Here is a 57,671-nt window from a genome sequence, read left to right as displayed (position 1 = left end):
AAAACCGCTCAAGCCAAACACTTGATAGCGGTCAGGGTGACGCGCAATAACATCCAAGGTACTCAGGCCAATCGAACCTGTGGCCCCCAATACCGTAATCTGTTGAGGTCGACTCATGATCCGGCAATCCAAAGCAGTACCGCAAACAACGGAACCGCCGCCGTCAGGCTGTCAATGCGATCCAGAACCCCGCCATGACCTGGCAGCAAATTACTGCTGTCCTTGATACCGGCCTGACGCTTGAACATGCTCTCGGTAAGGTCACCCACCACGGACACCAGCACAATCATCGCCGCGCACAGCAGCGCAGCGACAATCTCGCCAACGCTCCATCCACGTACCAGACCCACAGCAGCTGTGATCAACAGGCTCACAATCAAACCGCCATACACGCCTTCCCAGCTCTTGCCCGGGCTGACTTTTGGGGCCAGCTTGCGTTTGCCAAACTTACGCCCGGAGAAGTAGGCACCGATGTCAGCGCCCCACACCAGCACCATCACCGCCAGGATCAACCAGTTGCCCAGCGGCATGGCCTTGATCAACACCAAACCTTGCCAGGCCGGCAGTAGAATTAACAGGCCGATAACCAGTTTTGCCCGCGTGCCTGACCAGCGCTCTGCCGATTGCGGAAAGGTCAGCACGAGGTAGGTCGCGATTGCCCACCACACAATCGCCGCAGCGAGTACCAAAGGTGCCAAGCCTGAGAAGGCGTACATCCCAAACAGCAGCACCGCCACCAGCGCAGCAAAGGCAACGCGTGCCGCCTGAGCTTGGAAACCTGCCAGGCGCGCCCATTCCCACGCACCCAGGGTCACCACCGCACCGATAAACAGCGCAAAGCCGACCCCTTCCAAAAGGAAAAAGCCACACAAGGCAATGGGCAGCAGAATAAGTGCAGTAATAATTCGTTGCTTAAGCATTAAACCCGGGCTCCAGCCTCGACCTGCTCGCTCGTTTTACCGAAGCGGCGCTGGCGAGAAGCATAATCAGCCAGTGCGTTACGCATGGCCTCGTGTTTGAAGTCCGGCCAGAACAGGTCGGAGAAATACAGCTCAGAATAGGCGAGCTGCCACAACAGGAAGTTGCTGATGCGGTGCTCGCCACCTGTACGAATACAAAGATCAGGCAATGGCAGATCACCCGTGACCAGACATGTCTGGAGCAACCCGGGCGTGATGTCTTCAGGCTGCAAATGGCCAGCCTGCACCTCACGCGCCAGCCGCTGAGCGGCCTGGGCGATGTCCCACTGACCACCGTAATTGGCCGCAATCTGCAGCACAAAACGGTCAGGCCCTGCCGTCATCATCTCAGCTTCACGCATTGCCGTTTGAAGGTCAGGATGAAAACGCGAACGATCGCCGATAATCCGCAGGCTGATGTTGTTTTCGTTAAGGCGCTTGGCCTCACGACGAAGCGCCCTGAAGAACAAATCCATCAGAGCACTGACTTCAGCCGCTGGGCGTTGCCAGTTCTCACTGGAAAACGCGAACAGTGTAAGCACCTCAACCTTGGCATGGGCACACACTTCAATCACTGCGCGAACAGCATCCACTCCCGCTTTATGACCGGCAACACCCGGCATAAAGCGTTTTTTCGCCCAGCGATTATTACCATCCATGATGATCGCGACGTGTCGCGGCACCGATGAAGGCTCAGTCTGCTTGGTCTTTTCCATAAAACGCCCAGACCCTTATACGGCCATCAGGTCCGCTTCTTTCTGCTTGGTAGCCGCATCGATATCGGCTTCGGCCTTGTCCGTCAGCTTCTGAATATCAGCCGCTGCGCGACGCTCTTCATCTTCACTGATGGCCTTGTCTTTAACCAGCTTCTTCAGCTCGCTCAGGGCATCACGACGGATGTTACGCACGGCCACACGAGCGTCCTCAGCAGCACTACGCGCCTGCTTGGTGAAGCCCTTACGGGTTTCTTCAGTCAGGGCCGGCATGGAGATCAGCAGCAATTCGCCCAGGTTGGTCGGATTGAGATTCAGGCCTGCGCTCTGAATGGCCTTGTCGACTGCCGCCAGCATGTTGCGCTCAAACGCCACGACTTGCAGGGTGCGGGAATCTTTCACGGTCACGTTAGCGACACTGCTCAACGGCGTGTCTGCGCCGTAGTAAGGCACCATCACGCTACCCAGAATGCTCGGGTGCGCCTTGCCAGTGCGGATCTGGCCAAAAGCGTGGTTCAAGGATTCCAGCGATTTCTGCATGCGCGCTTGCGCGTCTTTTTTGATTTCGTTGATCATTGTTGACCTTCCTCGATCAGAGTGCCTTCAGCGCCGCCGTGAACAATATTAAGCAGGGCACCGGGCTTATTCATATTAAATACACGCAGTGGCATTTTATGGTCGCGGCACAAACAGATGGCCGTCAGATCCATTACACCCAGCTTGCGATCCAGTACTTCATCATAAGTCAGATGATCGAACTTCTCGGCATGCGGATCTTTGAATGGGTCTGCAGTGTAAACACCATCAACCTTGGTTGCCTTGAGCACCACGTCAGCGTCAATTTCAATGGCACGCAAGCAGGCTGCCGAATCCGTCGTGAAGAAGGGGTTACCGGTACCTGCGGCAAAAATCACCACATCCTTGGCATTCAAATGGCGCATGGCTTTGCGACGATCATAATGATCCGTCACACCCACCATGGAAATGGCCGACATGACGATGGCAGAGATATTCGCACGTTCCAGCGCATCGCGCATGGCCAGTGCGTTCATCACGGTTGCCAGCATGCCCATGTGGTCGCCAGTGACACGATCCATTCCAGCTTCGCTCAGTGCAGCACCACGAAACAGGTTACCGCCACCTATCACCAGACCCACCTGAACGCCAATGCCGACCAACTGGCCGACTTCCAGCGCCATGCGGTCAAGTACCTTAGGGTCGATCCCGAAGTCTTCAGAGCCCATCAGGGCTTCGCCGCTTAGCTTGAGTAGAATGCGTTTATAGCGAGCTTGATAACCACTGCCCTGCTGAGCCATTGCGAATCTCTCCTGCCGCGTTTTATAAAAAATCTGTACGAGACCATTTCAGCCTGCGCTTACTCTAGCTTGGCGCTGCACAGCAGCACCATCGGAACACGACTTATGCAATCGGTTCCGCAAGAAAAGGGAAAACCCTCTCCCATTTGAAAAGAGGCTGCGCGCGTGAGCGGGCAGCCTCTTCGGGGCGACAGTGTAAAACTGTCTTATTGCTTGGCGGCAGCCAGCTGAGCAGCAACTTCTTCAGCGAAGTTGTCGACTGGCTTCTCGATGCCTTCGCCTACCTTGAAGTAAGTGAAGGAAACGATTTCAGCGCCCGCTTTCTTGGCCAGTTCGCCAACTTTGATCTCTGGGTTCTTAACGAAAGCTTGCTCAACCAGGCTAGCTTCGGCCAGGAACTTGCTGATACGGCCTTTGATCATGTTTTCAACGATGTTTTCTGGCTTGCCGGCAATCTTGTCAGCATTGAGGCTCAGGAACACCGCTTTTTCACGCTCAACCGCTTCCTCAGAAACTTCCGAAGGCAGCAGGAACTCTGGGTTGCTTGCAGCAACGTGCATCGCGATGTCTTTGGCCAGCTCAACAGTGCCGCCTTTCAGAACAACCGCTACACCGATTTTGTTGCCGTGCAGGTAACCACCCACAACATCACCTTCAACGCGAGCCAGGCGACGGATGTTTACGTTTTCACCTACTTTACCAACCAGTACCAGGCGAGCAGCTTCTTGAGCTTCGATCAGAGGCTCAACGGTCGTCAGCTTGTCAGCGAATGCTTTTTCAACGCTGGCAGCAACGAATGCCTTGAAGTCGTCCTGCAGGGCCAAGAAGTCAGTCTGCGAGTTCACTTCCAGCAGAACTGCGGATTTACCGTCTTCCTTCAGGGCGATTGCGCCTTCAGCAGCAACGTTGCCTGCTTTCTTGGCAGCCTTGATGGCACCGGAAGCACGCATGTCGTCGATGGCTTTTTCGATGTCGCCGCCAGCCTTGGTCAAGGCTTTCTTGCAATCCATCATGCCTTCGCCGGTACGCTCACGCAGCTCTTTAACCAACGCTGCAGTAATCTCTGCCATTTCAAAATTCCTCTTGGATAGGTTTTCAACCATTCCACCCGATCGAACGGGCGTTCAATTCGTGTGAAGCTCACCCCTGACCACGCTGCTGAACGCAACTTGATACAGCAATAACAAATGCAGTGCCAGCAAATGGATTCCGAGGTGGCAAAAAGGGGGCCAAGCCCCCTTTTTGCGTACTGAGTAAACGCTAGGCGTTAATGACTCAGCCTTCAACTACCGCTGCAGCTGGAGCTTCTTCGACGAAAACGTCGGTGCCGCCAGCAACGTGGTTACGGCCACGGATAACAGCATCAGCCATCGCACCCATGTACAGCTGGATAGCGCGGATTGCGTCATCGTTGCCTGGGATGATGTAGTCAACACCTTCAGGGCTGCTGTTGGTATCGACAACGCCGATAACCGGGATGCCCAGCTTGTTGGCTTCGGTGATCGCGATGCGCTCGTGATCAACGTCGATAACAAACAGTGCGTCTGGCAGACCGCCCATGTCCTTGATACCACCCAGGCTACGATCCAGCTTTTCCAGATCGCGAGTGCGCATCAGCGCCTCTTTCTTGGTCAGCTTGGCGAACGTACCGTCTTCTGCTTGAATTTCAAGGTCACGCAGACGCTTGATGGAAGCACGGATGGTTTTGAAGTTGGTGAGCATGCCGCCCAACCAGCGGTGATCCACGTACGGCGAACCGCAACGTGCTGCTTCTTCAGCAACGATCTTGCCAGCGGAACGCTTGGTGCCGACGAACAGGATCTTGTTTTTGCCCTGGGCCAGACGCTCTACGAAAGTCAGAGCTTCGTTGAACATTGGCAGGGTTTTTTCAAGGTTGATGATGTGAATCTTGTTACGCGCGCCAAAGATGTATTTACCCATCTTCGGGTTCCAGTAACGGGTTTGGTGACCGAAGTGCACACCGGCCTTCAGCATATCGCGCATGTTGACTTGGGACATGATAGTTCCTTAATAAGTCGGGTTAGGCCTCCACGCATCCCAATGACCAACCAGCAGCTTCAGCTGAAGGCACCCAGGTCATCGTGTCGACGCGTGTGTGGGTTTGAGCACTGCGGGCTATACCCGCAAAGCGGCGCATTTTATACCACAACATGCCAAAAAAACGAAGCCCGGATTCTGACTTTTATTCCTCGTTCTTTTGCGCACGCGCTTCAATAAGCCCAGAATGCCCCATTCCATTACGACAAGCGATGGCGAGAGGCTCATGATTAACGCCGACCGTCTGTTAGAATCGCGTTTTTATGCTGGTGTGCGGACGCAAAATCTTGTCACACACCCAACCCGTTGATGAGCGCCAACGCGCGAAGAGAGCCTGTATGACCGTCACCCTCAAAACCCCCGAGGACATCGCAAAAATGCGTGTCGCCGGCAAACTGGCCGCCGAAGTGCTGGAAATGATTGCCGAGCACGTCAAACCGGGCGTGACCACTGAAGAGCTGGACCGCATCTGCCACGATTACATCGTCAATGTACAAAAGGCCATCCCGGCCCCGCTCAACTACAAAGGCTTCCCCAAATCGATCTGCACCTCGATCAACCACGTGGTGTGCCACGGCATTCCGGGCGACAAGGCCCTGAAGGACGGCGACACCCTGAACATTGACGTCACGGTCATTAAAGACGGCTATCACGGCGACACCAGCCGCATGTTCCACGTCGGCAAGGTGCCGGTCTGGGCCGAGCGCCTGTCGCAAGTGACTCAAGAGTGCATGTACAAGGCCATCGAACTGGTCAAACCGGGCTGCCGCTTGGGCGATATCGGTGAAGTGATCCAGAAGCACGCTGAAAAGAACGGTTTCTCGGTGGTTCGAGAGTTCTGCGGCCATGGCATCGGCAAGGTGTTCCATGAAGAACCGCAAATCCTGCACTACGGCCGCGCAGGCACCGGCATGGAACTGAAAGCCGGCATGACCTTCACCATCGAGCCGATGATCAACCAGGGCAAGGCTGACACCAAAGTGCTGGGCGATGGCTGGACAGCCATCACCAAGGATCGCAAGCTTTCGGCGCAGTGGGAACACACCTTGCTGGTGACTGACACCGGGTACGAGATCTTCACGCTGCGCAGCGATGACACCATCCCGCGCGTTTCGGCCTGATGTTTGCAGTCGTTTCTATATAGATAGCCACAACTCAGCAATAGGAAAGCCAATCGATGCCGCAGGTGGATCCCGAACTTTTTGACCGCGGCCAGTTCCAGGCCGAGCTGGCATTAAAGGCAAGCCCCATTGCCGCTTTCAAAAAGGCGATCCGCCAGGCACGTGACGTGCTTGACGAACGCTTTCGAAATGGTCGCGATATTCGTCGCCTGATCGAAGATCGAGCCTGGTTCGTCGATAACATCCTGCAGCAAGCCTGGGATCAGTTCACCTGGAGCGACCAGGCCGACATCGCCCTGGTGGCCGTCGGCGGGTATGGCCGGGGTGAACTGCACCCCTACTCCGATATCGATTTGCTGATTCTGCTCGACAATGCCGACCACGAAGTATTTCGCGACTCTATCGAGCGCTTTCTGACACTGCTTTGGGACATTGGCCTGGAGGTCGGTCAAAGCGTGCGCTCGGTGGACGAATGCGCCGAACAGGCCCGCGCCGACCTGACCATCATCACCAACATGATTGAAAGCCGCACGGTGGCGGGCCCTGAGCACTTGCGCCAGCGCATGCTGGACGTCACCAGCACCGCACACATGTGGCCCAGCAAGGACTTCTTCCTGGCCAAGCGTGCCGAGCAAAAAGCGCGTCATCACAAGTACAACGACACCGAATACAACCTGGAACCCAACGTCAAGGGGTCGCCCGGCGGCTTGCGCGACATCCAGACCATTCTATGGGTAGCTCGTCGTCAGTACGGCACCCTGAACCTGCGCGCCCTGGCGGGCGAAGGGTTTCTGGTCGAAAGCGAACACGCCTTGCTGGCGTCCTCGCAAGAATTTCTGTGGAAAGTTCGCTACGCCTTGCACATGCTCGCCGGGCGCGCCGAAGACCGCCTGCTGTTTGACCATCAACGCAACATTGCCGAACTGCTCGGTTATACCGGCGATGACACCAAACAGACCATCGAAAACTTCATGCAGCAGTACTACCGGGTCGTCATGAGCATTGCTCAACTCAGTGACCTGATTATTCAGCATTTCGAAGAAGTGATCCTGGCCCCCGAAGACGAAGCGCCGCCAACGCCTATGAACGCGCGCTTTCAGCTGCACGACGGCTATATCGAGGCCTGCAACGATCACGTTTTCAAACGCACGCCCTTTGCCATGCTCGAAATTTTCCTGCTGATGGCCCAACACCCTGAAATCAAAGGCGTACGTGCTGATACCATTCGCCTGCTGCGCGAACATCGCAACTTGATCGATGACAACTTCCGCAACGATTTGCGCAATACCAGCCTGTTTATCGAGCTGTTCAAGTGCAAAATCGGCATCCACCGCAATCTACGCCGAATGAATCGCTACGGTATTCTCGGCCGCTACCTGCCTGAGTTCGGTTTCATCGTCGGGCAAATGCAGCACGACCTGTTCCACATTTATACGGTCGACGCGCACACCCTGAACCTGATCAAGCATTTGCGTAAGCTTCAGTACACTCAGGCATCAGAGAAATTCCCTTTAGCCAGCAAGCTAATGGCCAAATTACCCAAGCCTGAATTGATCTACCTGGCGGGTCTTTACCATGACATCGGCAAGGGCCGCCACGGCGACCATTCCGAAATTGGCGCAGTCGATGCCGAGGCTTTCTGCATGCGGCATCACCTGCCCTTGTGGGACACACGCCTTATTGTGTGGCTGGTGCAGAACCACTTGGTGATGTCGACCACCGCCCAGCGCAAAGACCTGTCAGATCCTCAGGTGATCCATGACTTTGCCCAGTTCGTGTTCGACGAAACCCACCTCGATTACCTCTACGTGCTGACTGTCGCCGACATCAACGCCACCAACCCCACGTTGTGGAACTCCTGGCGCGCCAGCCTGCTACGTCAGTTGTATACCGAAACCAAACGCGCCCTGCGCCGAGGCCTGGAAAACCCGGTCGACCGGGAAGAGCAGATCCGTCAGACCCAAAGCGCGGCCCTGGACATTTTGGTGCGCGGCGGCAATGACCCGGATGACGTTGAGCAATTGTGGTCACAACTGGGCGACGACTACTTTTTGCGCCACACCGCAGGCGACGTGGCGTGGCACTCCGACGCCATCCTGCAGCAGCCGGTCGACGGCGGCCCATTGGTTTTGATCAAGGAAACCACCCAGCGCGAATTTGAAGGCGGCACACAGATCTTTATTTATGCCCCCGACCAGCACGATTTCTTCGCCGTTACCGTGGCCGCAATGGACCAGCTCAACCTGAACATCCATGACGCGCGCATCATCACGTCCAGCAGCCAGTTCACCCTCGATACCTACATCGTGCTGGATAACGACGGCGACTCGATTGGTCATAACCCGCAACGCATCGAGAAAATCCGCAAAGGCCTGACCGAAGCCCTGCGCAATCCCGATGACTACCCGACCATCATCCAGCGCCGCGTACCGCGCCAGCTCAAGCATTTCGCCTTCGCGCCGCAGGTGACGATTCACAACGATGCCCAGCGCCCGGTCACCGTGCTTGAGCTTAGCGCACCCGATCGCCCAGGCCTGCTGGCACGCATCGGCATGATCTTTCTGGAGTTCGATCTGTCACTGCAAAACGCCAAGATCGCGACCTTGGGCGAACGGGTCGAAGACATATTTTTCATTACCGATGAAAACAACCAGCCGTTGTCCGATCCGCAACTGTGCATTCGCCTGCAGGAAGCCATCGTCGAACAATTAACGGTCAATAAAGACTCAACCCCCGAAACGTGGCGCCTGAGCATTTAAGCGTCGCCGAGTGAGACCCGCCCCCAATGAACAACGCTCTAAACCAGCTTCAGCCTTACCCGTTCGAAAAACTGCGTGCACTGCTGGGTGCCGTGCAGCCCGATGCCGATAAACGCCCGATTGCGCTATCGATTGGCGAACCGAAACACCGCTCCCCGGCGTTCGTGGCCAAAGCCTTGGCCGACAGCCTCGATCAAATGGCGGTGTACCCGACCACGCTCGGCATCCCAGCCCTGCGCGAGGCCATTGGCCGCTGGGCTGAACAGCGCTTCAACGTGCCCGCCGGCTGGCTCGACCCGGCCCGTAACATTCTGCCGGTCAATGGCACTCGCGAAGCCCTGTTCGCTTTCACCCAGACGGTGGTCAACCGCGCAGACGACGCCCTGGTCATCAGCCCGAACCCGTTCTATCAGATTTACGAAGGGGCTGCGTTCCTGGCCGGGGCCACACCGCACTACCTGCCGTGCCTGGCGGAGCATGGTTTCAACCCGGATTTCGATGCTGTCTCGGCCGACACCTGGAAGCGCTGCCAAATCCTGTTCCTGTGCTCGCCAGGCAACCCGACCGGTGCATTGATTCCACTCGACACGCTGAAGAAGCTGATCGCCCTGGCTGACGAACACGACTTTGTGATTGCCGCAGACGAGTGCTACAGCGAGTTGTACTTCGACGAAAGCACGCCCCCGGTTGGCCTGTTGAGTGCTTGCGTTGCCCTGGGCCGCGAAGACTTCAAACGTTGCGTGGTGTTCCACAGCCTCTCCAAGCGCTCCAACCTGCCAGGCCTGCGTTCCGGCTTCGTGGCGGGCGACGCCGAGATCCTCAAAGCCTTTTTGCTGTACCGCACCTACCACGGCTGTGCGATGCCGGTGCAAACCCAACTCGCCAGCATTGCGGCCTGGAACGATGAAGACCACGTGCGCGCCAACCGCGACCTGTACCGCGAAAAATTCGACGCCGTACTCGCTATCTTGACGCCCGTACTGGACGTACAGCGCCCGGACGGCGGTTTCTACCTGTGGCCCAAGGTAAAAGGTGACGACGCTGAATTTTGCCGTGACCTGTTCGCCGAAGAACACGTGACCGTGGTGCCGGGCTCGTACCTGTCCCGCGAAGTCGAAGGCTTCAACCCGGGTGCAGGCCGTGTTCGCATGGCCCTGGTGGCTCCGTTGGCGGAATGCGTAGAAGCCGCCGAGCGGATACGCGACTTTATCCTGCGCCGCTAACCTCAATCATCGGCAGGAGGGGCCGCCGCATTGATAGACACCTAAAATGGGTGAAAAAAATCATTTTTAGAATCAATGAGTTAGCGTCTTCTCTATAAGAGGCCAGCGTGGCTTAAGGGGACCCTTAGATCAAAACACGCGCGTAGGAGCGAGCTTGCTCGCGATCTTTTGATCTTCTCCGTGGGCCGCCGCGATCGGCCAGCGTGGTTTAAGGGGCCCTTTAGATCAAAAACCAGGTCAAAAGATCACGAGCAAGCTCGTTCCTACAGGCCTTGCTGCGTTCGGCCAGCGTGGTTTAAGGGGCCCTTGGATCAAAAGCCAGGTCAAAAGATCACGAGCAAGCTCGTTCCTACAAACTCTGCCATCCGCAGGAACAGCCGGTCGACGCTCGATTGCTCGCTACCGCACTCACAGCCTTACTTCACCGCCCCCAGGTTAGCTTCGCTCAAGTCCAGGTCCCGCAGGATTTCACTGAGCACGTCATCACCAATCACGTGATGGCGGCGCAAGCTGTACAGTTCCAGACGCTGCGCCCTGAGCGCCTTGAGCCGCAAACGACTTTCCAGCTGGTCCATTTGTGACGCCAGCGCCTGGGCTTCGACAGAGTCGTTGAACACTTCAAGCTGATGCCGGTACTCGGACATGATCCGAGCCTTCAGTTCCGCCGCCAACGCCGCCTGGGCCGCGTCCTGCTGGCTGTCCGGCTCTACCACTTCCTCAGCCTCCAGCGCGTGAATGGCCGCTTCTGCCGTGCGCCGCCACGCTTCGCGCACCTCGTTGCGCATGGCATCATCCGGGCTTTTAGGAATGCCACGCAACAACAATGGCAAGGCGATACAGGCCGACACCAACGACAGCAAAATCACCCCGGCGGCAATGAATATCAGCAAGTCCCGTTCAGGGAAATCAACACCCTGGCTGATCAGCAGCGGTACCGACATTACACCGGCCAACGTCACCGCCCCGCGCACGCCCCCCACGGTCAGCAACCAGCAGGAGCGCGCATTCGGCACCATCGTCAACTCGCCCTTGCCTCTCCAGCGACGCAACAGCGCGAACAAGCGCCAGATGCTTTGCACCCAGATAAACCGCAGCGCCAGCAACACCAGGAAAATCACAACCACGTCCAGGCAGCGGTAGAGCAAGGTCGGCCACAGCGTGGTTTCGTGGCTGACCACCGCCTTGATAATGTCCGGCAACTGCAAGCCCAACAGCAGGAAAATCAGACCGTTAAACGTAAATTCCAGCAGCCCCCACACACTGCGATTAAGCAGTCGGGTGCTGGTCTGGCGTGGCAGCAAATCCAGCCAGCTTTGCATCATCCCCGCCGCTACCGCCGACAAAATGCCCGATGCGCCCAGTCGCTCAGCCAACACATAAGCGGCAAACGGCAGTAGCAACATAAACACCACGTGGGTCGCCGGGTCATCCCAGCCGCGGGCAATCATCCACGAGCGCATGCGCCCCACCAACCAGCTCAAGGCCACACCAATCGCCAACCCGCCGCACGCCACCAGCACAAACGTGACACTGGCAGTGGTCAGGGAGAACACCCCGGTAATCGCCGCCACCAGGGCGAACTTGAAGGTCACCAGGCCCGAGGCATCATTCATCAAGGCCTCGCCCTGGAGCATATGCATCAGCGGGCCAGGCAAACGGTTCTGAGAAATCGCCGACACCGCAACGGCGTCGGTCGGGGACAACACGGCGGCCAGGGCAAAGGCCACCGGCAACGGAATGGTCGGCAAGAGCCAGTGAATGAAATAACCGGCACCGACCACCGTAAACAGAACCAGGCCCACTGCCAGGGTCAGGATCGGCCCACGCAAACGCCAGAATTCGCGCTTGGGCATGCGCCAACCGTCCGAGAACAATAGGGGCGGCAAAAATAGAAACAAAAACAGCTCAGGGTCCAACGCAACATGTAGCCCCAGCGTCGGCCAGGCCAGCGCGGCACCCGCCGCGATTTGCACCAGGGGTAAAGGCAGCGGAATCAAACGCCCCAATAGACGCGAGACACCCACCAGCATCAGCAGAATGAGGACGGTATAGGCGGTTTGCATATCAACAGGGTTCCCAAACAATCATCTTTTGGCTAAAAGTCTTGGACTAGACACCGCTAGTAACAGTTTCTCACAGCAGGCCATAGTAGCGCCTAAAGGCAAAACCGGGCCCTGAACAAAAGTAGCAGTTCGACGACGTGTCATATGTGCATGCCAAGCTTGCAGCCATACACGCCCAAGCGCGCTGCCCGTGGCATAATCCGCCACCGATCATTTCAGGCATCTCCAAGGGAGGGGCAATTTCCGTGACCGATTCGAACAAGACCTTGCACCTTTTCGGCATCAAAGCCTGCGACACCATGAAAAAGGCGCGCACCTGGCTGGATGAGCATGGCGTGCGGTATGACTTCCATGATTACAAAAGCAGCGGTATCGACCGTGAGCACCTGACTCAATGGTGCGACGAACACGGTTGGCAAGTCGTGCTCAACCGCGCTGGCACCACGTTTCGCAAACTCGACGACGAACAGAAAGCCGATCTCGACCAAGCGAAAGCCATTGAGCTGATGCTGGCCCAACCCTCGATGATCAAGCGCCCGGTGCTCGATCTCGGTGACAAAACCCTGATTGGCTTCAAGCCAGATCTTTATGCGGCGGCCCTTCTTTAACCCTTGAGCCAACACCGCCCATTTTTTTTGTAAGAGGTAATTGCATGTCTACTACCCTGTTCAGCGCAGCCTTCGGCGTCGGCACCCAAAACCGTCAAGGCGCATGGCTGGAAGTGTTCTACGCACAACCCCTGATCAACCCGTCGGCCGAGCTGATTGCAGCCATCGCACCGATTCTGGGCTATACCGGCGGCAATCAGGCAATCACCTTTACGACAGCCCAGGCCGCACAAATGGCTGATGCGCTCAAAACGGTGGATGTTGCCCAAGCCGCGCTGCTGACCCGCCTGGCCGAGAGCCACAACCCGCTGGTCGCCACCCTGCTGGCCGAAGATGCCGCACTGACCTCAACCCCTGAGGCCTACCTCAAGTTGCACCTGCTATCCCATCGCCTGGTCAAGCCGCACGGCTTGAGCCTGGCGGGCGTGTTCCCGCTGCTGCCCAACGTGGCATGGACCAGCCAGGGTGCCATCGACCTCAGCGAGCTGGCTGAACGTCAACTGGAAGCCCGTCTGCGTGGCAACTTCCTGGAAGTGTTCTCGGTCGACAAGTTCCCGAAAATGACCGACTACGTGGTACCGGCTGGCGTGCGTATCGCAGACAGCGCACGTATCCGTCTGGGTGCTTACATTGGCGAAGGCACCACCGTGATGCACGAAGGTTTCGTCAACTTCAACGCGGGCACCGAAGGCCCAGGCATGATCGAAGGCCGTGTCTCGGCGGGCGTATTCGTGGGCAAGGGTTCTGACCTGGGCGGCGGCTGCTCCACCATGGGCACCCTGTCGGGCGGCGGTAACATTGTGATCAAGGTAGGCGAAGGCTGCCTGATCGGCGCGAACGCCGGTATCGGCATCCCGTTGGGCGACCGCAACACCGTTGAGTCGGGCCTGTACGTTACCGCGGGCACCAAAGTGGCCCTTCTGGACGAAAACAACCAGCTGGTCAAAGTGGTGAAAGCCCGTGACCTGGCTGGCCAACCGGACCTGCTGTTCCGTCGCAACTCGGAAACCGGCGCAGTGGAATGCAAAACCCACAAGTCGGCCATTGAGCTGAACGAAGCCCTGCACGCTCACAACTAAGCGTTTATCTGCCACTGACGGGGGCACTTTTGGCCCCGTCATCACAGGCCGTCCACCATGCTTTTGCCTTCTCCCTGGCGCGCTGACTTTCCCGCCATCGCAGCCTTGCAGCGTCAGGACCAGACGTATCTGGACAACGCTGCCACCACGCAAAAACCCCAGGCGCTGCTCGACGCACTGACGCACTATTACGCCAGCGGCGCGGCCAATGTTCACCGTGCGCAGCACTTGCCGGGCGCTCATGCGACCCAGGCATTTGAGAACAGCCGCTGTAAAGTGGCGCAATGGCTCAATACTGGCGATTGCGGGCACATCGTCTTCACTCACGGTGCCACGTCTGCGCTTAACCTTCTGGCCTATGGGCTGGAGCCTCTATTCGAGCCGGGCGATGAAATTGTCGTCAGTGCTCTGGAACACCACGCCAACCTGTTGCCGTGGCAACAATTGGCCCGACGCAAGCACTTGAAGCTGGTGATCTTGCCGCTGGACCCCTGCGGCCTCATCGACCTTGAAGCGGCCGCCCACTTGATAACCCCGCGCACCCGTCTGATGGCCGTCAGCCAACTGTCAAACGTGCTCGGCGCATGGCAGCCTCTACCCGCCCTGTTGGCGCTGGCCAAGGCCCAACACGCGCTGACCGTCGTCGATGGTGCTCAAGGCGTTGTGCATGGTCGCCATGACGTGCAGGCCCTGGGTTGCGACTTCTACGTCTTTTCCAGCCACAAACTCTACGGCCCGGACGGGCTGGGCGTGCTGTTCGGCCGTCATGAAGCATTCGCGCAACTGCAGCATTGGCAGTTCGGCGGCGAGATGGTGCAAGACGCCGACTATCAGCACGCTTCATTCCGCTCCGCCCCGCTGGGCTTTGAGGCCGGTACCCCACCGATTGCCAGCGTGATCGGCCTGGGAGCTACCCTCGGTTATCTGGCGAGCCTGGATCAACGCGCCGTCGAAGCTCACGAGGCCGCTCTGCACCAGCAGTTGGTCGAAGGCCTGAAACAGCGACCGGGCATTCGCCTCCTGGGTACACCCCAACTGGCACTGGTCAGTTTTGTCGTCGAGGGCGTGCATAACGCCGACCTTGCACACTTGTTGACCGAACAAGGCATCGCCGTACGCGCCGGGCATCACTGCGCAATGCCGTTGCTGAAAAGCTTCGGTCTGGCCGGTGCGATACGGGTTTCGCTGGCCCTGTACAACGACTCTGAAGACCTTGAGCGATTCTTCAACGCACTCGATCAAGCACTGGAGTTGCTGCAATGACCTTGCCCCAGGACGCCCAAACCGCACTCGACGCCTTTGCGCATTGCGCCAGTTGGGAGCAGCGCGCTCGCCTGCTGATTCAATGGGGTCAGAAACTGCCTGAGCTGGCAGATGCCGACAAAAACGAGGCTAACCGGGTGCATGGCTGTGAAAGTCAGGTGTGGTTGGTGGGCGAATTAAACAACGGCCACTGGCAGTTTTCTGCCAGCAGCGATGCGCGCTTGATACGCGGTTTGGTGGCGTTGCTATTGGCGCGGGTTAACGGGCTGCCCAGCGAAGCGCTGCAACAGGTGGACCTGCCCGGCTGGTTCAACCAACTGGGCCTGAGCCGCCAGTTGTCGCCTTCGCGCAGCAATGGGCTGAATGCCGTGTTGCAGCGCATGCGTGAGTTGTCCGCTTAAACCTTCACCCTGGCCATCGTGCCCGTCGTCGCTGACGAGAGACGACGGTTGCGACAACAAGGTCAGGGCGTTGCCTTGACCTTTTCCGAAGGCCGTCGAACGCCCGCCACTATTTTGTCCACCGCCTTGGTGGCCGCCACCATGCCAAACGTGGCCGTCACCATCATCACCGCGCCAAAACCACCCGAGCAGTCGAGTTTCACACCCTCCCCCACAAAGCTCTTCTGCAGGCAAATGCTGCCGTCCGGCTTTGGATAGCGCAGTTGTTCCGTCGAAAACACGCAGGGCACGCTGTAATGACGGGTCACAGTGCGCGAAAAACCGTAATCGCGACGCAATGTCGAACGCACTTTGGAGGCCAGCGGGTCATTGAAGGTGCGGTTCAAGTCACACACCTGAATCAACGTCGGGTCTATTTGCCCCCCCGCGCCGCCCGTGGTGATGATCTGGATTTTGCGGCGCTTGCACCAGGCAATCAGCGCCGCCTTGGCGTTAACACTGTCAATGCAGTCGATCACGCAATCCATGTCCGGGGTGATGTACTGGGCCATGGTCTCGCGCGTCACAAAATCAGCGACGGCATGAACGGTACAGTCCGGGTTGATCTGTCGCAGGCGCTCGGCCATCACCTCGACCTTGTCGCGACCGATCGTCGAGCCCAAGGCGTGCAACTGCCGGTTGGTATTGCTGACGCAGACATCATCCAGGTCGAACAGCGAAATTTCGCCCACGCCGCAGCGGGCAATGGCCTCGGCCGCCCACGACCCAACGCCGCCTACCCCGACAATCGCCACATGCGCCGAGCGCAACCGTTCCATGCCCTCAAGGCCGTACAAACGGGCTACGCCACCAAACCGTGGATCTTCTGTACTCATGACCATCACCCCAAAAACCGGCGCGCATTATAGAGCCCTGTTCACGCCCTGAGTACATTTCCTGCTGGCCATCCGATCAAGCTGCTTTAATACCCTACAAAGCTACAAGACAAGAGCCACAACAATTAAAGAAAGAACTTAAGTCAACATTGACTGCCAAACGCCGGATCTAGGGCTATGCGCTGTACGCTGAGTTAAAGCCCAGTGTAGGATGCGCGCCGTTTGGCACCTGTCGACCGATCTTCGTTCCACTCCTTTTGGAACCCGAAATAGCTATGTCATCGCGTAAATTTGGAATCAACCTGGTGGTGGTGCTGGCGATTGCCGCCCTCTTCACCGGTTTTTGGGCATTAATCAATCGCCCGGTCTCAGCGCCTAACTGGCCAGAGCAGATCTCGGGCTTTTCGTATTCGCCGTTTCAGCAAGGCCAATACCCGCAGAAAGACCAGTACCCGACCGACGATGAAATGCGGCGCGACCTGGAAATTCTCAGCAAGCTCACTGACAACATTCGCACGTACTCGGTCGACGGCACGCTGGGGAACATTCCCAAGTTGGCCGAAGAATTCGGTTTACGCGTGACCCTCGGGATCTGGATCAGCCCCGACCAGGAACGCAACGAACGCGAAATACAGAAAGCCATCGAGTTGGCCAACACCTCGCGCAGCGTAGTGCGCGTGGTGGTCGGTAACGAGGCATTGTTTCGTGAAGAGATCACCCCGGAAGACTTGATCGTATTGCTCGACCGCGTGCGCGCGGCCGTCAAAGTGCCCGTCACCACGTCCGAGCAATGGCACATCTGGGAGAAATACCCGCAACTGGCCAAACATGTCGACTTGATTGCCGCGCACATTTTGCCGTACTGGGAATTTATCCCCATGGACAAAGCCGGCGATTTCGTATTGGAACGCGCCCGCGACCTGAAAAAAATGTTCCCGAAAAAACCGCTGCTGCTGTCGGAAGTGGGCTGGCCCAGCAATGGCCGCATGCGCGGCGGTGCGGACGCCACACCGGCTGACCAGGCCATTTACCTGCGCACGCTGGTGAATACCCTGAACCGTCGCGGCTACAACTACTTTGTGATCGAAGCGTTTGACCAACCCTGGAAGGCCAGCGACGAAGGTTCGGTGGGCGCTTACTGGGGGGTGTACAACGCCGCACGTCAGCAAAAGTTCAACTTTGAAGGCCCGGTAGTGGCCATTCCGCAATGGCGTGTACTGGCCATCGGCTCAGTGGTCATGGGCCTGCTGTCATTGGCCTTGCTGCTGATTGACGGCTCAGCCTTGCGCCAGCGCGGTCGCACCTTCCTGACCTTTACCGCCTTCCTGTGCGGCTCGGCGCTGGTATGGATCGGCTACGACTACAGTCAGCAATACAGCACCTGGTTCAGCCTGACCGTGGGCTTTTTGCTGGGGTTGGGCGCGCTCGGGGTATTTATCGTCCTACTCACCGAAGCCCATGAACTCGCCGAAGCCGTGTGGATTCGCAAACGTCGCCGGGAATTTTTACCCATAGACAGCGAAAACGCCTACCGGCCTAAAGTGTCGATCCATGTGCCGTGCTACAACGAACCGCCGGAGATGGTCAAACAGACCCTCGACGCGCTGGCCAACCTGGATTACCCGGACTTCGAGGTGTTGCTGATCGACAACAACACCAAAGACCCGGCGGTCTGGGAGCCCATTCGCGATTACTGCGCCACCCTTGGCCCGCGCTTCAAGTTCTTCCACGTCAGCCCGTTGGCCGGTTTCAAGGGCGGGGCATTGAACTACCTGATCCCGCACACCGCGCCCGATGCCGAAGTGATTGCCGTAATCGACTCTGATTACTGTGTCGACCCCAACTGGCTCAAGCACATGGTGCCGCACTTTGCCGACCCCAAAATCGCCATCGTGCAGTCGCCTCAGGATTACCGCGACGCGAACGAAAGCACCTTCAAAAAGCTCTGCTACTCGGAATACAAAGGCTTTTTCCACATTGGCATGGTCACCCGCAATGACCGCGATGCAATTATTCAGCACGGCACCATGACCATGACGCGCCGTTCCGTGCTCGAAGAACTTGGCTGGGCAGACTGGTGCATCTGTGAAGATGCCGAACTGGGCTTGCGGGTCTTTGAAAAAGGCTACTCCGCCGCTTATTCCCACAATAGCTATGGCAAAGGGCTGATGCCCGATACCTTTATCGACTTCAAGAAACAGCGATTCCGCTGGGCCTATGGCGCGATTCAGATCATCAAGCGCCATACCTCCAGCTTGATCCGCGGTAAAGACACCCAGTTGACCCGTGGCCAGCGCTACCACTTCCTCGCGGGCTGGCTGCCGTGGGTGGCCGATGGCATGAACATTTTCTTCACCATGGGTGCCCTGTTGTGGTCAGCGGCGATGATTATTGTGCCGACGCGGGTTGACCCGCCGCTGCTGATTTTCGCCATACCGCCCTTGGCCCTGTTTGTGTTCAAGGTGGGCAAAATCATCTTCCTGTACCGCCGTGCCGTAGGCGTTAACCTCAAAGATGCCTTTGCGGCGGCGCTGGCAGGCCTGGCGTTGTCCCATACCATTGCCAAAGCGGTGCTGTACGGATTCTTCACCACCAGCATTCCATTTTTCCGTACACCAAAAAACGCCGACAACCACGGCTTTTGGGTCGCCATCTCGGAAGCACGGGAAGAAGTCTTCATCATGCTGTTGCTTTGGGGCGCAGCGGTGGGGATCTATTTCGTACAAGGCTTGCCGAGCAATGACATGCGGTTCTGGGTGGTCATGCTGCTGGTTCAATCGTTACCGTACCTGGCTGCGCTGATCATGGCCTTTGCCTCGTCGCTGCCTAAACCGGCAACTGAAGCCACGCCGCAACAACCTGCGGCATAAATTGAAAGCAACCTCTAAACGGCGGCCTCTGGTCGCCGTTTTGCTTTAAGATATCCGCCCTTTTGTGCCTGGCCCACATCACCGTGCAAGCACACCTGCACACGATGCAAGCCTGTTTTTTCACACGCCCAGCTTCGGAGTCCACACCATGACGGCCCACGCCGACCTTTCGCCGACCCTGCAACTTGCCTGCGATCTGATCCGTCGCCCTTCCGTGACGCCGATCGACGCCGACTGCCAGAAGCTGATGATGCAGCGTCTGGGGGATGCCGGCTTCACGCTGGAACCGATGCGCATCGAAGACGTGGACAACTTCTGGGCCACCCACGGCAAGCATGACGGCCCCGTACTGTGTTTCGCCGGCCACACCGACGTGGTCCCGACCGGCCCGGTCCAGGCCTGGCAGAACGACCCGTTTGACGCCCTGATCGACGAACACGGCATGCTCTGCGGACGCGGCGCGGCGGACATGAAAGGCAGCCTGGCCGCCATGCTGGTGGCGGCTGAGCGCTTTGTAGCGGACTACCCGGACCACAAGGGTTCGGTTGCATTTTTGATTACCAGCGACGAAGAAGGCCCGGCGCATCACGGCACCAAAGCCGTGGTTGAGCGGTTCGCAGCCCGTAACGAGCGCCTGGACTGGTGCATTGTCGGTGAACCCTCAAGCACCACGCTGGTGGGTGATGTGGTGAAAAACGGCCGCCGTGGTTCGCTGGGGGCCAAACTCACCGTTCGCGGTATTCAGGGCCATGTGGCTTACCCGCATCTGGCAAAAAACCCGATCCACCTGGCCGCACCGGCTTTGGCTGAACTGGCCGCTGAGCATTGGGACGACGGCAACGCATTCTTTCCGCCGACCAGCTTCCAGATCTCCAACCTCAATTCGGGTACCGGCGCAACCAACGTGATCCCGGGCGACCTGGTGGCGGTATTCAACTTCCGCTTCTCCACCGAATCCACCGTCGAAGGCCTGCAACAACGCGTCGCGGACATCCTCGACAAGCATGGCCTGGATTGGCACATCGATTGGGCGTTGTCCGGCCTGCCTTTCCTGACCGAACCCGGCGCGCTGCTGGACGCCGTATCGTCGAGCATCAAGCACGTCACCGGCCGTGACACCCAGGCATCCACCAGCGGGGGAACGTCGGACGGGCGCTTTATCGCCACCCTCGGTACACAGGTTGTGGAACTGGGGCCGGTCAACGCGACTATCCACCAGGTCAACGAGCGGGTGCTGGCCAGTGACCTCGACGTACTCACCGAAATCTACTACCAAACCTTGATCAAGTTGCTCGCCTGATGCTTGCCTGCCCTATCTGTAGCGAACCGCTGAATGCGGTCGATAATGGCGTGGCCTGCCCGGCGGGCCACCGCTTCGACCGTGCGCGTCAGGGGTACTTGAACCTGCTGCCGGTCCAGCACAAAAACAGTCGCGATCCGGGTGATAACCAGGCCATGGTGGAAGCCCGCCGTGACTTTCTGAATGCCGGTCATTACGCGCCTGTGGCCAAGCGCCTGGCAGACCTCGCCGCTGAACGCGCCCCTCAACGCTGGCTCGATATCGGCTGTGGCGAGGGTTATTACACCGCGCAAATCGCCGAGGCTCTGCCTGATGCCGACGGCTATGCGCTGGATATTTCCCGCGAAGCCGTCAAGCGTGCCTGCAAACGTAACCCGGCACTGACCTGGCTGATTGCAAGCATGGCTCGCGTGCCCCTTGCCGACGCGAGTTGCCAGTTTTTGGCCAGCGTGTTCAGCCCGCTGGACTGGCTCGAAGCCAAGCGCCTGCTCACCCCCGGCGGGGGGTTGATGCGTGTGGGCCCTACCCGCGGTCACTTGATGGAATTGCGCGAACGCCTGTATGACGAAGTCCGCGATTACGCCGACGACAAGCACCTGGCATTGGTGCCCGAGGGCATGCAGTTACAACACAGCGAAACATTGGCGTTCACGCTGCACCTGAGCCAACCCCAGGACCGTGCCAACCTGCTGGCCATGACGCCCCACGGCTGGCGTGCCAGTGCCGAGCGTCGGGCCCAGGTCATCGAGCACCCTGAGCCGTTAATCGTCACAGTGTCGATGCGCTACGACTATTTCGTGCTTCAATAATCCACTTTACGGCCAAGGGCACGCGCCCTTGGCCCGACTAATCCGCGAATGGATTTTTCAGACCACAGTGAGGGCATCCATGCGCCAACCCGATATCGAGATTTACCTGAAAGAAGCCAAAGCCGGCCATGAGCACGTCGTCGAATGGCTTTCACAAGCCCTCGGCCCTTGCACACCGTGGGTGAAGAAGGGTCAGGTCTGGAAATGCACTGCCGGTGGCATCGCCGTCACCTGGATGCCAAATGCCGTCGGCAAATGGAACAGCCTGTTCCTGGACAGCGACCAGACGCCTTGGGATGACGATATCGCCTGTGCCCAGGCGGCGTTTAAAGCCCTGAACGTCGAAGTGCGTTGCGCACCGGGCACGTGGGAAGAAGAACAAGGCGAAGCGGATGCCGATCGCTGGATCCGCATCAGTGAAGACGGCCAGGAAGAAATCACCTGGAAAACCACCTGACCCCCCTGTAGGCGCGAGTTTGCTCGCGCTCTTTTAAAAGCTCGCACCTACAGAAGGTCAAACCGTTAGAGCCCTACCACATCTTCAGCCTGAAACCCTTTGTCACCGGTGACACGGGTGTATTCAACCTGCTGGCCTTCAGCCAGGCTGCGGTGGCCTTCACCGCGAATGGCGCGGTAATGCACGAACACGTCCCCGCCATTCTCACCTTGAATAAAACCGTAGCCCTTGGCGTCGTTGAACCATTTCACACTGCCCGTAGAACGCGTTGTCATGGATGCTTCCCCTTTTTTATTGTTTGAGTGGGCTCGACTGTTAGCCCGTTAAGAACTTTCGTCCGAACTTACCTTTTTAAGATCAGGTCTTACGCAACATGACGAAAGATCACCGAGTATAAGACAGCGCGAAAAACACTCAATCAATATTAGTTCGCTGCCTTTTTGCCGATTTTCCGCAGATACTGCAAACTACGGGCCCGAGTAAACACTCGTTTTAATCCTCTAACGCAGAAGCCGTATGACTCCATCTCCTCTCCACCGCCTTGTATTTGGTGCCCTGCGGCGCTTGCTTTACCTGTGGGTGCGCTCGGAGACGATTAATCAGTCGTCCCTGTCCCTGAACCTGGACCGTAGCCGGCCAGTGTTCTACGTATTGCAGTCGCCCTCACTGACCGAACTGGCGGTAATCGACACCGAATGCACCAAGGCTGGCCTGCCGCGCCCCGTACTGGCGGTGGCCGTAGGCCAGAGCATCGAGCCGGCGGCTTTCTTCTACCTGACCCCCGCGCCCGACTGGCTGGGCCGCCAGGATAAACGCGGCGCACCGCCCACCTTGACCCGCCTGGTCGATGGCCTGACCCACAACCCGAGCGAAGATGCGCAAATCATCCCCGTCAGTGTGTTTTGGGGCCAGTCGCCCGACAGTGAGTCCAGCCCCTGGAAGTTGCTGTTTGCTGACAGCTGGGCGGTGACCGGGCGTTTGCGCCGCTTGCTGCGCATCCTGATTCTGGGCCGCAAAACCCGCGTGCAGTTCTCAGCACCCATCCATTTGCGTGAGCTTGTCGACCTAAACAAAGGCCATGAACGCACAGTGCGCATGGCTCAACGTATTTTGCGGGTGCATTTTCGCAACTTGAAAACCACAGTGATTGGGCCCGACCTGTCACACCGCCGCAACTTGGTGAAAGGGCTGGTCAACGAACCCGCTGTACGTCAGGCGATCCTTGATGAAGCCCAGCGTGAAAACATCACGCCAGAAAAAGCCAAAGCCCAGGCACTGCGCTACGCCAACGAAATCGCCTCGGATTACACCTACACCGCGATTCGCTTTTTCGAAGTGATACTGAGCTGGTTCTGGAACAAGATCTACGATGGGGTCAAGGTCAGCCATATCAAAGGTGTGCAAAACGTCGCCCCCGGCCACGAGATCATCTACGTACCGTGCCATCGCAGCCATATCGACTATTTGCTGCTGTCCTACCTGTTGTTCCGCAATGGCCTGACACCGCCGCACGTCGCCGCGGGCATTAACCTGAACATGCCGGTGATTGGCAGTTTGCTGCGCCGTGGCGGCGCTTTTTTCATGCGCCGCACCTTCAAGGGCAACCCGCTGTACACCTCGGTGTTCAACGAGTACATGCACACCCTGTTCACCAAAGGCTTCCCCGTGGAGTACTTCGTCGAGGGCGGACGTTCGCGAACCGGGCGCATGCTGCAACCGAAAACCGGGATGCTGGCCATCACCTTGCGCAGTTTCTTGCGCTCATCACGCACACCGATTGTGTTTGTACCCGTCTACATCGGCTACGAGCGTGTGCTTGAAGGCCGTACCTACCTCGGAGAGCTGCGCGGGGCGAGCAAGAAAAAGGAATCGATCTTCGATATTTTCAAAGTCATCGGTGCCCTTAAGAAGCAGAAATTTGGCCAGGTTGCCGTCAACTTTGGCGAGCCGATCAAGCTCGCCGAGTTTCTTGACCAGGAACAACCCGGCTGGCGCCAGCAAGCGTTGGCACCGGAATACCGGCCGGAGTGGTTGAGCGCCACCACCCATCACCTGGGTGAGAAAGTGGCCCGCCACTTGAATGAAGCCGCCGCCATCAACCCGGTCAACCTGGTTGCGCTGGCGCTGCTGTCCACCAGCCGGCTGGCCCTGGACGACCGGGCCATGGCCCGGGTGCTGGACTTGTACCTGGCCCTGCTGCGCCGTGTGCCCTATTCGCCCCACACCACCCTGCCCGAGGGCGATGGCCGGGCGCTGATCGAACACGTCAAGGCAATGAACCTGCTGTCAGAGCAAAGCGATGCGCTGGGTAAAATTCTTTACCTGGACGAGCAGAATGCGGTGCTGATGACGTACTACCGCAACAACGTGCTGCATATTTTTGCGCTGCCCGCGTTGCTGGCCAGTTTCTTCCAAAGCAGTTCGCGCATGACCCGCGAGCAAATCCTGCGTTATACCCACGCGCTGTACCCGTACCTGCAATCGGAGTTGTTTATCCGCTGGCCACGCAATGAACTGGACAGCATCGTCGACCAATGGCTCACCGCCTTTGTCGAACAGGGCCTGTTGCGGTTTGAGAACGACGTGTACCTGCGCCCGGCCCCCAGCTCACGCCACTTTGTGCTGCTGACGCTGCTGTCAAAAAGCATCGCGCAGACCCTACAGCGCTTCTATATGGCCATTTCACTGCTGCTCAACAGTGGCCAGAACACCTTGAGCGCCGAGGAACTGGAAGATCTGTGCACCATGATGGCCCAGCGCCTGTCGATTCTGCATGGGCTCAATGCACCCGAGTTCTTCGACAAGAGCCTGTTCCGCCACTTTATCGAGACCTTGCTCGAAGAAGACGTCTTGCGCCGCGATGCCAATGGCAAGTTGAGCTACCACGAACTGCTCGGCGAACTGGCCGAGGGTGCGGCCAAACGCGTGTTGCCCGCCGAAATTCGCCTGTCCATTCGTCAAGTGGCGTTGCACCGGGCAGAAGATGCCGCTGACACCCCGCAAGTGGCCGATCCGCACTGAAAAGGGCAGAGGGCAGAGCGCAGAGCAGCAAAGGCCTGGGCAAAACCCGGGCCGCGGGGAAACAGTCAGCCCGTGCAATCCAACCCGGTGTGAAATACCTTAACCAGACATGAAACGGAGCTTCTCACGATGAAAAAAATAGCACTGCTGAGCCTCACCGCCCTGCTCGGCGCTTGCAGCTCAATGGCCCCGGCCCCGAAAGCCACCCTCGACGGCGAAGTGTATTACCTACAGCGCATTGCTCTTCCTCCGACTGCTACGCTGGAAGTAAGCCTGCAGGACGTTTCACTGGCTGACGCACCCGCCGTGACACTGGCCACGCAAAGTGGCCCCGTCAACGGGCAGGTGCCTTTGCCGTTCCACCTGACCTACGACCCTGCACAGGTCAAATCTGGCCATACCTACGCCATCAGCGCCCGCATTGAAGATAATGGCCAATTGTTGTTTATCACCACAGAACGCAACAGCATTGATTTGAATGCCAAACACCTGCAACCGATCCGGTTGCGTGTTAATCAAGTCACTCAATAAGGAAACGGCCATGGTGCGCCCGACTCTACGACTGGCGGGGCTGTGTGTAAGCCTCTTGATCTCGGCCAACGCTTTGGCGGTGTCACTCAGCGACCTGTCGCAGAAAGACGCCACCGGCGGCCTCAAAGACGCCCTGACCCAAGGCGCGCAGATTGCGGTGAAACAACTGGGCACACCTGGCGGTTTCAGCAATAACCCCGAGGTGAAAATCGAATTGCCGGGCAACCTTGGCAAAGTGGCGAACAAAATGCGGCAGTTCGGGATGGGCACTCAAGTGGATGAGCTTGAGAGCAGCATGAACAAAGCCGCTGAAGCCGCTGTGCCGCAGGCTCAGGCCCTGCTGGTGAATGCGGTGAAAAACATGACCGTATCCGATGCCAAGGGCATTTTGACCGGCGGCCAGGACTCGGCCACGCAGTACCTGAACAAAAGCAGCCGCGAACAGATACGCGCCAAGTTCTTGCCCATCGTGAAACAGGCCACCGACAAAGTCGGCCTGGCCCAGCAATACAACGCATTTGCCGGGCAAGCCGCCGCACTGGGAGTGATGCAAAATAAAAACGCCACCATCGAAAGCTATGTGACCGAACAGGCATTGAACGGTTTATTCGAGATGATCGGCAAACAGGAAGAAAACATCCGCCAAAACCCGGCTGCCGCCGCCACCAGCTTGGCGAAAAAGGTGTTTGGCACCCTGTAAACACCTGTAGCAGGGGCCGCGCTGTCGTTCAGCAGCCAGATCCATTGCTGCGGTTACGGCCACCTAAGGCTCCGGCTTTACGCCGTGGGCCGCCGCGATCGGCCTCCTTGGCCGTGTCGCGGCTAACCCGGCATCCTGCCGGGTTACCCACTGCGCAAAACCTGCGTTCAGCCAGCGTGGCTTAAGGGGGCCCTTTAGATCAAAAGCCAGATCAAAAGATCACGAGCAAGCTCGTTCCTACAAACTCTGCCATCCATAGGAGCAGTCGTGTTGTGGCTCAATGTTTTTTCACCTTGAACCACGCCGCATACAAGGCCGGCAGAAACAGCAAGGTCAAGGCAGTCGCCACGATCAAGCCGCCCATGATCGCAACCGCCATCGGCCCGAAAAACACGCTACGGGACAACGGGATCATCGCCAGCACCGCCGCCAGGGCCGTCAGTACAATGGGGCGGAACCGGCGCACGGTCGCTTCAATAATCGCCTGCCACGGATCAAGCCCCGCCGCTTTGTCCTGTTCGATCTGATCCACCAGGATGACGGAGTTACGCATGATCATCCCGGACAAGGCGATAGTGCCCAGCATCGCGACAAACCCAAACGGCTTGCCAAACGCCAGGAGGAACAGCGTGACACCGATCAAGCCCAGCGGCGCGGTCAGGAACACCATGACCATGCGCGAGAAACTGCGCAATTGCACCATCAGCAAGGTCAACACCACCACGATAAACAAGGGCACACCGGCCTTCACTGAGTCCTGCCCGCGCGTTGAGTCTTCGACCGTACCGCCCACTTCCAGCAAGTAACCATCCGGCAGTTCGGCACGCACGTCTTGCAAGGTCGGCAGAATCTGCTCGACCAGCGTGGCCGGTTGCTCCTTGCCGTAAATATCGGCACGCACTGTAACGGTCGGCAGGCGATTGCGGTGCCAGATAATGCCCTCTTCAAAGCCATATTCCAGGGTCACGATCTGCGACAAGGCGACGCTTTGGCCATTCTCGGTCGGCACGGCCAGGCTGGGCAGTAGCGACAGGTCGGCACGTTCCTGAGGCGTGCCACGCAACAAGATTTCGATCAACTCGTTGTCTTCGCGATACTGGCTCACAGCGGAACCGCGCAAGGTGCTCTGCAGGAAGCGCGACAGGTTAGCTGTGCTCACGCCCAACGCCCGTGCACGGTCCTGATCAATGGTGAGGTACACCACTTTGCTCGGTTCCTCCCAGTCCAGGTGCACGTTGACGACATAAGGATTTTCCCGAACCTTGGCTGCCACTTTTCGGGCCAACGCACGCACCTCTTCGATGTGCTCGCCCGTCACCCTGAACTGCACCGGGTACCCCACGGGAGGGCCGTTTTCAAGGCGAGTGACCCGCGAGCGCACTTCAGGGAACTGCTCGTTAAGGGTTTCGATCAGCCAGGTGCGCAAACTTTCCCGAGCCTCGATAGTGTCTGCCAGGACAACAAACTGGGCAAAGCTGGCCGCGGGCAGTTGTTGGTCCAACGGCAAGTAATAGCGCGGCGAACCGGTGCCGGCGTAAGCCACATAATTGACAATCCCCGGATGGTCCTTGAGCAAGGCTTCGAGGCGCTGTACCTGTTCAGTGGTGTTGCTCAACGAGGCACCTTCGGCCAGTTTAAGATCGACCATCAGTTCCAGGCGGCTCGAGGCCGGGAAAAACTGCTGCGGGACAATTTTGAACAGCGCCACCGAGCCCATAAACAGCAACACGGTCAACGTGATCACAGTCTTGCGGCGGCGTACGCACCACTCCACTACCCGCCTTACGCGCTGATAGAACGGTGTACCGTAAGGGTCATGCGCGCCCGCGTCAGTGCCGTGCTTGGCCGCATGGATTTTCGCCAGATCCGGCAGCAGCAACGCCCCCAAGTACGGCACAAACACCACGGCCGCGACCCAGGACGCCAGCAGCGCAAGGGTCACCACCTGGAAAATCGAACGGGTGTATTCGCCCGTGCTCGACTGCGCCATCGCAATCGGCAGAAAACCTGCCGCCGTGATCAACGTACCGGTGAGCATCGGAAAAGCCGTGCTGGTCCAGGCGAAACTCGCGGCCCTGAAGCGGTCGTAGCCCTGCTCCATTTTGATCGCCATCATTTCCACGGCGATGATGGCGTCGTCCACCAACAGCCCGAGCGCCAGCACCAGCGCCCCCAAGGAAATCTTGTGCAAGCCGATGCCCAAGTAATACATGCTGGCAAAGGTCATGGCCAACACCAGCGGAATGGTCAGCGCAACCACCATGCCGGTGCGCACACCGAGGGAGAAAAAGCTCACCAGCAGCACGATGGCCAACGCTTCCACCAGCACCTGCACAAACTCGCCAACACTGGTTTTCACCGCTGCCGGCTGGTCTGACACCTTGCTCAGTTGCATGCCCGCCGGCAGGTGCTTGCGGATCCGCTCGAACTCAACCTCCAGCGCTTTACCCAGCACCAGAATATCGCCGCCGTCCTTCATTGCGACGGCCAGGCCAATGGCATCTTGCCCCATAAAACGCATGCGTGGTGCAGGCGGGTCATTAAAGCCACGGCGCACATCGGCCACATCGCTGATACGGAACGTGCGGTCACCAACACGAATCGGGAAGCGCTCAATGTCCTCGACCGTCTTGAAGTTACCGCTGACGCGCAATTGCACCCGCTCCGTCGGCGTCTCGAAGAAACCTGCCGTCGACACGGCGTTTTGCTCTTGCAGGGCTTTTTGCACCGCGTCGAGCGGCAAGCCCAGGGTCGCGAGTTTGAGGTTGGACAGTTCGATCCAGATTTTTTCGTCTTGCAGGCCCAGCAGTTCGACCTTGCCGACATCTTTGACCCTTTGCAGCTGGATCTGGATGCGGTCGGCGTAGTCTTTGAGCACCGCGTAGTCGTAGCCGTCGCCGCTCAGGCTGTAGATATTGCCGAATGTGGTGCCGAATTCATCATTGAAAAAAGGCCCCTGAACCCCCGCAGGCAAGGTGTACTGGATATCGGCAATCTTCTTGCGCACCTGATACCACAGCTCCGGCACATCAGCGGAGTGCATGGAATCGCGGGCCATAAAGGTCACTTGCGACTCGCCAGGGCGCGAGAACGAGACAATGCGCTCGTACTCGCCGGTCTCCATCAGCTTCTTTTCGATACGTTCGGTGACCTGACGCGACACTTCTTCTGCCGTCGCACCAGGCCATAGCGTGCGAATGACCATCGCTTTGAACGTGAACGGCGGATCTTCGCTTTGCCCTAACTTTGTGTAGGACAACGCGCCGACAACGGCTACCAGCAACATCAAAAACAGCACGATCTGGCGATTGCGCAACGCCCAGGCAGAAAGGTTAAAACCCATCGGGATTACTCCTTGGCTGCCACGTTAATCGTGCGATTGGAGCGATCAACCGGCCGCACCTGCTGACCTTGATGCAACACATGCACCCCGGCCGCGACGATCCAGTCTTCAGGTTTCAGGCCTTCCAGCACCGGCACGGTTTTCTCGCCATAAGGGCCCACACGCACAGGCACCTGTTCAAGCGTGTTGCCTGGCCCGACACGCCACACATAGGTGGCCCCATTTTCAGCACTCAACGCCGACAGCGGCACCGACAGCACGCCCCCGCTCTCACTTTCAATAAACACGCGGGCGCTTTGCCCCAGCTCGGCCGGTACTTTGCCCGCCGTAAAGGCAATTCGGGCAGCGAAGGTGCGTGATTTCGGGTCGGCTGACGGTGACAGTTCACGAATCTGCCCCGTCAAACGCTGGCCGGGTTGCGACCACAACTCAACCGATACCGGCACGCCAATCTTGAAGCGGCCAAAATCGTTTTCCGGCAGGCTGATCAGCACTTCACGCTCGCCGTCGGCCGCCAGGGTAAAGACTGTTTGGCCAGCTGCAACCACTTGCCCGACCTCAACCTGGCGCTGTGCAATCACCCCATCCTGCGGGGCGCGCAACACGGCATAACTGGCCTTATTGCGCGCCACATCCTGTTCGGCCTTAAGCTGCTGAAGCCTGGCCTCGCCAGAGCGGTACTGGTTTTCGGCGTTATCGAACTGGGAGCGGCTGACCATCTGCCGGTCCAGCAAGGTTTTGTAGCGGTCACGTTCTGCCCGCACCAGGTTCAAATTGGCCTGGCCGGCAGCCACTTGGGCACGGGTCGACTCCAGTTGCAGGCGCACGTCCTGTGAGTCCAGTTCGGCCAGAGGCTGGTTGGCCTTGACCCGCTCACCCTCATCCACCAGGCGCCGGGCCACCTTGCCGCCGATACGGAAGGCTAACTGCGGATCAAATCGCGCCCGCACTTCACCGGGGTAACTTTGATTCGCCTGAGCCGAGGGCTGGGGCTGGATGACCACCGCCGGGCTGATACTGGTTTGGGGCGGCTCTTCATGCCCGCATGCCGACAGTAAAAACATCAGACACACAGGCACAGCGCGGGGCAAGGCATGGCGCAACATGGAGATGACCTTTCGCTAATGAGGCTTGGAATACTTATACTGGCACTATGTTATTAATCCTAAACTCACCAGTCCAGTAATAACGGAAATGTCTGACAAACCTTTACCTCTGAATGCCCCAGGGCGCCCCAAGGACATGGCCAAGCGCCAAGCGATCCTTGATGCCGCCAAATCGCTGTTTTTGACCCACGGCTATGCCAACACCAGCATGGACGCGGTCGCGGGCCTGGCCGGGGTGTCAAAGCTGACGGTCTACAGCCATTTCACCGACAAGGAGACGCTGTTTTCTTCAGCGATCCTGGCCAAATGCTCGGAACAATTGCCGGATTTGTTCTTTGACCTGCCGCACGGCGTGCCGATTGAAACGGTGCTACTCGCCATTGGCCGGGGATTTCTGGCGCTGATCAACAGCGAAGAGTCGATCAACCTGCATCGATTGATGGTGACGCTGGGTAGCCAGGACCCGAAGCTGTCCCAAATATTCTTTGAGGCAGGGCCAGAGCGGGTGGTGATGGAGATGGAGCGCTTGCTCAATAAAATTCATCAGACCGGCGCGCTACACATTGAGGGGGCACATTACGCGGCAGAGCACTTTTTTTGCATGCTCAAGGGGTCGCCGAACTTTCGCCTGCTTTACGGCTACGGCGGGGTGCTGACCGCCGAAGAAGCCGAGGCGCATGTACAGGAAGTGGTCGCTGTCTTTACGCGGGCTTATCGGCCTGCCTGAAACGCTCGCAAGCTCACGCCCCAGCAGGCGCGAACGTGCTCGCGACCTGTATCAGGGTTTCAACGCTTTCTTCGGGTAAATATCGTAACGGCTCGATTTACCATCCAGCGCATGGCTTGGCTTGGGCCCCGCAATGCACGGAGCCTTGCGCGGGCGTTTGACCACCACGCGATGGCTCGCCAAGGCCAAGGCGGCTTCCAGCAACGCCGGGGCATCGTTGTCATCCCCCACCAACGGCCGGAACAAACGCATTTCCTTCTTCACCAGCGCGGTTTTCTCACGATGGGGAAACATCGGGTCCAGGTAGATTACCTGGGGCGGTTCGCCTTCCCAGTCGCGCATCACGTCAATTGAATTGCCTTTGAGCAAGCGCATGCGCGACACAATGGGAGCCACTTCGTCGTCGCTCAAGCCACGGCGCAAGCCATCTTCCAACAGTGCACCGATCAAGGGCTGGCGTTCGATCAGGCTCATTTCACAGCCCAGGCTGGCGAGTACAAACGCGTCCTTGCCCAGGCCCGCCGTGGCATCCAGCACACGGGGGCGCACGCCTTGCTGGATGCCGACGGCCTTGGCAATCATCTGCCCGGTGCCGCCGCCAAACAAACGCCGATGCGCCGCGCCGCCCTCCACGAAATCGACCCGCACCGGGCCCGGAGCATCAGGGCCCAGTTGCTGTAGCTGCAAGCCTTGGTCACCCACTTGCAGGGCGAACTCCGCGTCGGCCACCTCTAAAGGCAACCCCAGGCGCTCAGCCCACTGCTCGGCTGAAGCCTGATGGGCCTCACCCAACGCCTCGACTTTGATACAACAGCCCGCTGCTTGCTCACTCATTGAAACCACGCTCAAAAATTTAATGATCGGCAAACGCTGCCGATAAATGACATATCCCGCATTTTGCCAGAGCTGGGCGTCGTCCGAGAGCTATGTCAGACATTCATTCTACTTCCATCGGCTTTATCGCCCCACTTGGCGACTTTGGCCGGCACAATTCCCAGGTCACGGGCAGTGTCAATCACCTGTGGAAGGACTTCTACGCCCAAGCGTTGGCGGAACAGGCCGAAGCGGGCGATTTCCCCGCGCCCGATACCTCGGTGCTGCAAGTGGATGAAAACACCGAGCCACCCGGGGGCAACGATGTACTGGGCAGTATCGTGACCCAGCGTCATTGCGACGTACAGGACACCGAACTGCGCCCACCTGAAGCGCTGTTTTTGCCCATCGCCGAATTCGAACTGGATTTGCTGCCCCCGCCGGCACCGCCCTTCTCCAGCGAAGCCTTGGCTGAACAACAGCACCAGCAAGACCTCGACAACAGTTGGAGACGGCCGCTCGTCATGGCACAAGGTCACCCGCTGCCAGCACCGGGTCCCGGCCAGGAGCCGCGCCCCTTGCACCTGCCCATCGCCGAATTGGAGCTGGACTTGCTACCCCCGCCCGCCGAACCGTTCGATGCACTGACCCTGATCGAACAGCAACGGGCGATGGACTTCGACCTGGGCTGGGCACGGCCGCTGGTCGTCAACAACCTGCGCCTGGCCGCTTAAAGCAGCCCCAACTGTTCGGTGGTTTGGGGCGCATGCAACTGCGCCAGCTCGGGCAACCCCGGTAAACGTTCACTCAATTGCTGATGAAAACGCCGCGCCAGTTCCGGCGCACGGTGATTGTCCGGCGTGTGTAAAAACACATAAGGCGTGCGCCCTTCTTCGATCCAGCTCGCCACTTTCTCGACCCAAGGCCGCAAGTAAGGGTCATTGGCCTCCAGTTCCGGGCGACCGATAAAACGCACCTGCGGGAAGCGGGTAAACGCGGCCGGGCGTGGCGGCACCCTGGGCTTTTTCGATTGCGCGTGCAACACCGCCGGGGCCGTTGACGCGCAACTGAACAAGGCACGCGGGTCCAGACAAATACGTTCAACCCCACGGTCCATGAGCACACGGTTGAGCAGCCGTTCTTCATCACCCTTGGCAAAGAACGCCGGGTGACGCACTTCCACCGCCAACTCACGGCCCAGCGTGTCTATAAAGCTCACCAGCTCAGCCAAACGCTGTGGGCCAAAGCTCGCTGGCAGTTGTAGCCAAAAAGGCGCTACACGCACTCCCAAAGGCTTCAGAAGCCGCAGGAAGTCTTCGGCTGCGTGCTGTTGCTCTCGCAAATCACCGCCATGGCTGATTTCCCTTGGGAACTTGGCTGTTAAGCGGAAATGCTCGGGCACACTCTGGGCCCAGCGCTCGACGGTAGCGGGCGCGGGCCGGGCGTAGAACGTGGTGTTGCCTTCGACGGCGTTGAACACTTGGGCGTACAGGTTGAGAAAATCGGTTTGGCGGGCATTCTGCGGGTACAACCCTTCGCGCCAGGCGGTGTCGCTCCAGGACGGGCAACCCAGGTAATAAGGAAGGAGCTTCAAATGTACAGATCCAGCCCTAGCACTTCGGTTTCCCAGTCGACAAAACCTGCTGTTGTCAGGTAACTGGCCAGAGCACTGGCTGCACTTTTACTCATGGCGCGCTGGAAGATCATGTCTTGGGAGCGTACCGGCAACTGGCTGATGCGTTCAACGGATGGCCGCGAACGGGCCGGCTGAGGCGTATTGTCAGGAGCTTCTTCACTGTCTTGCACCGCGTCATCAATCTGCGTCTTGCCTTGGCGAGGCTTACGCTTGATGGGGGGGGACTGTGAGGAAAAACCGTCAATACGCATACAGGCAAGCTCGGTAACAATAATAGCAATTTAGCGGCGTTGGCCCGACTAAGCAAATACACGGATGACCGCTTGTAGGCGCGAGCTTTTAAAAGTCAAAAGATCACGAGCAAGCTCGTTCCTACGGGAGCTAGATGAGACCACGCTCGGCTTTGGTCGCCGCCACTTTGTCACGCAGGTACACCGGCTGGGCCTCATCGGCCACAATCGCTTCGCCCCGCGCCCAGGCAAAGCGCGCCAGGGTCAGCAGGTCTTCAGCGTGCGGCAGCATGCCGGCGTCCAAGGCATAGGGTTTGACGCTCAAACGCTCGGCATAGCCCCAGCCAGTGCCCGCGCCAAACCAGTCGCCGCTGGCCCCTTCCGGTAAACCGGCAACGTCGGGTGGCAATACCGCTTCGGCCCCGACCAAGCGCATCTCGCCCGCTTGCTCGCGGTAGCAGCCCCAATACACCTCGTCCATGCGCGCATCGATGGCCGACACCACTTGGGTCGCGCCGTGCTCGCGGTAGGCGCGTTGCGCCAACACAGCCAGGTTGGAGACCGGCAACACCGGGCGATCCAGCGCGAACGCCAAGCCCTGCACCACACCGATAGCGATGCGCACGCCCGTGAATGCACCCGGCCCGCGACCGAAGGCAATCGCCTCGACGGCCGACAGCTCGACACCGGCCTGCGCCAGCAAGTCCTGAATCATCGGCAGCAGCTTTTGCGCATGCAGGCGCGGGATCACCTCGTAGTGGCTCGTGACCTTGCCATCGTGCAGCAAGGCAACAGAGCAGGCTTCAGTCGCGGTATCCAGGGCCAGCAAGGTGCTCATCGGTGTTCCCGTCAGAATCAAAATGAAAAAAGTGTCGCAGTATAAACAACAACAGCCCGCAAGCGGGCTGTTGGATTGGCGCTAATCGACGATCAGCTCAGGGCTTCCAGCACCTTGGCGGTGATGGCTTCAACCGAGCCGACACCTTCAACGTGGCTGTACTTGGGCTTGCCCTGGGTAGCCGCCAGGTTCTGGTAGAACGCGACCAGTGGCTTGGTTTGCGAATGGTAAACCGACAGGCGATGACGAACGGTTTCTTCGGTGTCGTCCTTGCGCTGAACCAGGTCTTCACCGGTCACATCGTCTTTGCCTTCCACTTTTGGCGGGTTATAGACGATGTGGTAAACGCGACCCGACGCTTCGTGAACACGACGGCCAGCAATACGCTGAACAATTTCTTCGTCTTCAACCGCGATTTCCAGAACGTGGTCCAGTTCAACGCCGTTTTTCACCAGCGCTTCGGCCTGTGGAATGGTGCGCGGGAAGCCGTCGAACAGGAAACCATTCTTGCAGTCGTCCTGGGCGATACGTTCTTTGACCAGGTTGATGATCAGGTCGTCAGAGACCAGACCACCGCTGTCCATGACGCCTTTGGCGATCAGGCCCAGCTCAGTGCCGGCTTTGACGGCAGCACGCAACATGTCGCCGGTAGAGATTTGTGGAATGCCAAACTTTTCAGTGATGAACTTTGCCTGAGTACCTTTACCGGCCCCGGGAGCTCCCAGCAGAATTACGCGCATCGATGTGCTCCTCAAATTTTTATTTAAATAACAACTGACTCGCCTCTTTGGACCAGTCTCAGAATAGGGTTATGGCTGCATAAACGGCCAAAGGCTGATCAAGATACACAGCAGGCCCGACCCACACAAGACGGCAAAAGTAGGAATAATCGTAGGTAAACCGGCGCTTATGACGCGGTGCTACAGGTCGCAACCCCACACGAAAGTGTCGCTTGCAAACATCGGGCGGTCTCATTCGAGAGCCGCCCAAGCGCTCGTTGGGCGACATCTGATCCTGTTTTTTTCTTAGCCGGTGTTACGCAAACCGGCCGCAATTCCGGCCACAGTCACCAGCAATGCTTGTTCCAGAGGGCTGTCTTGGGTGGTTTGTTGGCGTCGTGAGCGGGCCAGCAGTTCCGCCTGCAATAAATGAAGAGGGTCCAGGTAAGTGTTGCGCAAGCGGATAAATTCCAGGGTGTCCGGGCTGTGCGCCATCAACTGCGTTTGCCCGGTTAACCCCAGCACCACCGCGCAGGCCTGCGACAATAAGTCGCGTAAGTGAGCCCCCAATGGCAGCAGTTCATCGGCCACCAGACACTCGTCATAGAGCCGGGCGATGTCAGCGTCCGCCTTGGCCAGCACCATCTCCAGCATGTCGATGCGGGTACGAAAGAACGGCCATTGCTCACGCATATGCGCCAGCCGATCACCTTCGCCGCGGGCCAGTGCCTGGCTCAAGGCCGTTTCCCAGCCCAGCCATGCGGGCAACATAAGGCGGGTTTGTGTCCAGCCAAAAATCCACGGGATCGCCCGCAAGCTTTCAATACCTCCCGCCCGACGCTTGGCCGGGCGGCTGCCCAAGGGCAAGCGGCCCAATTCCTGCTCGGGCGTGGACTGGCGAAAGTACTCCACAAACTGCGGGTTATCACGCACCACGCCACGGTATGCCTTGAGCCCGTCAGCGGCCAGTTCATCCATCAACGTGCGCCAGCCGGGTTCGGGCAAAGGCGGCGGCAACAACGTGGCCTCAAGTACTGCAGCCAGGTACAAGTTGAGGTTTTGCTCGGCGATGTCCGGCAGGCCGAACTTGAAGCGGATCATTTCACCCTGCTCAGTCGTACGGAAGCGCCCCGCTACCGAGCCCGGCGGCTGCGACAAAATGGCCGCGTGGGCCGGGCCACCGCCACGCCCAACCGTGCCTCCACGGCCATGAAACAACAGCAGCTCAACACCTTGCTCGTGGCAGATGTTGACCAGGGTTTCCTGAGCCCGATACTGCGCCCAAGCGGCGGCCGTGGTGCCCGCATCCTTGGCCGAATCGGAGTAACCGATCATCACTTCCTGCGGGCCCGACAGGCGTGAGCGGTAGCCCGGCAGTTGCAACAGGCGCTCAATTACCGGCCCCGCATTGTCCAGGTCGGCCAGGGTTTCAAACAACGGCACGACGCGCATCGGGCGCTCAAGCCCGGCCTCTTTGAGCAGCAATTGCACGGCCAGTACGTCCGAAGCCGCCCCGGCCATGGAGATCACATAAGAGCCCAGTGAAGCCCCCGGAGCTGCGGCCACTTCTCGGCAGGTGGCCAGCACTTCAGCGGTGTCGGCGGCGGGTTTGAAATACCCGGGCAACAGCGGTCGGCGGTTATTCAGCTCGCGCATCAGAAAGATCAGTCGCGCGTCTTCGTCCCAGTCTTCGTAACGACCCAGCCCCAGGTAGTCGGTGATTTCGGTCATGGCCGAGGTATGGCGCGCTGCATCTTGGCGCACGTCCAGGCGCACCAGAAACAGGCCAAAGGTCACAGCACGGCGCAGGCAATCGAGCAGCGGCCCGTCGGCAATGACCCCCATGCCGCAGGCATGCAGCGACCGGTAGCACAGTTGCAACGGTGCCAGCAGGTCACGGTTGTCCTGCAACACGGCTTCGGGAGCCGGTTGCGCAAGGCTCAGCGCACTGTGCGCCCAACTGCGGGTCGCGCGCAGGCGCTCACGCAGTTGCTTGAGTACCTCACGGTATGGCTCAGCCCGCTCTCCAGCCACGGCCAGCAACTCGGGAGTGGCCTGTTGCATGGACAGCTCAGCGGCTAGTTTATCGATATCGCGCAGGTACAAATCGGCCGCCATCCAGCGCGCCAGTAGCAACACTTCACGGGTCACGCCAGCGGTGACGTTCGGGTTGCCATCACGGTCGCCGCCCATCCACGAAGCAAAACGAACCGGTGCGGCTTCAAGCGGCAGGTGCAGACCGGTGGCCGCATGCAACGCCTCATCGGCCTTGCGCAACATGTTCGGTACGGCGTGCCACAGCGAATGTTCGATGACCGCAAACCCCCACTTGGCCTCATCAATCGGCGTGGGCCGGGTACGACGGATTTCTTCGGTGTGCCAGGCTTCGGCAATCAGCCGTTGCAAGCGCTGCTCAATCTGCTTTTTCTCGGCGAGGGTCAGGTCGCGATGATCCTGGGCGGCCAACTGCTCGGCAATCGCATCGTACTTTTGGATCAGCGTGCGCCGGGTGACTTCTGTGGGGTGCGCGGTGAGCACCAGTTCAATATCGAGGCGACTGACCTGGCGCGCCAGGAATTCGGCACCCTGCCCCTCTGCCAGTAATCGCGCCAACAGCCGGGGCAATACCAGCGCCTCAAAAGGTGCCGGTTCGCCTTCTTCCCGCCGATGAATAAGTTCGTACTGCTCGGCAATATTGGCCAGGTTCAAAAACTGGTTGAAGGCCCGCGCCACCGGCAGTACTTCATCATCGCCCAGGGCACCCAGAATTGTGCTCAACTCCTCGCCCGTGGTGCCGCGCCGGTCGGCCTTGGCCCCCTGGCGAATACGCTCGATTTTGGCGAGAAACGCTTCGCCGTACTGATCACGGATGGTATTACCCAGCAGTTCACCCAGCAGGTGAACGTCGTCGCGCAAGCGTGCATCAATATCGCTCATCAGCCATTTCTCCAGCAGATTCCGGGGCCAGCTCTTCACACAAGAGTGCGTTGCAACGGCTCTTTTTGACAAGTCATTGCCGTGGGCTAAGGTCATTTTGTACTGATCAGACCGGCTCGACGCAATTTGGCCATTTGCCATCTTTTTTTGAACTATTCAAAAAACGCTCAGGTCACAGCCAATAACCATCACTGCTGGACGTGTGTTGCAACACCCACAGAATCACCGCTGGTGTGATGGAATTCTAAGTTTTAAGGAGCCTTCCAATGGAGTTGAAGACCATGATGACCCGCACTGTCAAAACCGCATCACCCCGCCTGCGCGGGCTAAAACTGGCTGCGCTGGCGATCGGTACCAGCTTCGTTTTGGCGGGTTGCGCCGGTAACCCGCCGACTGAACAGTACGCCGTGACCCAATCGGCAGTGAACAACGCCGTCAGTGCCGGGGCCACCGAATACGCGCCCGTAGAAATGAAATCGGCCCAAGACAAGCTCAAGGCCGCTGAACTGGCGATGCATGACAAAAAGTATGAAGACGCTCGTCGCCTGTCCGAACAGGCAGAGTGGGATGCTCGTGTAGCAGAACGTAAAGCGCAGGCCGCAAAAGCCGAGAGGGCTGTACAGGATGCTCAAAAAGCCATTCAACAACTGCGTCAGGAAGGCATGCGCGGCTTGCAATAAGCGCCGCCCTTTCCTGACTGCACCTGGCGACACAGCATTCCTCATCGATAGAAAGGACTAAATATTATGCGCAATACAGTCATGATTCCTGCCCTGTTGGCTCTGAGCGTTGGCCTGGCGGCGTGCTCCCACCAGCCAAACGTAAACCTGGAACAAGCCAAGACCAACTACTCGGGCCTGCAGACCAACCCTGAAGCCACCAAGCTTGCCGCCCTTGAAACCAAGGATGCCGGCGAATGGCTGGACAAAGCTGAGAAGGCTTACCTGAACAACGACAAAGAGACCAAAGTAGACCAACTGGCTTACCTGACCAATCAGCGTATTGAAGTGGCCAAGCAAACCATCGCGCTGCGCACCGCTGAAAACAAGCTTAAAGCCGCCGGTTCCGACCGTGCCCAGGCACTGCTGGACGCCCGTGATGCCCAGATCAAACAGCTGCAAGGCATGAACGCCAAGCAAACGGATCGCGGCACCCTCGTGACCTTCGGTGATGTGCTGTTCCAGTTCGGTAAATCCGAGCTGCAACCCAACGGCATGCGCAACATCAAGACTCTGGCCGACTACCTGAACCAGAACCCGGATCGCAAAGTGATCGTTGAAGGTTACACCGACAGCGTCGGCTCGGCGGCCTTTAACCAAGGCCTGTCGGAGCGTCGTGCCAATTCGGTGCGCAATGCGCTAGTACGCCTGGGCGTTGATCCGAGCCGCATCGTGGCGCAGGGCTACGGCAAGGAATACCCGGTTGCCAGCAACGCAACCGACTCGGGCCGTGCACAAAACCGCCGTGTGGAAGTCACCATCTCGAATGACAACCAGCCTGTAGCACCGCGTTCTTCGGTGCAGTAAGCGTTAACTCAAAAGCCCCGCCTGAGCGATCAGGCGGGGCTTTTTATGGCCTCGAAGGCGCAAGATCAACAGATCGCGAGCAATCGAGCGTCGACCGGCTGCGCCTACGGATGGCAGAGTTTGTAGGAACGAGCTTGCTCGTGATCTGTTGATCTGGTTTTTGATCTAAAGGGCCCCCGTACACCCGTCAACCATGTGTCCGGTCTGTGCAGCTTTTCAAAGTGGCACGGCGTAAAGCCGGAACCTTAAGTCGCCGTGACCGCAGCAATGGATAAGGCTGCTGAACGACAGCGCGGCGTCATTGCGCGTTTAAAGATCAAAAGATCGCGAGCAAGCTCGCTCCTACAGGGCATTGAAGGCGGGTCGGCCCCTCCGGCGTGGGGTGTGGAACTTATTGCTCCAGTGTCGGGGGTTTCTGGCCCAGGCAGCGCACGGCTTGTTTCTTGTTATTGACCAATACGCCGGTCAGGCCTTTTTGCTCGGTGTCAAACAGCACAATGATGCCGTCAATACACTGCGCCACCTGGTTAGCCGGGGTCAGTGACACTTTGTAGTCTTCACCGGGAATGGTCTTGAGCATGGTGAAGTCGTTCAGCAACAGGGCATCTTCAGGTTTGGCAAAGTGCAGGTAGCCGTAGTACCACAGCACGCCGACGGTGCCGATGATGGTGCAAATACCCGTGATGATCAGCGGGATGGCGTTACGTTCTTCACTCATGGTTGGCTCTCGGGTTCAACGTTATTCGAATTCGTAGCGGCGGGGTAATTGGGGATTTCACCCAGACGCCGCACGCCATTAAAATGCTGCGGGTCGTCCAGGTAGCGCAGCATCACGTGCTGCCAGGTCGGGTCGGCAAAGGTTTGCACATGCCCGCCGCGGGTCAATTGCAGCACCTTGGGCAGGGGCGCAGCTTCATACAGCCGCAGGCCGTTTGACAGCGGCACAATCGGGTCGTCCAGGCTATGGAAGATCAGCATCGGCACGCCGTCCAGGCCGGGGATGGCATACACGGCGCTGTCGCCATCCGGCACGAACCAGGACAACGGCACTTGCAAGGGCCAGGTCAGCCACGATGTGCTCAAAGCAAATTGCCCCACCTCGCGGTAGCTCGCCGGCACACCATCAAGCACCAGCGCTTTGACCTGCTCACGGCGCTCAGGGTGCTGGCTCAGATAATACACCCCCATCGCCCCACCCAAGCTCTGGCCCAACACGATCAGCGGCTGGCCTTGCGTGTCGGGCTGTTGCTGCAACCAGTCGAAGGCGGCGTCAATGTCCTGATACACCGCCGGCAAACCGGGCGTGCCTTGCGACAGGCCGTAGCCACGGTAGTCGAGCATCAACACCTGATAACCCTGTTCGGGCAACCAGGCGGTGGCCCCCAGATGATAGGCAAGGTTGCCGCCATTGCCGTGCAGGTGCAGCACCGTGCCTTTGACCGGAACACCCGGCTTGGCCGGCAGCCACCAGCCATGCAGGCGCGTACCATCAGCAGCCTTTAAATTGACATCACGGTACGCAAGCCCGGCCGCCGTGGGCGTGATCGGCTGACCCGGTTCGGGATAGAACAGCACTGAGCTGCATCCACTGAGGGTGAACAGCAGGCAGAGTGCAGCCAGGGTTTTCATTGCGTCAGATACCTGATTTACAGAATATTGGAGTAGTCCGCTTCTATGCGGTCCAGGCTCAGGTGGTTGAGAAAGTTGGAGAAACACATCCAGGCCGCCAGCGCGTTCATGTCACGGAACTGGTCAGGCAAGAACTTCGGCGCAACCACCAGGCCTTCATCCACCAACTGGCGCAAGGTCCGCATGTCTTCAAGGGTGGTTTTACCGCAAAACAACAGTGGCACTTGCTCCAGCTTGCCTTTGCGCACGGCCAACTGAATGTAGTTGTAAACCATGATAAAACCCTTGAGGTAGGACAAGTCTTTGGTAAACGGCAGACCATTAGGCACCGAACCCCGGAAAACGCGGCTCGCATTGCCGTAGCTCTCCGACATTTCAAAGCCCTGCTCCCGGAAGAACTGATAGACCTGCATGAAGTCTGCGCCCTCTTCCACCATATGAATGGCGCGCGTGCGGTTGGTGAGCTTGCGCAGGCGGCTGGGGTAGGAGGCAAAGGTGATGATTTCCATCAGGATCGCCAGGCCTTCCTGGGTCACGGTCGAAGACGGCGGCCCCTTGGCCAGGAAAGTGCAAATCGGCTGGTTCAGCCCGTTGAGCGTTGTGCCCACATGCACCAACCCTTCGTGCACTTCCAGCGCACGCACATCACGCTCGTTGAACATCGCATCCGCCCGGATCTTGATGTAATCAGCGCCCGCCGCCGCGTCGGCCACAATACCGTCAGACTCGAAGACCCGAATGGTTTCTTCCGCCTCGCCAAACACCTTGTTCAGACGGCCTTGCAGCAAATTGACCGCATCCTTGGCCGTTAAGGTCTTGGCTTCGTCCTTGAGTGCACCGCGATCGTCGATTTTGTCCAGGTAGTCGGACATCATCAGCCCCAGGTCGGCCAGCGTGGGGTCGCCGGCATGGAAGGCATCTGAAGCGGCACCATAGAGCTCCTGGGAGATCAGCCCGAAGTCTTCGGTGCCGCGCGCCTCCAGCATGCGCACCACCATTCGGTACTCTTTGCACATACGCCGCATGATCTGCCCGACCGGGTTGAACTGCCCCAGCTGACGGGTGATATCGCGCTCAATGTTCTGGAACTCCAGCTTCACCGCGCCCGAATCAAAGGACAGCGCTCGCCCCTGATAATACTCACGGCTGACCGCAGGCATTTCCTTGCCTTTGGCCTTGAGAAAGCCCTGACGGATGCTGTCATCCCATTTCACCGCATCCAGCACGCGGATCGGGGTTTGCGCGACTACGATGCGGTCTGACAACGTGCGAATCGTGCGCTGATAATCGTCCACCCGGTGCTCCTTATAAAAAGCCGTTATTTGGCCACACGCTGATAACGGGCGATTTCAACGAACACATCGGAGTTCGCCGGATCATCCAGATAAGCAAAGACTTTAGCTGAAGGGCTGTCGATTTGTACGCCCGTGCCCTCAGCGGTTTCCACCGGCTCGCCGGTCAACGCCGACTGGCCGATCGCCTGGCGGACCTGTTCGAGGTCCAGGTCGTAGACCACCAGTTCCCCCGTAGGGGTTACTTCAAAACCATTGAGCGTGTAGTTGCCACCCTGCGCAGCGGGCATCGCCGCCGAGGCATACCAGCGGTTACCGTGGCGGGCGACGATGAAGGTATAGCGTTTGCGGGCCTTGAGTTCACCTTTGGGGTAGACCTCGGCTTGGTAGCGCGTTTTATCGATCGCTCGAATATTCAGATGACGCGCCTGCCCCCAGGCATCCTGGCTGACCCATTGACCCAGCAATGTCTTGGGTGCCTTGTGTGGTTCAAGGGGGGCTTGGGTAAACGTGACAAGACAACCGTTCAACAGTAAAAACGACAATGCCAGCAGCATTACGCGCCAAACTTTCATGCCTGCATCCTTCTATAGAGCGGACAGCACTTATTGAGTAGGGCCTGATCTTCCATCCGACTGACAATAGTCGTCAACACTTGGCCAGTGTTGTTGAAGAGCCCCCCCTCCTCTGTCGTCGCTGCCGCAGGCTGCGATAAGGTCCGCAGGCGCATGCTCTTGGCTGAGGCAGAGGGTTTCGATGCAGCCCATCGCAGCCTGCGGCAGCGGCTACAAGCGCGTAGCCTCAATCACCGGGCAATAAAAAACCGCCGGCAGTCGGCGGTTTTTTAGTCTGCATCATTACGCTTGTGGGCGCATGTGCGGGAACAGAATCACGTCACGGATCGACGGCGAGTTGGTCAGCAGCATCACCAGGCGGTCGATGCCGATGCCTTCACCAGCAGTCGGTGGCATGCCATATTCCAGGGCACGCACGAAGTCGGCGTCGTAGTGCATGGCTTCATCGTCGCCTGCATCCTTGTCGGCCACCTGCGCCATAAAGCGCTCCGCCTGGTCTTCTGCGTCGTTCAGCTCGGAGTAAGCGTTGGCGATTTCACGGCCACCGATAAACAGTTCAAAACGATCGGTCACGTTCGGGTTGTCGTCGTTACGACGGGCCAGCGGCGACACTTCGAACGGGTACTGCGTGATGAAGTGTGGCTGCTCCAGCTTGTGCTCGACCAACTCTTCGAAAATCATCACCTGCAACTTGCCCAGACCTTCGAAGCCCAGCACTTTCGCGCCGGCTTTCTTGGCGATGGCACGCGCCTTGTCGATATCGTTCAGGTCGTCAGCGGTCAGCTCAGGGTTGTACTTGAGGATCGAGTCGAACACGGACAGACGCACAAACGGCTCACCGAAGTGGAACACCTTGTCGCCGTACGGCACGTCGGTGGTACCGAGAACCAATTGAGCCAGTTCGCGGAACAGCTCCTCGGTCAGGTCCATGTTGTCTTCGTAGTCGGCGTACGCCTGGTAGAACTCAAGCATGGTGAATTCAGGATTGTGACGGGTCGACACGCCTTCGTTACGGAAGTTGCGGTTGATCTCGAACACCTTCTCGAAGCCGCCCACGACCAGACGTTTGAGGTACAGCTCCGGTGCGATACGCAGGAACATTTCCATGTCCAGCGCGTTGTGGTGGGTTTCGAACGGCTTGGCCGCCGCGCCACCCGGAATGGTTTGCAGCATGGGCGTTTCGACTTCGAGGAAGTCACGGGCCATCAGGAAGTTACGGATGTGAGCGATCACTTGCGAACGTACACGGAACGTGTGACGCACGTCTTCGTTGACGATCAGGTCAACGTAGCGCTGGCGATAACGCTGCTCGGTGTCGGTCAGGCCGTGGTGCTTGTCGGGCAACGGGCGCAGGGACTTGGTGAGCAGGCGCACGTTGGTCATTTCAACGTACAGGTCACCCTTGCCGGAGCGGGCCAGGGTGCCTTCGGCGGCGATGATGTCACCCAGGTCCCAGGTTTTCACGGCGGCCAGGGTTTCTTCCGGCAGGGTTTTACGGTTGACGTAGACCTGAATGCGACCGGTCATGTCCTGAATCACCATGAACGAGCCACGGTTAAGCATGATACGACCAGCGACCTTGACCGCAATTGCCGCTTCAGCCAGTTCTTCCTTGGTCTTGTCGGCGAACTGCTTCTGCAGGTCAGCGCAGTAGTGGTCACGACGGAAGTCATTCGGGAAGGCATTGCCTTGGGCGCGCAGGGCCGCCAGTTTTTCCTTGCGCTGAGCAATCAGGGCATTTTCTTCCTGTTGCACAGCTTGCGGGTCGAGTTGTTGGTCGCTCATGTCTTAAAAAATTCCATCACAGGTTCGTTGCCCCCGCCTTGCGGCAGGGGGAAGCGGGCTTAAGCACGCCTTCAAGGCATCGCGTCAGCTGCGCACTTTACGGATGTAGCGTGACTTACAGCCCTTGTTTCAGGCTGGCCACCAAGTATTCGTCGATATCGCCGTCCAGCACCTTGTCGCAATCGCTGCGCTCGATGCCGGTACGCAAGTCCTTGATACGCGAGGCATCAAGCACATACGAACGGATCTGATGACCCCAGCCGATATCGGACTTGGTGTCTTCCAGCGCTTGGGAGGCGGCGTTGCGCTTTTGTATTTCCTGCTCGTAAAGACGCGCCCGCAACATTTTCATGGCGGTGTCTTTGTTCGCATGCTGCGAGCGTTCGTTCTGGCAGCTCACCACGGTGTTGCTCGGGACGTGGGTAATTCGCACGGCCGAGTCGGTGGTGTTTACGTGCTGACCGCCCGCACCGGAGGAACGGTAGGTATCGATCCGCAGGTCTGACGGGTTGATATCGATTTCAATGTTGTCGTCGATTTCTGGCGAAACGAAAACGGCCGAGAACGAGGTATGACGGCGGTTACCCGAGTCATACGGGCTTTTACGCACCAGGCGGTGGACGCCAATCTCGGTACGCAACCAGCCAAACGCGTATTCGCCTTTGATGTGTAAGGTTGCACCCTTGATACCTGCCACTTCGCCGGCGGACAGCTCCATGATGGTGGCATCAAAGCCGCGCTTGTCGGCCCAGCGCAAATACATCCGCAACAGGATATTGGCCCAGTCTTGGGCTTCGGTGCCGCCGGAGCCCGCCTGAATGTCCAGGTAAGCGTTGTTGGCGTCCATCTCACCGCTGAACATGCGGCGAAACTCGAGTTTTTCAAGAGACTCGCGCAGGCGTTCGACTTCCTCGGCAACGTCATCCGCCGCCGCCTGGTCTTCTTCCTCGGCGGCCATCAACAGCAGGTCCTTGGCATCGGCCAGGCCGGAGTGCATCTCGTCGAGGGTTTCTACGATCTGCGCCAGCAAGGAGCGCTCGCGCCCCAGTTCCTGGGCATAGGACGGGTTGTTCCAGACACTCGGATCTTCAAGCTCGCGATTGACTTCGGTCAGACGCTCATGCTTTTGATCGTAGTCAAAGATACCCCCGAATGGTTTCGGAGCGCTCTGACAGGTCCTTGATGCTGTTAAGGATTGGGTTGATTTCCATGGCTGGCGGCACTCGTAGGCGATTTTTACAAAGCCGGGGAGTATACCGTAAACATGGGTTGGCAGCAGCCCGCCTGGCGGGGGATCAACCATCCCTGAGCCTGCCACGGCCAACCCGGCGTTTTGCCAGGTTACGCACTGCGCAAAACCTGTATTCGGCCAGCGTGGTTTTATGGAGCCTCTTAGATCAAACGCGCGCAGGAGCCGCCGGTCGACGCTCGATTGCTCGGGATTTTTTAAAGATCAAAAGATCGCGAGACAAGGTGTGCTGCGTTACTCGATCCCCACCTGGTTACGCCCATTGTTCTTGGCCAGGTACAGGCCTTTGTCCGCCGCCGAGATCAGTTGGCGGCAGTTGCCGCTCTGCTGTGGGGTCAAGGTGGACAGGCCGATGCTGATGGTCAGGCTGCTGCCTTCGCCCGGCGCAATATGCGGGATTTTCAAGGCTTCAACAGCCTGGCGCAGTTTTTCAGCCACCAGTCGGGCACCGCCCTGCGAGGTGTTGGGCAGCACAATGGCAAATTCTTCTCCGCCATAACGGGCTGGCAAGTCAGAGGGCCGGCTGCTGGCATCGCGGATGGTGGCCGCCACTTTGCGCAAGGCTTCATCGCCGTCCAGGTGCCCAAAGGTGTCGTTGTAGGACTTGAAATAATCCACATCGATCATCAGCAACGATAACTGGGTTTGCTCACGCAAGGCACGACGCCACTCCAGCTCCAGGTATTCATCAAAATGCCGGCGGTTGGACAGCCCCGTCAGGCCGTCAGAGTTCATCAACCGTTGCAGCACCAGGTTGGTGTCCAGTAACTGCTGCTGGCTGACGCGCAATGCGCGGTAGGCAGCATCGCGTTGCAGCAGGGTCATGTAGGAGCGCGAGTGGTAGCGAATACGCGCCACCAACTCGATGTTATCCGGCAATTTCACCAGGTAATCGTTGGCCCCCGCCGAAAACGCGGCGCTTTTGATCAGCGGGTCTTCTTTGGTGGAAAGCACGATGATCGGGATGTTCTGGGTGGCCGGGTGGTTGCGGTACTCGCGCACCAGGGTCAACCCGTCCAGGCCCGGCATCACCAGGTCTTGCAGGATAACTGTTGGCTTGATGCGAATCGCCTGGGCAATGGCCTCATGCGGGTCGGCACAAAAATGAAAGTCAATATTCTGTTCCAGTGCCAGACCCCGGCGTACGGCTTCGCCGATCATGGCCTGATCGTCTACCAGCAATACCATGGCGGCATTTTCATCTGTTCTAACGTCGTCCAACTGTAAGTCGTTCATGCGCGTTCACCTGAATTACTGCCTTCAAGCCAGTCCTGCCGGGTTTTGTCATTCATTTGGCAAATATCTCCAGCAAGCGTGGCGCAATCGTGTTCAAGGCCCGGACTTCTACGGCGGCATTAATACTTGCCGCGGCTTTGGGCATGCCATAGACCGAGCTGCTGTGTTGATCCTGGGCAATGGTGAGAAAACCTTGCTGGCGCATAAGTTTGAGCCCTTGAGCCCCATCGCGCCCCATACCGGTTAACAACACCCCTACCGCATCGCCATTCCAGAAATGGGCGATGCTTTCGAAAAACACATCAATCGAGGGTCGATATATTTCATTCACTGGCTCCGCGGTGTAAGCCAGCGTGCCGTTTTTTAACAAACGAATGTGATGATTAGTGCCGGCCAGCAACACAGAACCCGGCTGGGGCGTTTCCCCATCACGCGCCAAGCGCACGTCGAGCCCGCACGAGGTGCTCAGCCATTCCGCCATGCCGGCGGCAAACACTTGATCCACGTGCTGAACCAGCACAATGGCCGCCGAAAAATGTCTCGGCAAGCCTTTGAGCAGGGTTTCAAGGGCCGCCGGGCCGCCGGCCGATGAGCCAATGGCTACCAGGCCACCGCAGCGGCTCGGAGCCCGGGTGTGCGTCGCCGTCGGTTTGACCCGTTTGTCTGTCTGGCCCATCAACCAGCCAATATTGAGGATTTTTCGCAGCAGTGGCGCGGCAGCCTCTTTGGCATTGCCCGCGCCCAGCGCCGGCGTGTCCACCACGTCCAGTGCGCCAAAGCCCATGGCTTCAAATACGCGGTGCATATTTTGCTGACGGTCAACGGTGACAATGACAATTGCACACGGGCTTTCGGCCATGATCCGGCGCGTGGCCTCAACGCCATCCATCACCGGCATGATCAAGTCCATCAGAATCACGTCGGGGGTCTGCTCGGCACATAACCTCACGGCCTCTTCACCATTACCGGCGACCCACAGCAATTCGTGCGCCGGTTCGAAGGCCAAGGCGCGACGCAAGGCCTCAACGGCCAAGGGCATATCATTCACAATGGCGATATTCATGTCTGTGCTCCCCCGATGAGTTCAACCACAGCATCAAGCAACGCATCGTCATGGAAACTGGCTTTGGCTAGATAATAGTCAGCGCCAGCATCCAGACCACGCCGACGGTCTTCTTCTCGATCTTTATAGGAAACGACCATGACTGGCATCGATTGCAGGCGGCTGTCCCGGCGCAGCAATGTCACCAGTTCAATACCGTCCATGCGCGGCATGTCGATGTCGGTGATCAGCAAGTCAAAGTGCTCGGCGCGCAAGGCATTCCAGCCATCCATGCCGTCAACCGCCACAGCCACTTCATAACCGCGATTGATCAGCAGTTTGCGTTGCAGCTCTCGCACTGTCAGTGAGTCATCCACCACCAAAATGCGCTTGCGCGCCAATTCGGCGGTGTGCCGGTTACGCCGATCGATTCGTTCAAGACGCCCGGTGTTGAGCAGTTTGTCGACGGAGCGCAGCATGTCTTCGACATCCACAATCAACACCGGCGAACCGTCATCGAGCAAGGCACCGGCCGAAATGTCTTGCACTTTGCCCAGCCGCGGATCCAGCGGCAAGACCACCAGGGTGCGCTCACCGATAAAACGTTCTACCGCCACCCCGTAAACGGCCTCGCGTTCACGGATCACCACCACCTTAAGGGTTTCGTCATCACTTTGGCTGGGGGGGCGCTGCAGCAATTGGCTGGCAGCCACCAGCCCGACGTGCCGGCCTTCATGCCAGAAATGCTGACGGCCTTCCAGTTGCACGATATCGTCCGGGGCCAGGTCGCGCATACGCTCGATGTGCGCCAACGGGAAGGCGTAGGCCTCATCAGCCACTTCAACCACCAGGCTGCGCACCACAGACAAGGTCAATGGCACTTCCAATTGGAACCGGCTGCCCTTGCCCGAGGTTTGCTCCAGCACAATCGAGCCCCGCAGCAAGCGCACCATATGGTGCACGGCATCCAGCCCGACACCACGCCCGGACACTTCCGTCACCGTGTCGCGCAAGCTAAAACCCGGCAGAAACAGGAAGCTGAGCAGTTCCTCTTCACTCAACTGCGCCACTGTGGCGGCCGTCGACAACTGACGCTCAACAATAGTGTGGCGCAAGCGGTCCAGGTCTACACCCGCACCGTCATCGCTCAGTTCCAGCACCAACAACCCGGCCTGATGGGAAATGCGCAGGCGAATCTGGCCCTCCGGCGATTTGCCCGCCAGCAAACGCTGTTCAGGCGGCTCAATGCCGTGGTCGGCGGCATTGCGCAGTAAATGCGTGAGGGGGGCCTCGAGTTTCTCCAGGACGTCACGATCCACCTGGGTTTTTTCGCCTTCGATGTCCAGACGGATCTGCTTGCCCAGCGCACGCCCCAGGTCGCGCACCATGCGCTCTTGCCCAACCAGAACATCGGCAAACGGACGCATGCGGCATGACAATGCGGTGTCATACAACAATTGCGCCCGCTGGCCCGCCTGCCAGCCGAACTCATCCAGCTCGGCGGCCTGTTCGCTCAGCACATGCTGTGACTCGGCCAGCAGGCGCCGGGCATCCACCAGGGCTTCTTCGGCCTCATGGTGCAAGCCGACAATTTTGAGGTGTTCGCTGAGGGTGTCCAGGGCACGCAAACTGGCGCTCTGCATGCGTTTGAGGCGCTGAAGCGCAACCAGGTAAGGTTTGAGCCGCTGGGTTTCGACCAGCGATTTGCTGGACAGATCCAGCAAGCTATTGAGCCGTTGCGCCGTGACACGCAACACGCGCTCGCCACTTTCAGTCAGGCGCTGGGGCCGGCGTGCCAGTTCAGGCTCGGCCATCACCGGCGGCTCGACCGGCACAGCCACAGGCTCAATGACAGCCTCGGGTAGAGGCTCTGCCAACAACAACTGCGACACATCGAACGCAGGGGGCGCACAGGCCGTGCGCACATTCGCCGCTGACGGGTCCAGCAACCGCTCCAGCAACGCGACATAAGCGTCAATATCCGCCGGGCCCACCTTGGCCTCCGGGGTGGCGATACGCATCAACAAGTCGGTGCCCTGCAACAAGGCATCAATATGCTCGGGTTGTAGGTACAAACGCCCTTCCTGGGCACTGACCAGACAGTCTTCCATCACATGGGCGACACTGACCCCGGCATCCACCCCGACAATGCGGGCTGCGCCTTTGAGTGAGTGCGCCGCGCGCATGCAGGCTTCAAGCTGGTCGGCCTGGCGCGGGTTACGCTCCAGGGCCAGCAAACCGCTGTTCAGCACTTGGGTCTGAGCGTCTGCTTCAAGGCTGAACAGCTCCAGCAACGAAGCATCGCGCATTTGCTCGGGGGTCATGTGAGGCTCCGGGTGATAGCGCTGAGCAATTGCTCTTCATTCAGCCAACGCAGGCTCCGGCCCTTCCATTGCAGTACGCCTTGCGTGTACTTGGCACTGGCGTGTTCGCCCGAAAGCGAAGCCGTGCCTAACACCTGTTCTTCAATGTTATGAACCCCATCGACCTCATCCACGGGCACCACCACGGGCACCACCACGGGCCCGCCGTGGGCCGCGAGGATCAACATGCGCGGCATCACCCGTGCCGTTGTCACACCGGTCACGCTGGCGTCAAGCGCCAGCAGGTCCACCAGCGACAGGCACGGCACCAGCGCTCCGCGCACGTTGGCCACGCCCAGCAAGGCCCGCGAGCGCTGGTGAGGCAGCGAATGAATCAACTGCATCGGCGCGACCTCATCCAGACAGCGCGTGGCCAACCCCAGCCATTCGCCCCCCAGGCGAAAGACCACCAGCGAACGCGTGGCGATTTTTCGCTCAAGCACTTGCGGGGCATAGTGGTCCTGTTGCGCCTGCGCAAACGCATAGCGATCAAGCAAACGCGTGGCAGCGGCCGAATACACCGCACAGTTGCGGCAGTGGATGTGCTCGGGCAGCAACGCGCAGGACTTATCGCCGTAGATACCGATGCGGTTCCAGCAGTCATCAATGGCCTGGGCTTCGGTGTGGATCAAACGTTGGGCTGCTAAACCGCTCATTGTTTACGCTCACTGTGAACGGCCCGCTCATGACGGGCTGCACGGGCCTGCAAACGCTGGGCACCTGCGGTGTCGCCCTGGGAAGCCAGCAAGGCGGCCAACTGCGCCAGGGCCTCAGCGTGCTGGGGTTGCAGGTACAACGCTTTGCGATAAAACCCTTGGGCTTGAGCCGCCTGCATATCGACCTCACTGAGCAAACCCAACCAGTAAAACACTTGGGCCTGTGGGCCATAACGCTGCAAGGACTGTTCACAGACCGCGCGGGCAGCGCTGCTGTTACCTTCATTGGCCAAGGCGGCAATCTGCTTGAGCAACACCGCAGGTTCATCGGGCATCGACCGCAGCTCGGCAACCGGTGCAGGCACAGAAGTGGGCGCGCGCGAAGCAAAAGGACGGATGCTCGGTGCTATGGCAGGTGCCACCGGGCGCACTGAAGGTGGCGGTGCCACGGCAGCGGGTTGAACGGGCGGTATCACCGGCAACGGGTCGGTGCTGTGGCAAAAGGCAAACGACTGCGGTGCCCCCATCGATCGCATGCCCATACGCCCCAGCAGGCTGCCTTCCGCCGGGCCGATAAACAGCACGCCATCATTGCGGGTCAGCCGTTTAAGTACGTGCAGTGCCTGCTGCTGGGTGTTCAGGTCAAAGTAGATCAACAGGTTGCGGCAAAATACAAAGTCGTACGGCTCGTGGCTGGCCAACAGTGTCGGGGCCAGCACGTTACCCACGTAAAAACGGATTTGCTCGCGTACCCGGCTCGCCAGGTGATAGCCGTCAGGCTCAAGGCTAAAGTAACGTTCGCGAAAATCGGTCTGGTCGCCGCGAAAGGAGTTTTTGCCATACAGCGCCTGTTCGGCGCGCTGCACCGACAGCGGGCTGACATCCAGGGCATCGACCTTGAATTGATGCCCGGCCAGGCCAGCATCGAACAGCGCCATTGCAATCGAATAAGGTTCTTCGCCGGTGGAACACGGCAAGCTCAAAATTCGTAATGCCCGCCGGTTGCCGATGTCCGCCAGACGCTGGCGAGCCAGTCGGCCCAGGGTGGCAAACGATTCGGGATAGCGGAAAAACCAGGTCTCGGGCACGATCACCGATTCAATCAGCGCTTGCTGCTCATCCTGCGAACTGAGCAAACGCTGCCAATAGTGCTCGTTATCCGTCATGTTCAATGCCGCGCAACGCTGGCGCACGGCGCGTTCAATGATCGCCGGGCCGACAGAGGCCACATCCAGGCCAATGTGCTGTTTCAGGTAATCGAAAAAACGTTGGTCGGCGCTCATGCAAACACCTGCCCTTGGTCGGCATCAGTGTCCGGCGGGAAGATCAGCGCACACACGGAAGGTGTCAGCAAGTCACTGATCGTAATCCACTGCACCAAGCCACGCTCATCTTTGCGCACCGGGCCCAGATAAGGTGCGTCGCGGTTGTCCAGGCCATACGGTTGAAAATCATCCGCGCTACACCGCAGCGTGTCGGTGGCCTGCTCAAGCATCAGCCCCAGCAAACGCCCGCGATAGTTGACCAGCACGAGGCGCGTACTGGTGCGTTCGACGGCCGTATTACCAAACGTCATGGCGCTGATGTCGATCACTGGCACCATTTGCCCTCGGTGCGAAAACACACCCGCGACCCACGCAGGGGCCTGGGCAATGGGCTTGAGCGGTAAACGTGGCAACACCTCCACAACATCGGTGGCCGGCAAGGCATAACGCTCATCACCGATATAGAACACCAGGAACAGGCGCTTGCTTGGCACTGTCCCGGCCGCGTTCAAGGCTTGAGGAGCACTCATCAGACTTTAAAACGCGACACGCCACTGCGCAGCCCGACTGCAACCTGACTCAGTTCGTCGATTGCAAAACTGGCCTGACGCAAGGACTCAACTGTCTGACTGCTGGCATCCCCCAGTTGCACCAATGCATGGTTGATTTGTTCAGCGCCCGTGGCCTGGGCCTGCATGCCCTCATTAACCATCAGTACCCGTGGGGCCAACGCCTGAACCTGATGGATGATTTGCGACAATTGCTCACCCACTTGCTGCACTTCGGACATGCCACGGCGTACTTCTTCAGAGAACTTGTCCATGCCCATCACACCCGCCGATACCGCTGACTGGATTTCGCGCACCATCTGCTCAATGTCATAAGTGGCCACGGCCGTTTGGTCCGCCAATCGCCGGACTTCAGTGGCGACCACGGCAAAACCCCGGCCATATTCGCCTGCCTTTTCGGCCTCAATGGCGGCGTTGAGGGACAACAGGTTGGTCTGGTCGGCCACCTTAACGATGGTCACGACCACCTGGTTAATGTTGCCGGCCTTCTCGTTGAGAATCGCCAGCTTGGCGTTTACCAGGTCGGCAGCGCCCATTACCGAGTGCATGGTCTCTTCCATGCGGGCCAGGCCTTGCTGGCCGGAGCCCGCCAGGATGGAAGCCTGATCGGCAGCCGAAGTCACTTCGGTCATGGTGCGTACCAGGTCGCGGGACGTGGCCGCAATTTCACGGGACGTTGCGCCAATCTCGGTGGTGGTGGCCGCCGTTTCGGTGGCCGTGGCTTGTTGCTGCTTGGAAGTGGCGGCAATTTCCGTGACCGAGGTCGTGACCTGAACAGACGACCGTTGGGCCTGAGACACCAGCGACGTCAGCTCGGTCATCATGTCGTTAAAACCCGTTTCCACGGCACCAAACTCATCCTTGCGCTCCAGGTTCAAGCGCCGACTCAGGTCGCCGGAACGCATGACTTCAAGGATGGAAACGATGCGCTTCATCGGCGACATGATCGCCTGCAGCAGCAGGTAGCCGCACAGCCCGGCAGCAAGCACGGCAATCACCAGCGAGATCAACATACTGATCTTGGCCGCGAACACGGCTTCGGCAATGGACTCAGCCGCATCACGGGCAGCCGTACTGTTGGCATCAATCAGCGCGTTGAGTTGCTTGCGACCTGACATCCAGATCGGTGCCAACTGCTCGGCAACCAGGACCTGTGCCTTGTCGTATTCCTGATTTTCATAAAGCTCAAGCACATTGGCCAAGCGGTGGCCGTACTCAGTGTGCAGGCGTTCAAATTCATCGAAAGAACTGCGGTCCTCACCATCAAAAATAGTGGTGCGGTAGTTCGCCAGCTCTTTGTCCAGGCGCTCTTCAAAGCTGGCGTACTGTTTGCGATCTTCGTTGGTCAGCGGGCGGTGGTCGGACGAGCCCACCAACTGCAAGGTCAAAATGTAGCTGTCGACCCAGGCACTGCGAACCATCGAGCTGTAATAAACCCCGGGGATCGAGTCGGTGCGAACCGTCTCTTCACTGTTTTCCACCGACAGCAACCGCGAGTACGCCGCAACCACCATCAACAACATGATGGCGATGATTACCGCAAAGCTCGCCAAAATGCGTTGGCGTAACGTCCAGTTCTTCACAGTCAATCCTCGGGGGGCCATTCAAATGAAGCGGAGTATAGCCGAGGGTACGCGATGATTCGTAAGACCTTTGCGATCGATCTCACAGCTACAAGTAAAAAAACCTACAATTCGAATGAACTATTTTTGCAATTCGGTTTCCTTCAGGCCAGTTGACCGGCGGCGTTTTTAACCTGAGCTTCCAACTCCGCCTTAAGGCCTGGGTCCAGGTTCAGTTGCTTGGCCAATTCATTCAGGTACGCTCGCTCCATAAAATGTTCCTCATCCACCAGAATCACACTGGCGATGTACATTTCTGCCGCAATTTCCGGGGTGCTGGCGGCGCGGGCCACTTCGGCGGGATCAAGCGGCTTGTTGAGTTCGGCTTGCAGCCAGCGCTGCAAACCTGGGTCGCCACTCAATTTACTGACTTCGCCATCGATCAACTGACGCTCACGCTCATCGATATGGCCATCAGCCTTGGCCGCGGCCACCAACGCCTTGAGGATCGCCTGACTGTGTTGTTCCACTTGCGGTGCAGGCACGCGGTCAATGGTCTGGGGTTCCATTTGCGGGGCTGTGCCCTGGTTGGCCTGCCAATTGCCATACGCTTTATAGGCCAGCACGCCCAACGCCGCCAAACCGCCGTAAGTCAACGCTTGGCCGCCAAACTTGCGCCCCTTTTTGCTGCCCAGCAACAAGCCCAGCACGCTGCCAGCCATCACTCCGCCCCCCGCCCCCGAGAGCAGGCCGCCCAACCCGCCGGAACCCAGCACATTGCCCAAACCGCCTTGGCTGCCGGCACCGCCGGTTTGAGTGCCGGTTTTTTTCGCCAGCATGTCCTGGCCGGATTTCAGTAACTGGTCGAGCAATCCACGGGTATTCATAAGCAGCCTCTCTTCATAGGGTTCAAGAAATGTATCAATCGCGCAGATCCGATTCATGAAGCGGTTGATCGCGATGGGTGGCACGGTGGTACTGAGCCGGCCAGGTCGCCTTTTTACCTCCCAGGTCATCATCGGCATGCAGCGGCCAGTAAGGGTCGCGTAACAGTTCACGGGCCAGCAGAATCAGGTTCGCCTGCCCTGTACGCAGAATGTGTTCTGCCTGAGCGGGCTCGGTAATCATGCCGACAGTGCCGGTAGCAATGCACGCTTCTTTGCGCACACGCTCGGCGAAACGCGTTTGATAACCTGGCCCCACCGGAATTTCGGCGCTGGCGGACGTACCGCCCGAGGACACGTCAATCAGGTCCACTCCCAGTGTTTTAAGACGCCGCGCCAGCTCAACCGTTTCGTCAGGGTTCCAGCCGTCTTCTACCCAGTCGGTAGCCGACACGCGGACAAACATCGGCAGCTCTTGTGGCCAGACCTCGCGCACGGCCTCGGTCACTTGCAGCACCAGGCGAATGCGGTTTTCGAAGGAACCTCCATACTGATCACGACGCTGATTACTGATCGGCGAGAGAAATTGATGCAACAAGTAACCGTGAGCCGCGTGCACCTCGACCACAGAGAATCCGGCCTCCAATGCACGCCGGGCCGCGTCGACAAATGCCTGAATAAGAGCACTGATTTGCGCTTCGCTCAGTGGCGTGGGAGCGGTGTGCTGCGGGTCAAAGGCAATGGGTGAGGGGCCAACCGGCACCCAGCCGCCCTCTTCCACTGTGACGCTGCCTGGCTTGCCCAGCCACGGCCGGTGAGTGCTGGCTTTGCGCCCAGCATGGGCCAGTTGAATACCGGCAACGGCACCTTGAGCGCGGATAAAGCGCGTAATACGCTGCAGCGGCTCAATCTGCTCATCGTTCCACAGCCCCAGGTCGTGGGCAGTGATACGCCCGTCAGGCGTGACGGCGGTGGCCTCGGTGAAGATCAGGCCCGCACCGCCCACGGCGCGGCTGCCCAAATGAACAAGATGCCAATCGTTGGCCAGCCCGTCGACGCTGGAGTACTGGCACATGGGTGAGACCGCAATGCGGTTGTTAAGGGTCAATTGGCGCAGCGTATAGGGTTCGAGCAACAGACTCATGGGTCACCTCTCATTTTAGTGGGCAGGCTCCAAGCACTGCTAAGAGACTAGTCGACAACACTGGATGAGGGAGGGTTCAAGATGAGCTGTTGAAGGAAAGAACCGCAAACAACAGGCCAGAGAGTCGGCAGCATCCCCGATCGGCCAGCGTGGCTCAAAGGGCGCGCGTAGGAGCGAGCTTGCTCGCGATCTTTTGATCTTTAAAAGCGCGATGACGCTGCGCTGTCGTTCAGCATTCCTATCCATTGCTGCGGTCACGGCCACTTAAGGTTCCGGCCTTACGCCGTGCCACTTTGAAAAGCTGTACAGACCGGACACATGGTTGACACATGTGCGGGGACATAGTGGACACATTATGAACCGTAATCTGGCTTGTTCACGTCGATAGTTCGCAAAAAGTGATGGCAGAAGTAGACGTC

51 protein-coding genes (1 of these 51 running past the window's edge) are annotated in these 57,671 nt (G+C 58.6%); 18 read left to right on the top strand and 33 right to left on the bottom strand.

Annotated elements, in window-relative coordinates:
• The 7 genes from ispC to rpsB all read right to left on the bottom strand — a co-directional run.
• Positions 1-117, bottom strand: the 5' end (the start) of a protein-coding gene (gene ispC / locus Q1W15_RS04520; protein WP_300724180.1) for a 1-deoxy-D-xylulose-5-phosphate reductoisomerase. It extends 1,074 nt beyond the left edge of the window; only the first 117 of its 1,191 coding nucleotides appear in the window; it begins with the start codon at positions 115-117; the stop codon falls past the left edge of the window.
• Positions 114-920 (bottom strand): phosphatidate cytidylyltransferase, encoded by an 807-nt coding sequence (locus Q1W15_RS04515; protein ID WP_300724172.1) that lies wholly within the window; start codon positions 918-920, stop codon positions 114-116. The genes ispC and Q1W15_RS04515 overlap by 4 nt, the downstream gene beginning before the upstream one ends.
• Positions 920-1,675: a polyprenyl diphosphate synthase gene (gene uppS, locus Q1W15_RS04510; RefSeq protein ID WP_300724166.1), complete on the bottom strand. Its 756-nt coding sequence runs from the start codon at positions 1,673-1,675 to the stop codon at positions 920-922. The genes Q1W15_RS04515 and uppS overlap by 1 nt, the downstream gene beginning before the upstream one ends.
• 15 nt (positions 1,676-1,690) lie before the next feature.
• Positions 1,691-2,248: a ribosome recycling factor gene (frr, locus tag Q1W15_RS04505; RefSeq protein WP_300724144.1), complete on the bottom strand. Its 558-nt coding sequence runs from the start codon at positions 2,246-2,248 to the stop codon at positions 1,691-1,693.
• Entirely contained in the window at positions 2,245-2,988 is a 744-nt protein-coding gene (gene pyrH, locus Q1W15_RS04500) for a UMP kinase (RefSeq protein ID WP_300724137.1), read from the bottom strand. The genes frr and pyrH overlap by 4 nt, the downstream gene beginning before the upstream one ends.
• A gap of 206 nt (positions 2,989-3,194) precedes the next feature.
• On the bottom strand, positions 3,195-4,058 hold the full coding sequence (gene tsf / locus Q1W15_RS04495) for a translation elongation factor Ts (protein WP_300724116.1): 864 nt from the start codon (positions 4,056-4,058) through the stop codon (positions 3,195-3,197).
• 205 nt (positions 4,059-4,263) lie between these two features.
• Positions 4,264-5,007 carry a 30S ribosomal protein S2 gene (rpsB, locus tag Q1W15_RS04490; protein ID WP_055102581.1) on the bottom strand — a complete coding sequence of 248 codons (744 nt, stop codon included), beginning with the start codon at positions 5,005-5,007 and terminating at the stop codon, positions 4,264-4,266.
• Positions 5,008-5,309: 302 nt separating this feature from the next.
• Here rpsB and map point away from each other — a divergent pair, with 302 nt between their 5' ends.
• From map to dapC, 3 genes are read left to right on the top strand one after another with little or no spacing between them, the layout of a single operon-like run.
• Entirely contained in the window at positions 5,310-6,167 is an 858-nt protein-coding gene (gene map / locus Q1W15_RS04485; RefSeq protein WP_300724084.1) for a type I methionyl aminopeptidase, read from the top strand.
• 56 nt (positions 6,168-6,223) lie between these two features.
• Entirely contained in the window at positions 6,224-8,926 is a 2,703-nt protein-coding gene (locus Q1W15_RS04480) for a [protein-PII] uridylyltransferase (RefSeq protein WP_300724070.1), read from the top strand.
• 26 nt (positions 8,927-8,952) lie between these two features.
• Entirely contained in the window at positions 8,953-10,149 is a 1,197-nt protein-coding gene (gene dapC, locus Q1W15_RS04475; protein WP_300724056.1) for a succinyldiaminopimelate transaminase, read from the top strand.
• 416 nt (positions 10,150-10,565) lie between these two features.
• Here dapC and Q1W15_RS04470 read toward each other — a convergent pair whose 3' ends face one another.
• Positions 10,566-12,212 (bottom strand): Na+/H+ antiporter, encoded by a 1,647-nt coding sequence (locus Q1W15_RS04470; protein WP_300724045.1) that lies wholly within the window; start codon positions 12,210-12,212, stop codon positions 10,566-10,568.
• A 245-nt stretch (positions 12,213-12,457) separates the two neighbouring features.
• Between Q1W15_RS04470 and Q1W15_RS04465 the strand changes: the two genes are divergently transcribed.
• The 4 genes from Q1W15_RS04465 to Q1W15_RS04450 are packed head-to-tail and all read left to right on the top strand — an operon-like array spanning position 12,458 to position 15,563.
• Positions 12,458-12,820: an ArsC family reductase gene (locus Q1W15_RS04465; RefSeq protein WP_300724032.1), complete on the top strand. Its 363-nt coding sequence runs from the start codon at positions 12,458-12,460 to the stop codon at positions 12,818-12,820.
• Positions 12,821-12,864: 44 nt separating this feature from the next.
• Complete coding sequence (gene dapD / locus Q1W15_RS04460; RefSeq protein ID WP_300724016.1) at positions 12,865-13,899, top strand: 2,3,4,5-tetrahydropyridine-2,6-dicarboxylate N-succinyltransferase; 1,035 nt, start codon at positions 12,865-12,867, stop codon at positions 13,897-13,899.
• A gap of 57 nt (positions 13,900-13,956) precedes the next feature.
• Positions 13,957-15,162 (top strand): aminotransferase class V-fold PLP-dependent enzyme, encoded by a 1,206-nt coding sequence (locus tag Q1W15_RS04455; protein WP_300724001.1) that lies wholly within the window; start codon positions 13,957-13,959, stop codon positions 15,160-15,162.
• The gene (locus tag Q1W15_RS04450) at positions 15,159-15,563 is read left to right on the top strand and encodes a SufE family protein (RefSeq protein WP_300723989.1); all 405 of its coding nucleotides are present in this window, start codon (positions 15,159-15,161) and stop codon (positions 15,561-15,563) included. Before Q1W15_RS04455 ends, Q1W15_RS04450 begins: the two co-directional genes overlap by 4 nt.
• A 62-nt stretch (positions 15,564-15,625) precedes the next feature.
• Here the strand turns inward: Q1W15_RS04450 and tcdA are convergent, their stop codons facing one another.
• The gene (gene tcdA / locus Q1W15_RS04445) at positions 15,626-16,444 is read right to left on the bottom strand and encodes a tRNA cyclic N6-threonylcarbamoyladenosine(37) synthase TcdA (RefSeq protein WP_300723968.1); all 819 of its coding nucleotides are present in this window, start codon (positions 16,442-16,444) and stop codon (positions 15,626-15,628) included.
• Between the two features lie 269 nt (positions 16,445-16,713).
• Here tcdA and Q1W15_RS04440 point away from each other — a divergent pair, with 269 nt between their 5' ends.
• The 4 genes from Q1W15_RS04440 (at position 16,714) to Q1W15_RS04425 (ending at position 21,874) form a co-directional block, all read left to right on the top strand.
• The gene (locus Q1W15_RS04440; protein WP_300723951.1) at positions 16,714-19,308 is read left to right on the top strand and encodes a glycosyltransferase; all 2,595 of its coding nucleotides are present in this window, start codon (positions 16,714-16,716) and stop codon (positions 19,306-19,308) included.
• 148 nt (positions 19,309-19,456) lie between these two features.
• Positions 19,457-20,608 carry a succinyl-diaminopimelate desuccinylase gene (gene dapE / locus Q1W15_RS04435; RefSeq protein ID WP_300723938.1) on the top strand — a complete coding sequence of 384 codons (1,152 nt, stop codon included), beginning with the start codon at positions 19,457-19,459 and terminating at the stop codon, positions 20,606-20,608.
• Positions 20,608-21,417, top strand: a complete 810-nt coding sequence (locus Q1W15_RS04430) for a putative RNA methyltransferase (protein WP_300723920.1) — start codon at positions 20,608-20,610, stop codon at positions 21,415-21,417. The genes dapE and Q1W15_RS04430 overlap by 1 nt, the downstream gene beginning before the upstream one ends.
• A gap of 79 nt (positions 21,418-21,496) precedes the next feature.
• Positions 21,497-21,874 (top strand): hypothetical protein, encoded by a 378-nt coding sequence (locus Q1W15_RS04425; protein ID WP_300723910.1) that lies wholly within the window; start codon positions 21,497-21,499, stop codon positions 21,872-21,874.
• A 65-nt stretch (positions 21,875-21,939) separates the two neighbouring features.
• Here Q1W15_RS04425 and Q1W15_RS04420 read toward each other — a convergent pair whose 3' ends face one another.
• Positions 21,940-22,149, bottom strand: a complete 210-nt coding sequence (locus Q1W15_RS04420) for a cold-shock protein (protein ID WP_300723903.1) — start codon at positions 22,147-22,149, stop codon at positions 21,940-21,942.
• Between the two features lie 241 nt (positions 22,150-22,390).
• Here Q1W15_RS04420 and plsB point away from each other — a divergent pair, with 241 nt between their 5' ends.
• The 3 genes from plsB to Q1W15_RS04405 all read left to right on the top strand — a co-directional run bounded on the left by plsB (position 22,391) and on the right by Q1W15_RS04405 (position 26,126).
• On the top strand, positions 22,391-24,895 hold the full coding sequence (gene plsB, locus Q1W15_RS04415; RefSeq protein WP_300723889.1) for a glycerol-3-phosphate 1-O-acyltransferase PlsB: 2,505 nt from the start codon (positions 22,391-22,393) through the stop codon (positions 24,893-24,895).
• 129 nt (positions 24,896-25,024) lie between these two features.
• On the top strand, positions 25,025-25,426 hold the full coding sequence (locus Q1W15_RS04410; protein ID WP_300723876.1) for a YbaY family lipoprotein: 402 nt from the start codon (positions 25,025-25,027) through the stop codon (positions 25,424-25,426).
• A 10-nt stretch (positions 25,427-25,436) separates the two neighbouring features.
• Positions 25,437-26,126 carry a DUF4197 domain-containing protein gene (locus Q1W15_RS04405; protein WP_300723862.1) on the top strand — a complete coding sequence of 230 codons (690 nt, stop codon included), beginning with the start codon at positions 25,437-25,439 and terminating at the stop codon, positions 26,124-26,126.
• Positions 26,127-26,403: 277 nt separating this feature from the next.
• Here Q1W15_RS04405 and Q1W15_RS04400 read toward each other — a convergent pair whose 3' ends face one another.
• Positions 26,404-29,469: an efflux RND transporter permease subunit gene (locus tag Q1W15_RS04400; RefSeq protein ID WP_300723846.1), complete on the bottom strand. Its 3,066-nt coding sequence runs from the start codon at positions 29,467-29,469 to the stop codon at positions 26,404-26,406.
• A 5-nt stretch (positions 29,470-29,474) separates the two neighbouring features.
• Positions 29,475-30,575, bottom strand: a complete 1,101-nt coding sequence (locus Q1W15_RS04395) for an efflux RND transporter periplasmic adaptor subunit (protein WP_300723833.1) — start codon at positions 30,573-30,575, stop codon at positions 29,475-29,477.
• 88 nt (positions 30,576-30,663) lie between these two features.
• On the opposite strand from Q1W15_RS04395, the gene Q1W15_RS04390 reads away from it, so the two are divergent.
• Positions 30,664-31,302 carry a TetR/AcrR family transcriptional regulator gene (locus Q1W15_RS04390; protein WP_300723818.1) on the top strand — a complete coding sequence of 213 codons (639 nt, stop codon included), beginning with the start codon at positions 30,664-30,666 and terminating at the stop codon, positions 31,300-31,302.
• A gap of 51 nt (positions 31,303-31,353) precedes the next feature.
• Here Q1W15_RS04390 and Q1W15_RS04385 read toward each other — a convergent pair whose 3' ends face one another.
• Positions 31,354-32,136 carry a class I SAM-dependent methyltransferase gene (locus Q1W15_RS04385; RefSeq protein WP_300723805.1) on the bottom strand — a complete coding sequence of 261 codons (783 nt, stop codon included), beginning with the start codon at positions 32,134-32,136 and terminating at the stop codon, positions 31,354-31,356.
• 92 nt (positions 32,137-32,228) lie between these two features.
• Between Q1W15_RS04385 and Q1W15_RS04380 the strand changes: the two genes are divergently transcribed.
• Complete coding sequence (locus tag Q1W15_RS04380) at positions 32,229-32,849, top strand: energy transducer TonB (protein ID WP_300723792.1); 621 nt, start codon at positions 32,229-32,231, stop codon at positions 32,847-32,849.
• Here Q1W15_RS04380 and Q1W15_RS04375 read toward each other — a convergent pair.
• From Q1W15_RS04375 to ppc, 5 genes are all read right to left on the bottom strand, one after another.
• Positions 32,846-33,709: a DUF72 domain-containing protein gene (locus Q1W15_RS04375; RefSeq protein ID WP_300723779.1), complete on the bottom strand. Its 864-nt coding sequence runs from the start codon at positions 33,707-33,709 to the stop codon at positions 32,846-32,848. The two genes, Q1W15_RS04380 and Q1W15_RS04375, sit on opposite strands and share 4 nt — an antisense overlap.
• The gene (locus tag Q1W15_RS04370) at positions 33,706-34,002 is read right to left on the bottom strand and encodes a hypothetical protein (protein ID WP_300723764.1); all 297 of its coding nucleotides are present in this window, start codon (positions 34,000-34,002) and stop codon (positions 33,706-33,708) included. The genes Q1W15_RS04375 and Q1W15_RS04370 overlap by 4 nt, the downstream gene beginning before the upstream one ends.
• A gap of 130 nt (positions 34,003-34,132) precedes the next feature.
• Positions 34,133-34,819, bottom strand: coding sequence for a tRNA (adenosine(37)-N6)-threonylcarbamoyltransferase complex dimerization subunit type 1 TsaB (gene tsaB, locus Q1W15_RS04365; RefSeq protein WP_300723760.1), 687 nt, complete (start codon positions 34,817-34,819; stop codon positions 34,133-34,135).
• A gap of 92 nt (positions 34,820-34,911) precedes the next feature.
• Complete coding sequence (gene adk, locus Q1W15_RS04360) at positions 34,912-35,559, bottom strand: adenylate kinase (protein WP_300723721.1); 648 nt, start codon at positions 35,557-35,559, stop codon at positions 34,912-34,914.
• A 285-nt stretch (positions 35,560-35,844) separates the two neighbouring features.
• Positions 35,845-38,475, bottom strand: coding sequence for a phosphoenolpyruvate carboxylase (ppc, locus tag Q1W15_RS04355; protein ID WP_300723706.1), 2,631 nt, complete (start codon positions 38,473-38,475; stop codon positions 35,845-35,847).
• Between the two features lie 281 nt (positions 38,476-38,756).
• On the opposite strand from ppc, the gene Q1W15_RS04350 reads away from it, so the two are divergent.
• Both Q1W15_RS04350 and Q1W15_RS04345 read left to right on the top strand, forming a co-directional pair.
• Positions 38,757-39,155: a DUF4398 domain-containing protein gene (locus Q1W15_RS04350; protein WP_300724285.1), complete on the top strand. Its 399-nt coding sequence runs from the start codon at positions 38,757-38,759 to the stop codon at positions 39,153-39,155.
• Between the two features lie 66 nt (positions 39,156-39,221).
• A complete protein-coding gene (locus Q1W15_RS04345; RefSeq protein WP_300723695.1) occupies positions 39,222-40,001 on the top strand; it encodes an OmpA family protein in 780 nt (259 codons plus the stop codon).
• A 391-nt stretch (positions 40,002-40,392) separates the two neighbouring features.
• On the opposite strand, the gene Q1W15_RS04340 is transcribed toward Q1W15_RS04345, so the two are convergent.
• The 15 genes from Q1W15_RS04340 to Q1W15_RS04270 form a co-directional block, all read right to left on the bottom strand.
• On the bottom strand, positions 40,393-40,719 hold the full coding sequence (locus Q1W15_RS04340) for a hypothetical protein (RefSeq protein ID WP_300723687.1): 327 nt from the start codon (positions 40,717-40,719) through the stop codon (positions 40,393-40,395).
• Positions 40,716-41,630 carry an alpha/beta hydrolase gene (locus Q1W15_RS04335; RefSeq protein ID WP_300723672.1) on the bottom strand — a complete coding sequence of 305 codons (915 nt, stop codon included), beginning with the start codon at positions 41,628-41,630 and terminating at the stop codon, positions 40,716-40,718. The genes Q1W15_RS04340 and Q1W15_RS04335 overlap by 4 nt, the downstream gene beginning before the upstream one ends.
• Before the next feature lie 17 nt (positions 41,631-41,647).
• Positions 41,648-42,925 carry a flavohemoglobin expression-modulating QEGLA motif protein gene (locus Q1W15_RS04330; RefSeq protein ID WP_300723656.1) on the bottom strand — a complete coding sequence of 426 codons (1,278 nt, stop codon included), beginning with the start codon at positions 42,923-42,925 and terminating at the stop codon, positions 41,648-41,650.
• A 23-nt stretch (positions 42,926-42,948) separates the two neighbouring features.
• On the bottom strand, positions 42,949-43,497 hold the full coding sequence (locus tag Q1W15_RS04325) for a hypothetical protein (protein ID WP_300723639.1): 549 nt from the start codon (positions 43,495-43,497) through the stop codon (positions 42,949-42,951).
• 282 nt (positions 43,498-43,779) lie between these two features.
• The gene (gene lysS / locus Q1W15_RS04320) at positions 43,780-45,282 is read right to left on the bottom strand and encodes a lysine--tRNA ligase (RefSeq protein WP_300723624.1); all 1,503 of its coding nucleotides are present in this window, start codon (positions 45,280-45,282) and stop codon (positions 43,780-43,782) included.
• Between the two features lie 115 nt (positions 45,283-45,397).
• Positions 45,398-46,493, bottom strand: a protein-coding gene (gene prfB, locus Q1W15_RS04315) for a peptide chain release factor 2 (RefSeq protein WP_300723612.1) whose coding sequence is annotated in 2 segments (ribosomal slippage) — positions 45,398-46,420 and positions 46,422-46,493 — 1,095 coding nt in all. Because the reading frame shifts where the segments join, the coding sequence is not laid out codon by codon here.
• Between the two features lie 272 nt (positions 46,494-46,765).
• On the bottom strand, positions 46,766-47,767 hold the full coding sequence (locus Q1W15_RS04310) for a PleD family two-component system response regulator (protein ID WP_300723596.1): 1,002 nt from the start codon (positions 47,765-47,767) through the stop codon (positions 46,766-46,768).
• Positions 47,768-47,819: 52 nt separating this feature from the next.
• Positions 47,820-48,830, bottom strand: a complete 1,011-nt coding sequence (locus tag Q1W15_RS04305; RefSeq protein ID WP_300723583.1) for a chemotaxis response regulator protein-glutamate methylesterase — start codon at positions 48,828-48,830, stop codon at positions 47,820-47,822.
• A complete protein-coding gene (locus Q1W15_RS04300) occupies positions 48,827-51,133 on the bottom strand; it encodes a hybrid sensor histidine kinase/response regulator (protein WP_300723571.1) in 2,307 nt (768 codons plus the stop codon). Before Q1W15_RS04300 ends, Q1W15_RS04305 begins: the two co-directional genes overlap by 4 nt.
• Complete coding sequence (locus tag Q1W15_RS04295; protein ID WP_300723555.1) at positions 51,130-51,828, bottom strand: chemotaxis protein CheW; 699 nt, start codon at positions 51,826-51,828, stop codon at positions 51,130-51,132. The genes Q1W15_RS04300 and Q1W15_RS04295 overlap by 4 nt, the downstream gene beginning before the upstream one ends.
• Positions 51,825-53,111, bottom strand: coding sequence for a CheR family methyltransferase (locus Q1W15_RS04290; RefSeq protein ID WP_300723542.1), 1,287 nt, complete (start codon positions 53,109-53,111; stop codon positions 51,825-51,827). The genes Q1W15_RS04295 and Q1W15_RS04290 overlap by 4 nt, the downstream gene beginning before the upstream one ends.
• Positions 53,108-53,623 carry a chemotaxis protein CheW gene (locus tag Q1W15_RS04285; RefSeq protein ID WP_300723528.1) on the bottom strand — a complete coding sequence of 172 codons (516 nt, stop codon included), beginning with the start codon at positions 53,621-53,623 and terminating at the stop codon, positions 53,108-53,110. The genes Q1W15_RS04290 and Q1W15_RS04285 overlap by 4 nt, the downstream gene beginning before the upstream one ends.
• The gene (locus tag Q1W15_RS04280; protein WP_300723513.1) at positions 53,623-55,245 is read right to left on the bottom strand and encodes a methyl-accepting chemotaxis protein; all 1,623 of its coding nucleotides are present in this window, start codon (positions 55,243-55,245) and stop codon (positions 53,623-53,625) included. The genes Q1W15_RS04285 and Q1W15_RS04280 overlap by 1 nt, the downstream gene beginning before the upstream one ends.
• A 143-nt stretch (positions 55,246-55,388) precedes the next feature.
• On the bottom strand, positions 55,389-56,111 hold the full coding sequence (locus Q1W15_RS04275; RefSeq protein WP_300723483.1) for a tellurite resistance TerB family protein: 723 nt from the start codon (positions 56,109-56,111) through the stop codon (positions 55,389-55,391).
• A gap of 34 nt (positions 56,112-56,145) precedes the next feature.
• Entirely contained in the window at positions 56,146-57,252 is a 1,107-nt protein-coding gene (locus Q1W15_RS04270; protein ID WP_300723469.1) for an NADH:flavin oxidoreductase/NADH oxidase, read from the bottom strand.
• Positions 57,253-57,671 lie beyond the last annotated feature (419 nt).

This window comes from Pseudomonas sp. (assembly GCF_030150285.1).
Lineage (GTDB): Bacteria > Pseudomonadota > Gammaproteobacteria > Pseudomonadales > Pseudomonadaceae > Aquipseudomonas.
Note: the sequence above shows the minus strand (reverse complement) of the source record. Positions and strands in the feature narration are given on the sequence as shown.

Coding starts and splice junctions, on each gene's coding strand:
- Q1W15_RS04515 (WP_300724172.1), bottom strand. CDS start 920: ATGCTTAAGCAACGAATTATTACTGCACTTATTCTGCTGCCCATTGCC.
- uppS (WP_300724166.1), bottom strand. CDS start 1,675: ATGGAAAAGACCAAGCAGACTGAGCCTTCATCGGTGCCGCGACACGTC.
- frr (WP_300724144.1), bottom strand. CDS start 2,248: ATGATCAACGAAATCAAAAAAGACGCGCAAGCGCGCATGCAGAAATCG.
- pyrH (WP_300724137.1), bottom strand. CDS start 2,988: ATGGCTCAGCAGGGCAGTGGTTATCAAGCTCGCTATAAACGCATTCTA.
- tsf (WP_300724116.1), bottom strand. CDS start 4,058: ATGGCAGAGATTACTGCAGCGTTGGTTAAAGAGCTGCGTGAGCGTACC.
- rpsB (WP_055102581.1), bottom strand. CDS start 5,007: ATGTCCCAAGTCAACATGCGCGATATGCTGAAGGCCGGTGTGCACTTC.
- map (WP_300724084.1), top strand. CDS start 5,310: ATGCTGGTGTGCGGACGCAAAATCTTGTCACACACCCAACCCGTTGAT.
- Q1W15_RS04480 (WP_300724070.1), top strand. CDS start 6,224: ATGCCGCAGGTGGATCCCGAACTTTTTGACCGCGGCCAGTTCCAGGCC.
- dapC (WP_300724056.1), top strand. CDS start 8,953: ATGAACAACGCTCTAAACCAGCTTCAGCCTTACCCGTTCGAAAAACTG.
- Q1W15_RS04470 (WP_300724045.1), bottom strand. CDS start 12,212: ATGCAAACCGCCTATACCGTCCTCATTCTGCTGATGCTGGTGGGTGTC.
- dapD (WP_300724016.1), top strand. CDS start 12,865: ATGTCTACTACCCTGTTCAGCGCAGCCTTCGGCGTCGGCACCCAAAAC.
- Q1W15_RS04455 (WP_300724001.1), top strand. CDS start 13,957: ATGCTTTTGCCTTCTCCCTGGCGCGCTGACTTTCCCGCCATCGCAGCC.
- Q1W15_RS04450 (WP_300723989.1), top strand. CDS start 15,159: ATGACCTTGCCCCAGGACGCCCAAACCGCACTCGACGCCTTTGCGCAT.
- tcdA (WP_300723968.1), bottom strand. CDS start 16,444: ATGGTCATGAGTACAGAAGATCCACGGTTTGGTGGCGTAGCCCGTTTG.
- Q1W15_RS04440 (WP_300723951.1), top strand. CDS start 16,714: ATGTCATCGCGTAAATTTGGAATCAACCTGGTGGTGGTGCTGGCGATT.
- dapE (WP_300723938.1), top strand. CDS start 19,457: ATGACGGCCCACGCCGACCTTTCGCCGACCCTGCAACTTGCCTGCGAT.
- Q1W15_RS04430 (WP_300723920.1), top strand. CDS start 20,608: ATGCTTGCCTGCCCTATCTGTAGCGAACCGCTGAATGCGGTCGATAAT.
- Q1W15_RS04425 (WP_300723910.1), top strand. CDS start 21,497: ATGCGCCAACCCGATATCGAGATTTACCTGAAAGAAGCCAAAGCCGGC.
- Q1W15_RS04420 (WP_300723903.1), bottom strand. CDS start 22,149: ATGACAACGCGTTCTACGGGCAGTGTGAAATGGTTCAACGACGCCAAG.
- plsB (WP_300723889.1), top strand. CDS start 22,391: ATGACTCCATCTCCTCTCCACCGCCTTGTATTTGGTGCCCTGCGGCGC.
- Q1W15_RS04410 (WP_300723876.1), top strand. CDS start 25,025: ATGAAAAAAATAGCACTGCTGAGCCTCACCGCCCTGCTCGGCGCTTGC.
- Q1W15_RS04405 (WP_300723862.1), top strand. CDS start 25,437: ATGGTGCGCCCGACTCTACGACTGGCGGGGCTGTGTGTAAGCCTCTTG.
- Q1W15_RS04400 (WP_300723846.1), bottom strand. CDS start 29,469: ATGGGTTTTAACCTTTCTGCCTGGGCGTTGCGCAATCGCCAGATCGTG.
- Q1W15_RS04395 (WP_300723833.1), bottom strand. CDS start 30,575: ATGTTGCGCCATGCCTTGCCCCGCGCTGTGCCTGTGTGTCTGATGTTT.
- Q1W15_RS04390 (WP_300723818.1), top strand. CDS start 30,664: ATGTCTGACAAACCTTTACCTCTGAATGCCCCAGGGCGCCCCAAGGAC.
- Q1W15_RS04385 (WP_300723805.1), bottom strand. CDS start 32,136: ATGAGTGAGCAAGCAGCGGGCTGTTGTATCAAAGTCGAGGCGTTGGGT.
- Q1W15_RS04380 (WP_300723792.1), top strand. CDS start 32,229: ATGTCAGACATTCATTCTACTTCCATCGGCTTTATCGCCCCACTTGGC.
- Q1W15_RS04370 (WP_300723764.1), bottom strand. CDS start 34,002: ATGCGTATTGACGGTTTTTCCTCACAGTCCCCCCCCATCAAGCGTAAG.
- tsaB (WP_300723760.1), bottom strand. CDS start 34,819: ATGAGCACCTTGCTGGCCCTGGATACCGCGACTGAAGCCTGCTCTGTT.
- adk (WP_300723721.1), bottom strand. CDS start 35,559: ATGCGCGTAATTCTGCTGGGAGCTCCCGGGGCCGGTAAAGGTACTCAG.
- ppc (WP_300723706.1), bottom strand. CDS start 38,475: ATGAGCGATATTGATGCACGCTTGCGCGACGACGTTCACCTGCTGGGT.
- Q1W15_RS04350 (WP_300724285.1), top strand. CDS start 38,757: ATGATGACCCGCACTGTCAAAACCGCATCACCCCGCCTGCGCGGGCTA.
- Q1W15_RS04345 (WP_300723695.1), top strand. CDS start 39,222: ATGCGCAATACAGTCATGATTCCTGCCCTGTTGGCTCTGAGCGTTGGC.
- Q1W15_RS04340 (WP_300723687.1), bottom strand. CDS start 40,719: ATGAGTGAAGAACGTAACGCCATCCCGCTGATCATCACGGGTATTTGC.
- Q1W15_RS04335 (WP_300723672.1), bottom strand. CDS start 41,630: ATGAAAACCCTGGCTGCACTCTGCCTGCTGTTCACCCTCAGTGGATGC.
- Q1W15_RS04325 (WP_300723639.1), bottom strand. CDS start 43,497: ATGAAAGTTTGGCGCGTAATGCTGCTGGCATTGTCGTTTTTACTGTTG.
- lysS (WP_300723624.1), bottom strand. CDS start 45,282: ATGAGCGACCAACAACTCGACCCGCAAGCTGTGCAACAGGAAGAAAAT.
- Q1W15_RS04310 (WP_300723596.1), bottom strand. CDS start 47,767: ATGAACGACTTACAGTTGGACGACGTTAGAACAGATGAAAATGCCGCC.
- Q1W15_RS04305 (WP_300723583.1), bottom strand. CDS start 48,830: ATGAATATCGCCATTGTGAATGATATGCCCTTGGCCGTTGAGGCCTTG.
- Q1W15_RS04300 (WP_300723571.1), bottom strand. CDS start 51,133: ATGACCCCCGAGCAAATGCGCGATGCTTCGTTGCTGGAGCTGTTCAGC.
- Q1W15_RS04295 (WP_300723555.1), bottom strand. CDS start 51,828: ATGAGCGGTTTAGCAGCCCAACGTTTGATCCACACCGAAGCCCAGGCC.
- Q1W15_RS04290 (WP_300723542.1), bottom strand. CDS start 53,111: ATGAGCGCCGACCAACGTTTTTTCGATTACCTGAAACAGCACATTGGC.
- Q1W15_RS04285 (WP_300723528.1), bottom strand. CDS start 53,623: ATGAGTGCTCCTCAAGCCTTGAACGCGGCCGGGACAGTGCCAAGCAAG.
- Q1W15_RS04275 (WP_300723483.1), bottom strand. CDS start 56,111: ATGAATACCCGTGGATTGCTCGACCAGTTACTGAAATCCGGCCAGGAC.
- Q1W15_RS04270 (WP_300723469.1), bottom strand. CDS start 57,252: ATGAGTCTGTTGCTCGAACCCTATACGCTGCGCCAATTGACCCTTAAC.